The organism is Priestia sp. TGN 0903, assembly GCF_050846855.1.
Classification (GTDB): domain Bacteria; phylum Bacillota; class Bacilli; order Bacillales; family Bacillaceae_H; genus Priestia; species Priestia zanthoxyli.
On the sequence record NZ_JBOZGL010000006.1, the window covers coordinates 286,104 to 343,774 of the forward strand.

At 38.1% G+C, this 57,671-nt stretch carries 46 protein-coding genes and 4 tRNA genes (1 of these 50 only partly in view); 18 read left to right on the forward strand and 32 right to left on the reverse strand.

Features of this window, described 5'->3' with window-relative positions; translation table 11 throughout:
* Nucleotides 1–128 precede the first annotated feature (128 nt).
* A complete protein-coding gene (gene pdxK, locus ACRPLY_RS20890; protein ID WP_047749570.1) occupies nt 129–953 on the forward strand; it encodes a pyridoxine/pyridoxal/pyridoxamine kinase in 825 nt (274 codons plus the stop codon).
* A 33-nt stretch (nt 954–986) separates the two neighbouring features.
* Here pdxK and ACRPLY_RS20895 read toward each other — a convergent pair whose 3' ends face one another.
* Together ACRPLY_RS20895 and pgmB are read right to left on the reverse strand one after the other, a co-directional pair.
* Nucleotides 987–1,856 (reverse strand): Cof-type HAD-IIB family hydrolase, encoded by an 870-nt coding sequence (locus ACRPLY_RS20895; RefSeq protein WP_028411952.1) that lies wholly within the window; start codon nt 1,854–1,856, stop codon nt 987–989.
* A gap of 88 nt (nt 1,857–1,944) precedes the next feature.
* Entirely contained in the window at nt 1,945–2,652 is a 708-nt protein-coding gene (gene pgmB, locus ACRPLY_RS20900; RefSeq protein ID WP_028411951.1) for a beta-phosphoglucomutase, read from the reverse strand.
* 275 nt (nt 2,653–2,927) lie between these two features.
* On the opposite strand from pgmB, the gene ACRPLY_RS20905 reads away from it, so the two are divergent.
* From ACRPLY_RS20905 to ACRPLY_RS20945, 9 genes are all read left to right on the forward strand, one after another.
* On the forward strand, nt 2,928–4,565 hold the full coding sequence (locus ACRPLY_RS20905) for a PTS transporter subunit IIBC (RefSeq protein ID WP_025752447.1): 1,638 nt from the start codon (nt 2,928–2,930) through the stop codon (nt 4,563–4,565).
* A gap of 4 nt (nt 4,566–4,569) precedes the next feature.
* Nucleotides 4,570–5,355, forward strand: a complete 786-nt coding sequence (locus ACRPLY_RS20910) for an endonuclease/exonuclease/phosphatase family protein (RefSeq protein ID WP_028411950.1) — start codon at nt 4,570–4,572, stop codon at nt 5,353–5,355.
* A gap of 290 nt (nt 5,356–5,645) precedes the next feature.
* Entirely contained in the window at nt 5,646–6,746 is a 1,101-nt protein-coding gene (locus ACRPLY_RS20915) for a glycosyltransferase family 4 protein (protein ID WP_154974067.1), read from the forward strand.
* Entirely contained in the window at nt 6,743–7,681 is a 939-nt protein-coding gene (locus tag ACRPLY_RS20920; protein ID WP_013059871.1) for a glycosyltransferase family 2 protein, read from the forward strand. Before ACRPLY_RS20915 ends, ACRPLY_RS20920 begins: the two co-directional genes overlap by 4 nt.
* Nucleotides 7,682–7,683: 2 nt before the next feature.
* Nucleotides 7,684–9,402, forward strand: a complete 1,719-nt coding sequence (locus ACRPLY_RS20925; RefSeq protein WP_098627066.1) for a DUF6020 family protein — start codon at nt 7,684–7,686, stop codon at nt 9,400–9,402.
* Nucleotides 9,402–9,737, forward strand: coding sequence for an EamA family transporter (locus ACRPLY_RS20930; RefSeq protein WP_013059873.1), 336 nt, complete (start codon nt 9,402–9,404; stop codon nt 9,735–9,737). The genes ACRPLY_RS20925 and ACRPLY_RS20930 overlap by 1 nt, the downstream gene beginning before the upstream one ends.
* Nucleotides 9,730–10,062, forward strand: a complete 333-nt coding sequence (locus tag ACRPLY_RS20935) for an EamA family transporter (protein WP_014457712.1) — start codon at nt 9,730–9,732, stop codon at nt 10,060–10,062. The genes ACRPLY_RS20930 and ACRPLY_RS20935 overlap by 8 nt, the downstream gene beginning before the upstream one ends.
* A 30-nt stretch (nt 10,063–10,092) precedes the next feature.
* A complete protein-coding gene (murJ, locus tag ACRPLY_RS20940) occupies nt 10,093–11,595 on the forward strand; it encodes a murein biosynthesis integral membrane protein MurJ (RefSeq protein ID WP_013059875.1) in 1,503 nt (500 codons plus the stop codon).
* Nucleotides 11,596–11,620: 25 nt separating this feature from the next.
* Entirely contained in the window at nt 11,621–12,997 is a 1,377-nt protein-coding gene (locus tag ACRPLY_RS20945; protein ID WP_221780762.1) for an O-antigen ligase family protein, read from the forward strand.
* A gap of 29 nt (nt 12,998–13,026) precedes the next feature.
* Here the strand turns inward: ACRPLY_RS20945 and ACRPLY_RS20950 are convergent, their stop codons facing one another.
* From ACRPLY_RS20950 to ACRPLY_RS20990, 9 genes are all read right to left on the reverse strand, one after another.
* Complete coding sequence (locus ACRPLY_RS20950) at nt 13,027–14,826, reverse strand: cation:proton antiporter (RefSeq protein ID WP_289578602.1); 1,800 nt, start codon at nt 14,824–14,826, stop codon at nt 13,027–13,029.
* 225 nt (nt 14,827–15,051) lie between these two features.
* Nucleotides 15,052–16,797 carry a thiol reductant ABC exporter subunit CydC gene (cydC, locus tag ACRPLY_RS20955; RefSeq protein WP_223546275.1) on the reverse strand — a complete coding sequence of 582 codons (1,746 nt, stop codon included), beginning with the start codon at nt 16,795–16,797 and terminating at the stop codon, nt 15,052–15,054.
* A complete protein-coding gene (gene cydD / locus ACRPLY_RS20960) occupies nt 16,797–18,509 on the reverse strand; it encodes a thiol reductant ABC exporter subunit CydD (RefSeq protein ID WP_099000257.1) in 1,713 nt (570 codons plus the stop codon). Before cydD ends, cydC begins: the two co-directional genes overlap by 1 nt.
* The gene (cydB, locus tag ACRPLY_RS20965) at nt 18,509–19,525 is read right to left on the reverse strand and encodes a cytochrome d ubiquinol oxidase subunit II (protein ID WP_028411941.1); all 1,017 of its coding nucleotides are present in this window, start codon (nt 19,523–19,525) and stop codon (nt 18,509–18,511) included. Before cydB ends, cydD begins: the two co-directional genes overlap by 1 nt.
* Nucleotides 19,512–20,918 carry a cytochrome ubiquinol oxidase subunit I gene (locus ACRPLY_RS20970; protein ID WP_028411940.1) on the reverse strand — a complete coding sequence of 469 codons (1,407 nt, stop codon included), beginning with the start codon at nt 20,916–20,918 and terminating at the stop codon, nt 19,512–19,514. Before ACRPLY_RS20970 ends, cydB begins: the two co-directional genes overlap by 14 nt.
* A 300-nt stretch (nt 20,919–21,218) precedes the next feature.
* Nucleotides 21,219–21,674 (reverse strand): threonine/serine exporter family protein, encoded by a 456-nt coding sequence (locus ACRPLY_RS20975; RefSeq protein WP_013059882.1) that lies wholly within the window; start codon nt 21,672–21,674, stop codon nt 21,219–21,221.
* 14 nt (nt 21,675–21,688) lie between these two features.
* On the reverse strand, nt 21,689–22,450 hold the full coding sequence (locus ACRPLY_RS20980; protein WP_013085528.1) for a threonine/serine exporter family protein: 762 nt from the start codon (nt 22,448–22,450) through the stop codon (nt 21,689–21,691).
* 144 nt (nt 22,451–22,594) lie between these two features.
* Nucleotides 22,595–23,605, reverse strand: coding sequence for a LacI family DNA-binding transcriptional regulator (locus tag ACRPLY_RS20985; protein WP_099000258.1), 1,011 nt, complete (start codon nt 23,603–23,605; stop codon nt 22,595–22,597).
* Between the two features lie 95 nt (nt 23,606–23,700).
* Complete coding sequence (locus tag ACRPLY_RS20990) at nt 23,701–24,477, reverse strand: alpha/beta hydrolase (RefSeq protein ID WP_099000259.1); 777 nt, start codon at nt 24,475–24,477, stop codon at nt 23,701–23,703.
* Nucleotides 24,478–24,668: 191 nt separating this feature from the next.
* Here ACRPLY_RS20990 and ACRPLY_RS20995 point away from each other — a divergent pair, with 191 nt between their 5' ends.
* Complete coding sequence (locus ACRPLY_RS20995) at nt 24,669–26,054, forward strand: sugar porter family MFS transporter (RefSeq protein WP_432232102.1); 1,386 nt, start codon at nt 24,669–24,671, stop codon at nt 26,052–26,054.
* Nucleotides 26,055–26,327: 273 nt separating this feature from the next.
* On the opposite strand, the gene ACRPLY_RS21000 is transcribed toward ACRPLY_RS20995, so the two are convergent.
* Together ACRPLY_RS21000 and proB are read right to left on the reverse strand one after the other, a co-directional pair.
* Nucleotides 26,328–27,572 carry a glutamate-5-semialdehyde dehydrogenase gene (locus tag ACRPLY_RS21000; protein WP_367077557.1) on the reverse strand — a complete coding sequence of 415 codons (1,245 nt, stop codon included), beginning with the start codon at nt 27,570–27,572 and terminating at the stop codon, nt 26,328–26,330.
* Nucleotides 27,569–28,393 carry a glutamate 5-kinase gene (proB, locus tag ACRPLY_RS21005; protein WP_013085533.1) on the reverse strand — a complete coding sequence of 275 codons (825 nt, stop codon included), beginning with the start codon at nt 28,391–28,393 and terminating at the stop codon, nt 27,569–27,571. The genes ACRPLY_RS21000 and proB overlap by 4 nt, the downstream gene beginning before the upstream one ends.
* Nucleotides 28,394–28,646: 253 nt before the next feature.
* On the opposite strand from proB, the gene cstA reads away from it, so the two are divergent.
* The gene (cstA, locus tag ACRPLY_RS21010; RefSeq protein WP_014457699.1) at nt 28,647–30,455 is read left to right on the forward strand and encodes a carbon starvation protein CstA; all 1,809 of its coding nucleotides are present in this window, start codon (nt 28,647–28,649) and stop codon (nt 30,453–30,455) included.
* A gap of 276 nt (nt 30,456–30,731) precedes the next feature.
* A complete protein-coding gene (gene katA / locus ACRPLY_RS21015; protein ID WP_047749559.1) occupies nt 30,732–32,192 on the forward strand; it encodes a catalase KatA in 1,461 nt (486 codons plus the stop codon).
* Nucleotides 32,193–32,517: 325 nt separating this feature from the next.
* Here the strand turns inward: katA and ACRPLY_RS21020 are convergent, their stop codons facing one another.
* Entirely contained in the window at nt 32,518–34,767 is a 2,250-nt protein-coding gene (locus ACRPLY_RS21020; protein ID WP_325076970.1) for a sensor histidine kinase, read from the reverse strand.
* Nucleotides 34,745–35,434 carry a response regulator transcription factor gene (locus tag ACRPLY_RS21025; protein ID WP_325076971.1) on the reverse strand — a complete coding sequence of 230 codons (690 nt, stop codon included), beginning with the start codon at nt 35,432–35,434 and terminating at the stop codon, nt 34,745–34,747. The genes ACRPLY_RS21020 and ACRPLY_RS21025 overlap by 23 nt, the downstream gene beginning before the upstream one ends.
* 250 nt (nt 35,435–35,684) lie before the next feature.
* Between ACRPLY_RS21025 and ACRPLY_RS21030 the strand changes: the two genes are divergently transcribed.
* Nucleotides 35,685–37,136 carry an alpha-amylase gene (locus ACRPLY_RS21030; RefSeq protein ID WP_028411931.1) on the forward strand — a complete coding sequence of 484 codons (1,452 nt, stop codon included), beginning with the start codon at nt 35,685–35,687 and terminating at the stop codon, nt 37,134–37,136.
* A gap of 29 nt (nt 37,137–37,165) precedes the next feature.
* Here the strand turns inward: ACRPLY_RS21030 and ACRPLY_RS21035 are convergent, their stop codons facing one another.
* From ACRPLY_RS21035 to ACRPLY_RS21045, 3 genes are all read right to left on the reverse strand, one after another.
* A complete protein-coding gene (locus ACRPLY_RS21035) occupies nt 37,166–38,599 on the reverse strand; it encodes an anion permease (RefSeq protein WP_028411930.1) in 1,434 nt (477 codons plus the stop codon).
* Nucleotides 38,600–38,877: 278 nt separating this feature from the next.
* Nucleotides 38,878–40,077: a class I SAM-dependent rRNA methyltransferase gene (locus ACRPLY_RS21040; protein ID WP_049166318.1), complete on the reverse strand. Its 1,200-nt coding sequence runs from the start codon at nt 40,075–40,077 to the stop codon at nt 38,878–38,880.
* A gap of 193 nt (nt 40,078–40,270) precedes the next feature.
* Nucleotides 40,271–41,221, reverse strand: coding sequence for a PepSY domain-containing protein (locus tag ACRPLY_RS21045; RefSeq protein ID WP_367077556.1), 951 nt, complete (start codon nt 41,219–41,221; stop codon nt 40,271–40,273).
* 316 nt (nt 41,222–41,537) lie between these two features.
* Between ACRPLY_RS21045 and ACRPLY_RS21050 the strand changes: the two genes are divergently transcribed.
* A complete protein-coding gene (locus ACRPLY_RS21050) occupies nt 41,538–42,221 on the forward strand; it encodes a response regulator transcription factor (RefSeq protein WP_028409748.1) in 684 nt (227 codons plus the stop codon).
* On the forward strand, nt 42,218–43,666 hold the full coding sequence (locus tag ACRPLY_RS21055) for a sensor histidine kinase (RefSeq protein WP_367077555.1): 1,449 nt from the start codon (nt 42,218–42,220) through the stop codon (nt 43,664–43,666). The genes ACRPLY_RS21050 and ACRPLY_RS21055 overlap by 4 nt, the downstream gene beginning before the upstream one ends.
* A 40-nt stretch (nt 43,667–43,706) precedes the next feature.
* Here ACRPLY_RS21055 and ACRPLY_RS21060 read toward each other — a convergent pair whose 3' ends face one another.
* Complete coding sequence (locus ACRPLY_RS21060) at nt 43,707–44,375, reverse strand: PepSY domain-containing protein (RefSeq protein WP_367077554.1); 669 nt, start codon at nt 44,373–44,375, stop codon at nt 43,707–43,709.
* Between the two features lie 381 nt (nt 44,376–44,756).
* On the opposite strand from ACRPLY_RS21060, the gene ACRPLY_RS21065 reads away from it, so the two are divergent.
* Nucleotides 44,757–46,655 (forward strand): PhoX family protein, encoded by a 1,899-nt coding sequence (locus ACRPLY_RS21065; protein ID WP_033580363.1) that lies wholly within the window; start codon nt 44,757–44,759, stop codon nt 46,653–46,655.
* Nucleotides 46,656–47,047: 392 nt separating this feature from the next.
* Entirely contained in the window at nt 47,048–48,046 is a 999-nt protein-coding gene (locus ACRPLY_RS21070) for a tRNA dihydrouridine synthase (RefSeq protein ID WP_014457691.1), read from the forward strand.
* A 135-nt stretch (nt 48,047–48,181) separates the two neighbouring features.
* Here the strand turns inward: ACRPLY_RS21070 and rlmH are convergent, their stop codons facing one another.
* From rlmH to ACRPLY_RS21135, 13 genes are all read right to left on the reverse strand, one after another.
* Entirely contained in the window at nt 48,182–48,661 is a 480-nt protein-coding gene (gene rlmH / locus ACRPLY_RS21075) for a 23S rRNA (pseudouridine(1915)-N(3))-methyltransferase RlmH (RefSeq protein WP_028411923.1), read from the reverse strand.
* Between the two features lie 83 nt (nt 48,662–48,744).
* Nucleotides 48,745–48,903, reverse strand: coding sequence for a CxxH/CxxC protein (locus ACRPLY_RS21080; RefSeq protein ID WP_013059901.1), 159 nt, complete (start codon nt 48,901–48,903; stop codon nt 48,745–48,747).
* A gap of 73 nt (nt 48,904–48,976) precedes the next feature.
* On the reverse strand, nt 48,977–50,209 hold the full coding sequence (locus tag ACRPLY_RS21085) for a S1C family serine protease (RefSeq protein WP_367077553.1): 1,233 nt from the start codon (nt 50,207–50,209) through the stop codon (nt 48,977–48,979).
* A 57-nt stretch (nt 50,210–50,266) separates the two neighbouring features.
* The gene (locus ACRPLY_RS21090) at nt 50,267–51,061 is read right to left on the reverse strand and encodes an MBL fold metallo-hydrolase (protein ID WP_014457688.1); all 795 of its coding nucleotides are present in this window, start codon (nt 51,059–51,061) and stop codon (nt 50,267–50,269) included.
* An 18-nt stretch (nt 51,062–51,079) separates the two neighbouring features.
* Nucleotides 51,080–51,859: a two-component system regulatory protein YycI gene (locus tag ACRPLY_RS21095; protein ID WP_034263964.1), complete on the reverse strand. Its 780-nt coding sequence runs from the start codon at nt 51,857–51,859 to the stop codon at nt 51,080–51,082.
* On the reverse strand, nt 51,846–53,213 hold the full coding sequence (locus ACRPLY_RS21100) for a YycH family regulatory protein (RefSeq protein ID WP_028411920.1): 1,368 nt from the start codon (nt 53,211–53,213) through the stop codon (nt 51,846–51,848). The genes ACRPLY_RS21095 and ACRPLY_RS21100 overlap by 14 nt, the downstream gene beginning before the upstream one ends.
* Nucleotides 53,204–55,111 (reverse strand): cell wall metabolism sensor histidine kinase WalK, encoded by a 1,908-nt coding sequence (gene walK / locus ACRPLY_RS21105; RefSeq protein ID WP_033580358.1) that lies wholly within the window; start codon nt 55,109–55,111, stop codon nt 53,204–53,206. The genes ACRPLY_RS21100 and walK overlap by 10 nt, the downstream gene beginning before the upstream one ends.
* A 6-nt stretch (nt 55,112–55,117) precedes the next feature.
* Entirely contained in the window at nt 55,118–55,825 is a 708-nt protein-coding gene (gene yycF, locus ACRPLY_RS21110) for a response regulator YycF (RefSeq protein ID WP_013085552.1), read from the reverse strand.
* Between the two features lie 262 nt (nt 55,826–56,087).
* Nucleotides 56,088–56,160, reverse strand: a tRNA-Phe gene (locus ACRPLY_RS21115).
* A 4-nt stretch (nt 56,161–56,164) separates the two neighbouring features.
* Nucleotides 56,165–56,240: transfer RNA gene (locus tag ACRPLY_RS21120), tRNA-Asp, on the reverse strand.
* 35 nt (nt 56,241–56,275) lie between these two features.
* A tRNA-Glu gene (locus ACRPLY_RS21125) sits at nt 56,276–56,347 on the reverse strand.
* A gap of 15 nt (nt 56,348–56,362) precedes the next feature.
* A tRNA-Lys gene (locus ACRPLY_RS21130) sits at nt 56,363–56,435 on the reverse strand.
* 167 nt (nt 56,436–56,602) lie between these two features.
* Nucleotides 56,603–57,671, reverse strand: partial view of an adenylosuccinate synthase gene (locus ACRPLY_RS21135; RefSeq protein ID WP_013085553.1) — the 3' portion only. The gene runs 218 nt beyond the window's last position; the window shows 1,069 of its 1,287 coding nt (coding positions 219–1,287); its start codon lies beyond the right edge, outside the window; its stop codon occupies nt 56,603–56,605.

Sequence of the window (57,671 nt, forward strand, 5' to 3'; positions counted from 1 at the left end):
AAAAGCGATAAAATAGAAGAAAAAGTGAATGGAAGAAATTTATCTAAAACACATTGGGCAACTAAAAGCCGCCCGGTAGAAATTTTACTCTATTTTCTCTATGAACTTAAAATACGGGAGGATTTTTTATGACAATGAATAAAGCATTAACCATTGCTGGTTCTGATAGCAGCGGCGGAGCTGGCATTCAAGCGGATTTAAAAACATTCCAAGAACTTGGTGTTTACGGAATGACAGCTTTAACAACAATTGTAACAATGGATCCCGATAACAGCTGGTCTCATAACGTATTTCCACAACAAGCTTCCACTGTTGAACAGCAGCTGAAAACAATTGTAAAAGGCGTAGGCGTACAGGCTCTAAAAACGGGTATGCTTGGCTCAGTGGAAATTATTGAACTAGCGGCAAAAACAATTGAAGAATACGATTTAAAAAATGTTGTAGTAGATCCTGTGATGGTATGTAAAGGAGAAGACGAAGCGCTTCATCCGGAAACAACTGTCAGCTTGCGTGATGTACTAGTTCCAAAAGCAACAGTCGTAACGCCTAACTTATTTGAAGCTAGTCAATTAAGCGGACTTGGCCCTATCAAAACGGTTGATCAAATGAAAGAAGCAGCCGTGAAAATTTCTGAACTTGGTGCCAAATATGTATTGATTAAAGGTGGAAGTAAATTAGCACACGAAAAAGCAATCGATTTGCTTTATGATGGAAAGACATTTGAGATCTTAGAGTCTGAACGTATTGAAACGACATTTACACATGGTGCTGGATGCACATACTCAGCTGCGATTGCTGCTGAATTGGCAAAAGGCAGTGACGTCAAACAAGCTATTTATACAGCAAAAGAGTTTATTACAGAAGCAATTCGCCATTCATTTGCTTTAAATCAATATGTCGGACCAACAAATCACGGTGCATACCGTCGTAACAAAGAAAAAGTAACAAACTAAAAGCATGCCTAAAGGCATGCTTTTCTATTTTGCTTATTGTTTGACTGTTTCAAGCGCATTTAAGATAGCTTGAGCTACGCCGTGCTCGTCATTTGTTCCTGTTACGATATGGGCAAACTCTTTAATTTCTTGAGGGGCATTTCCCATCGCTACGGCACGTCCAACTCGCTGAAACATCGATACGTCGTTATAATTGTCTCCAATGGCCATCGTTTCTTCTAAAGAAATATGGCGTTCTTGAACAAATGATGTAACCGCAATTCCTTTTTGAGCATTTTCATCATTTATTTCAATATTTTCTTTACCAGATGCACTGACTGCAATAGAATCTAACTTCACAAGTTCTACTTTTGCCTGTTCTAACTTTCCTTCATCAAAAGAGAAAGCAAGCAGCTTATAAATGTCCTTGTTTGGATCTTGAAACAGCGCTTCATACTCTTCAATAAGCTTTACTCTGCCGCTATTGAAACGCTCTTTTGCCGCTTCTAACGATTTTTCATAATTATCTTTTAAGCTAGCACTTAAATAAATATCCATTAATACGGACAAAGCTTTTTCATAGTCATTTGAATACGTACCTTCACTTGTATAGACTTCAAAGTACAGCTGAAACTTCTTAAAAATATCTTCTACTTCACGAATAGCTTCCATCGTCATGCCTACTGAATATTGTTTTTCCCCTTGTGGATTGCGAAGCTCTGCTCCGTTTGCACAAATTAAATATGTATGAAGTCCTGCTTCTTCTAAAACATAACGCGCTTCTTCATAAGAACGTCCCGTAGCAACAACAACTTCCACCCCTGCCTTTTGAGCTGTCTTAATCGCTTGGGCATTTTCTTTACTTACAACTTGTTCACTATTTACTAGCGTTCCATCCATATCGATCGCAATACATTTAATCATGATGTACCCCTTCCTATGTATCTTTGCTCTCTTATTTTATTCTAGCATATGTTTTTTAGCGCTTTGCTACTTGCATGTAAAAGATTTACTAATTTTTTGTATACGCGCTGTTATAATCTGTTCCTTTTCTTGCTTTCTCGAAAACCTCTTTGATCGTCTTTACATGCAAATCAGCTGTTGAATATACGCGAAAATTCACATCCTCTTCCCTCAGATGCTTACCAACGCCGATAGAAACCATATCTGTTTGATTAATAGCTTTTATACCTGCCTCTCCATCTTCTATTGCCACACATGCATCGGGTTTTACTTTTAATTGATCGGCAGCTGTCAAAAATATTTCTGGATCTGGTTTTCCCTTCTTGATTTTCCTTACATCCACAATACAATCAAAAAAAGAGCGTATTCCTAGCGCATCTATTACAGTATTTGCATTCGAACTAGAAGAAGCAATTCCCATTTTAATGCCTTGTTTTTTACAATCTTCTAACAACATTTTAATGCCTGGAAGTAAATGATCTTCTGTCATTTCTCTTATTAAAGCCTGATAATGCTTATTCTTTTCATAAGCAAGCTCTTCTTTTTGTTCCACTGTCAGGTGTACATTGCCTTGCGCAGCAATGAGCTCTACAGTTCTCATCCGGCTGATTCCCTGCAGCTGTTGATTTAGTTCTTCAGAAAACGAAACGTTAAGTTGATCTGCTACTTTTTTATTTGCCCTATAATATAAATGTATTGTATCTGCAATAACACCGTCTAAATCAAAAATAATCGCTTGTAGCTCTTCTTTTTTCATATTATCCTCCTCTGTACCTATCTTTATGCCATTACTTAAATGCTTTTATTACATCCCACCATGTTAAAATACCGTTGATATTGTTCACTTTATCATAAAAATTTTTTCATCATTTATAATTTATGAATAAATTTTTCAAAAAAAGAGAAATTACAGTATTGCATTATGAAAGCCCTTTTATTACAATAGGTTTATGCAAACGGTTGCACTATCTTAAAAATATAGTTTATCAAAAAATAAAATGAAAACCCATACATAGGGGAAGGGGAAAAACTATGAAGAAGTTCTTTTCATTTGATTTTTGGCAGAAGTTTGGTAAGGCTTTATTAGTAGTAGTAGCGGTTATGCCCGCAGCTGGTATCATGATTTCACTTGGAAAACTAGTTGCAATGACTGGGGGAGACATCACTGCTGTACAAACAATTGCACGAGTGATGGAAGATATAGGATGGGGTATCATTACAAATCTTCACATCTTGTTCGCTGTTGCCATCGGGGGATCTTGGGCAAAGGAACGTGCTGGCGGTGCATTTGCTGCACTCATTGCATTCATTCTTATTAATCGAATTACAGGAGCCATTTTTGGAGTTAAAGCAGAAATGCTCTCAGATTCAAAAGCAACGGTGCAATCACTGTTTGGACAAGAATTAGTTGTAAAAGACTACTTCACATCTATTTTAGGATCTCCCGCTCTTAACATGGGAGTATTCGTAGGAATTATCGCTGGTTTCTTAGGCGCAAATTTATTCAACAAATATTACAATTATGATAAATTGCCTGAAGCTCTTTCGTTTTTTAACGGCAAGCGCTTCGTACCGTTTGTAGTCATCGGTGGTTCAGTTGTAACGGCACTGCTTTTATCCATTGTGTGGCCGTTCATCCAAGGTTCGCTAAACAGCTTCGGACAGTGGATTGCAACATCTAGAGATACAGCTCCTATTCTGGCACCATTTATTTTCGGAGCATTAGAGCGTCTCCTTCTTCCGTTTGGTCTTCATCATATGCTGACAGTTCCTATGAACTATACGGAGCTAGGCGGTACGTACAAAATTTTAACGGGTTCTGGAGCAGGTTCCACTGTTGCCGGTCAAGATCCTTTGTGGCTTGCTTGGATTGCAGACTTAAATAACTTCCGTGCTGCAGGAGATATGGACAGCTACAAGCAGCTCTTACATGACGTTACACCTGCACGATTTAAAGTAGGACAGATGATTTTATCTTGTGCGTCATTAATTGGAATTGCTTTAGCAATGTATCGCAACGTAGATCCTGACAAACGTTCGAAATATCGTTCAATGTTCTTTTCAGCTGGACTAGCTGTTTTCTTAACAGGCGTAACAGAGCCGATTGAATTTATGTTCATGTTCGCGGCGCCTCTTCTATACGTCGTATACGCCATTATGACAGGACTGGCTTTTGCCATTGTTGATATTGTTCATGTTCGCGTACACTCATTTGGCGTAATTGAACTATTAACACGTACACCAATGATTATCAAAGCCGGACTATGGGCTGACTTAATGAACTTTGTCATCGCCTGCCTTGTATTTTTTGGCTTAAATTTTGGAGTGGCAAACTTCTTAATTAAACGTTTTAACTTCCCAACACCGGGACGTAACGGAAACTATATCGATGAAGAAACAACTGCAACAAGCAGCAAGCAGGTGAAAAATGATTCGCTTGCCCCAGTCATTATTGGACTGCTTGGCGGAGAAAACAATATTGAAGACGTGGATGCTTGTATGACTCGCTTACGTGTAACGGTAAAAGATATACATGCCGTTGCAGGAGAAAGTGAATGGAAACAAAACGGAGCCCTTGGTTTAATCTTGAAAGATAAAGGGGTACAAGCTATTTATGGACCTAAAGCGGATGTTTTGAAATCCGACATTCAAGATTTGTTAGGAGCTTAACATAATGAAGCTATTAACGTTAAATTGCCACTCTTGGCAAGAGGAAAATCAGCTAGACAAGTTATCTTGTCTAGCTGAAGTAATTAAAAAAGAAAAATATGATGTCATTGCTTTACAGGAAGTAAGCCAAAAAATAGACGCGCCTTATGTATATGACTACATTCGCAGCGATAATTACGCTTGGCTTTTAGCAAAAGAACTGGGTAAGCAAGGTGAAGACTATCAATTGGTATGGGATTTATCTCATATAGGCTATGAAGTGTATGAAGAAGGAATTGCCATTTTAACGAAACACCCGATTATTGAAGAGCATTCATTTTTTGTTTCACAAACGTCAAATATTGACTATTGGAAAACGAGAAGAATTGTTGGAGCAACAATCGAATATGAAAAAGAACTCCTCACTTTTTATTCTTGTCATCTTGGCTGGTGGGATGACGAGGAAGAGCCATTCAAGCAGCAAGTTGATACGCTGCTAGCTCATGTACACAAAGATAACCCATTTTTCTTACTTGGAGACTTCAATAACGACGCTCATAGACGACATGAAGGTTACGACTACCTGTTGAGCCAAGGCCTCTATGATACGTATACTCTATCGAACAAAAAAGATAGCGGTATTACAGTTCAAGGGAACATCGCTGGATGGGATGATAATGAACGGGCGCTTCGCCTTGATCTCATTCTATCGAGTCATGCGCAGGATATTCAATCATCGACTGTAGTTTTTAACGGCATACATTATCCCGTTGTTTCTGACCATTTTGGGGTAAGCGTTGAAGTGAAATAAGTGACATAAAGCGAACGAATAGCGTTCGCTTTTTTCTTGTGATTATGATTATGTAAAAATCATCTTCTTTACTGCTTTATCTATCGTTTTAGAAGTGTCCGATAAACTTTCGCATTTTAAAAAGTAGGTGTGCTATAATATTGTGATGTTGACGATATGCAACCCATTTTTGCATGTTTATCAATGAAATCGCTCAACTTAATAGTAAGATGATACATGTAAGCTCTATTTAAATGAACACCCGTTGTCATTATCATAAACTAATAAAGAAAAATAGGTGTGAAACAATCATGAAAATTTTGTTGATTTCAAATATGTATCCTTCTGAACAATTCCCGAGCTATGGTGTATTTGTTCAAAACACTGAAAAAATTTTAGTTCAACACGGTATTCAAGTTGATAAAATTGTCATGCAAAAAAAGACAAGCAAATTAAGCAAGCTTTTTAGCTATGCTTCTCATTATGCTAATGTCATTGTGACGGGCTTAACAAAAAACTACGACTATCTTTACGTACATTATGCATCTCATAATGCTCTTCCGCTGCTGATTCTCAAAAAGCTAAAGAAGAATGTGAAGATTGTGACAAACGTGCATGGTTCAGATGTTGTACCTGAAGTAGCTTCACAGGAAAAATATCAGCCTAGAGTAAATGACTTATTGCACCATTCCACTAAAATTATTACTCCTTCTCCCTACTATAAAGGGCTCGTTGAAGAGAAATATAAGGTTCATAATCCAATCTATATTTTTCCAAGCGGAGGGGTGAATAAAGATCTGTTTCATCCTTATGCAGGTAAAAGCAAAGCTTATCAAGAACTAAACTTGGACCCTACTATCCGTTATATTGGATGTGTAAGCCGCATTGATGTGGGTAAAGGATGGGAATACTACCTTCAAGCAATTGCAAAAGCTGAACAACAAACGCCCACTTCTTACAAATACTTATACGTTGGAAGCGGAAAAGACGAAGCTGCATTTAAGGAAATGATCAAGACTCTGGGCCTAGAGGGAAAAGTCATCCATTTTCCTCTGCTTCCTCAGTCGTCTCTTGCTTACGTATATAATGCGATTGAAGCATTCGTGTTTCCGACCGTAAGAAAAGGAGAAAGTTTGGGCTTAGTCGGCCTCGAAGCTATGGCTTGCGGAGCACCCGTGATTGGGAGTCAGATTGGTGGTCTAAAAGATTACATTATAGACGGAAAGAATGGTCTATTCTTTGAGCCTAAAAATGTAGATGAACTAGCTTCACAGCTACAGGCTTTTATTAATCTTCCTGAAGATGTGAAACAGCAAATGTCTCAACAGGCGTTACAAACAGCAAACCGCTACACAGTAGATGTAATTGCTGAACAACTCCCAACAATTTTTTTTGATGAGGTGGAAAAATGAAAGTCGCAGTTTTAATTCCTTGTTATAACGAGGAAGTAACAATTGGAAAAGTAATTGACGATTTCAAACGCGAACTGCCTAGTGCAGATATTTATGTATACGACAACAATTCAAAAGATCGTACAAGTGAAATTGCACTTGAACACGGCGCAATCGTCAAAAAAGAATTTAAGCAAGGAAAAGGAAACGTTGTACGTTCAATGTTTCAAGAAATTGATGCAGATTGTTATGTCATGGTAGATGGGGATGATACGTATCCTGCAGAATTTGTTCATCAATTAATTGAGCCTATTAGAAATCGAGAAGCTAACATGGTCATTGGAGATCGTTTATCAAACGGAACGTATCTCGAAGAAAACAAACGTGCTTTCCATAATTTTGGTAACAACTTAGTACGTTCTTTAATTAACGGCCTGTACAAAAGTAACATTAAAGATATCATGACAGGTTATCGTGCGTACGATAAATTATTTGTAAAATCAATTCCTGTGATGAGCCCAGGATTTGAGATTGAAACAGAAATGAGTCTTCACGCGTTAGATAAACGATTCCGCCTAAAAGAAATCGCGATTGATTATCGCGATCGACCTGAAGGCAGCGAATCGAAACTTAATACGTTCTCTGATGGATTTAAAGTGTTACGAATGATTTTTACGTTATTTAAAGAGTACAAGCCGCTTCAGTTCTTCTCCATTTGGACAGTGTTGTTTATTGTCGCAGGATTAGCTGTTGGTGCTCCGGTACTTTATGAATTTTTTGATACAGGCTTTATTACCAAAGTACCTTCATCTATCTTAGCAACTGGATTGATGGTGTTAGGTGTTTTATCTTTCGTCTGTGGATTAATTCTAGATACAATCGCTTCATTAAATCGCAAGCAATATGAATTAGAACTAAATAAAAAAATTGAACAGATTGAACAAGTAGGAGAATAACAATGATGAAGAATAAAAAAAGTATTTTACTGCTTACAGTAACAGCTTTAATTATTCTTATCGGTTTAAGTATTGGTAATCCAGACGGTGTTCACTATCTTTCCCTTTTTGCTGCACTTGTATTTACCATCATAAGCTCTATTTTTATTTATAAAAATAGAGCTTATGCTTCATTTAAACCGCTAGAATGGCTATTGCTGATTGTTTTTTCGTTTATCGTACAGTTTTCACTTTTAGATAACTTACATATGACGAGCTCAACTATTTTTTCACTCGTTTTGTATGCCATCAGCCGTACTTTATTGGCAATGCTGCTGACGGCCGCTGTACTCAGCGCTATCAAACAGATAAACGATTTTCACTATACATTTGCACACCCAAAGCGTTATCTAGGAATTGTTACGATTCTTATTTTAGCTGTTAGTCTATATTACTGGTTCGCCTTTTTCCCAGCGGCCATGACTCCTGATTCATTAGCACAGTGGAGACAGGCACATAACGGAGAATTTAACGATTGGCACCCTATTATGATTACGTGGCTCATTATGCTGCTGACAAAAATATGGGATAACCCAGGAATTGTAGCGTTCACGCAAATTGTTGTTGTAGTGAGCATATACGCCTATACATTTGACTTTTTCATTAAACGCAAAGCACATCCTGTTATGATTGGACTTTTAACAGCTATTATTGTCATTATTCCAAGCTTCTTAATCTTTTCAATTATTATTTGGAAAGACATTTTATACAGTGCTTTTCTGCTGTTTTTTACGGTTAACATTGCAAAAATTTATCTGTCAAAAGGTGATTGGGTTAGAAGTAAAGCGAGCTTTTTCTTACTTTTACTTTCTGCATTTGGAGTAGCTTTCTTTAGACATAATGGCTTTCCTGTATTTGTTTTGACTTTCCTTTTAATGATTGTCTTATTCAGAAAAAATTGGAAACCTCTTGTCACGATTTTCTTAGTCGTCTTTATTTTACAAAAGATTGTTACAGGCCCTGTGTTCACGTGGCTTGATGTAAAACCTTCAGATCCAAATGAAGCTTTGTCTATTCCAACTCAACAAATTGCAAACATCATTTCAAATGATGGAGAGATGTCAAAAGAAGAGCGCGAATATTTTAATAAAGTGCTCCCTATTGAATTGTGGAAAGAAAAGTATAATCCATACAAAAGCGATCCAATTAAATTCACGTGGAAATACTACGACCGCGAGTTTATTTTTAATGATTTAGGCCTTTACTTTAAGAACTATGCTAGCATTGTCATCAAAAATCCTTATCTAGCAACGGAAGGCTTTCTCAAACAAACAGCTTTAGTATGGCAAATCAATCCTTTTAAAGATGGCTACACGGATACGTACGTAACCAATATTTATTACGGCAATGATTTAGGTCTTAAAAATAAAGTAATCGAGCCGTTTATTACACATACTGCCAATGCTTACTTAGCTATTTTTAAGCACCCTGTTTTTACATTCTTATGGAAACCAGCTTTTTATCACTGTGTCATTTTATTATTTTCATTAATGCTAGTGATTCGAAGAGGAATTACGTCCCTTATTATTGTCATTCCTTGGGCACTTAACACGCTTTCTGTTCTTGCGGCACTGCCGGCTCAAGATTTTCGATATTTATTAGCAAGCGTATTTGTGTCTTTCTTCTTTATTGGTCTTCCTTTTATCCGATTTGATCAGAAAGAAAAGGATGTGACCTCCTGATGGAGAGCAATTATAACAAAAAGCTAGGAATCACACTCATTATCGTGGCTTCCCTGTTTACAGCTGTTGGACAACTTTTTTGGAAGTTGTCCGAAGCTTCATTTAACTTAAATTTAATTATTGGTTTTTTCCTTTATGGATTAGGAGCGGTGTTTATGATTGCCGCTTTTAAATTTGAAAGAGTTTCCTTGCTTCATCCATTTTTAAGCCTAGGATATGTCATCAGCATCGCTCTTGGTTTCTTTCTATTAAATGAAACCATTAGCCCTATGAAGCTGGTCGGTACTCTTATTATTATCGTAGGTGTAATTTTAGTAGGTGGCCAAGATGAATAGTATCCCACTTTTAATTATTATGACTCTTTTAGGTTCAGTTGGAGCTGTCTTTTTCAAGTATATTTCTACGTATTTAAATGAAAAAAAGATAAAGCTAGCGCTTATTTGTTTTGTGGGTGGCGGCCTTTTTTACGGGGCAGCAGCTCTGCTTAATGTGTATGTTTTAACGCTGTTACCTTATTCTATTGTATTTCCGCTCACGTCTATTACGTACATTTGGACATTAACATTCGGTTACTTTTTAATTAAAGAAAAAGTTACAACAAAACAAGTTATCGGCTGTATTCTTCTAATTGTCGGATGCTTCTTTATTGCTAATAGTTGATGAGATAACTTGAAAAGGTAGGAGTTTCGCATGAAAAACTTAAAATTCGCGAGCATTTTACTGCTCATATCAACATTATTTTTGAAATTTTCTAGTATGATTCGTGATTTAGTTATTGCTAACTATTTCGGTACAAGTTATATTGTCGATTCATACAACGCAGCAATGATTATTCCAAATGCTTTTATTTTATTTATGTTAACGGGGATGAAGGATGCGTTTATTCCTAGTTATTTACGTTATGAAAAAGAAAATAAAGGAAAGGTTCATTTGACTAATATTGTTAAATCAACCTTTCTTATTTGTTTCATTATTTCGGTTCTCGGATCAATTGCGGCTTTCTTTTACTTTCCCGCTTCGTATTCTAATTTTTCTAAAGCAGCAATTGAACTAGGAATTTATACGGGCGTTATGTACTTCTTATCTCTTTCACTAGTTGGAGTGAATGCCGTATACGAAGGTGTATTTGATGCACGAAGTCAATATTCTTTCTCTGTGTTTTCTCAAACGGTTGTTGTATTATTTACAATTTTAAGTACAATCCTATTACATTCAATTATGGGCGGCTATGCAATTGCTCTTGGCTATTTTATAGGAACTATTGCTTCTTTCTTAATTAAAGTTGTCTATTTTAAACCGCAGCATCTGCTGTTATGGAAGCAAAAAATTGACCGTGATGAAGTGGTGGCTTTTTATAAAGTATTCATCCCTGTTGGTGTAACCATTATGGTCGGTCAAATTAATTTAACTGTCAACTTCTTCTTTGCCGGTTCCTTTGGTGAAGGCGTTATTTCATACTTGAATTATGCTTTCAGACTTGTAAGTATTCCCCAGGCAATATTCGGGGTTACGGTCGCAACCATTATTTATCCGCTGATTGCAAGAGCCATTTCTGAAAAAGATGAAGAGCGCTTTAAATCAGGAATTGAAAAAGGGATTACGTTTATGCTGATGCTGCTGATTCCGACGATTGTTATCATGATCTTTTATATGAAAGACATTGTAATGATTGCTTACCAGCGCGGTGCATTTGACGCACATTCGACGTTAAAAACAACAGATGTATCTTATTATTACCTAGGTTCGGTGTTTTTCTATTCCCTGCAAGCTGTTCTTGCAAAAGGATTTTATTCTCTTCAAAAAGGTTATCTTATTATGAGAGCAGGCTTATTATCCATTGTGTTAAATATCATCTTTAACATGATTTTCACTAAATTTATGGGATACCAAGGATTAGCACTTTCCATGTCAGTAGTTGCCTTTTTCTATACGGCTATCGTATTCGTTATGCTGGCAAAACAAATCAATCACTTCCATTACGGATATCTAGTGAAAGAAACAGGAAAAATTCTTTTAGCTTCCGTACCTGTTGCGATCGTCATGTTCTTCTTAAAGGACATCGCATTTTTGAATTCATTACATGTTATCTTACGATTTGGTATTGTCTGTATTGCAGGTGGTTTAGTATACTTAATGTCGACGCTATTATGCAGAGTAGAAGGTGTTATGCTTTTAGTTAAAAGAAAACGTTAATTCACGTAAAACAGGAGAGTACTATATGAAGAACACATACTGGTTATTTTTTCTGTTCGTTGGTTTTATTTCAATTCAGCCGATTATTGATATGCTAACGACGTACATGGTTTTGAACATGGATAGTGGTCTCTCAATTGGGGTTGTTATTCGCTTTCTATATATGATTTTTGCAGGTGTCCTACTTTTAGTGTTTGCCAAACAATCAAAATGGGCTAGATATTCGATTATCTACCTTATTGTTTTTGCACTCTTTCTTGGACTCAACATCTACTTAAATCATCAATGGAAAGATCCTTATTATATTGGGCAAGAAATTAAATTTTTCAATAAAGTTGTTTATATGAACGTTACGCTGCTTGGAATGATTGTGATGTTTTCACATTATCGATCATCTGTGGATGTAAAAAGAATACTGAGCAAAAACTTATTAACTGCTTCACTCATCATCAGTATTGTTTTTATCGGTACAATGCTAACGGGTACAGCACTAGAGAGTTATCAGTATAATAAAATTGGGTTTAAAGGCTGGTTTTATGCAGCGAATGAGCTAGGCGCAACCATTGCTATTTTGCTTCCTCTCACACTGCTTTTAGCTTTAGATAAAGTACGTTCGTTTTCAAAAGCTTATTACTGGATTCCTTTTATCTTGTTAGCCGTTTCGTCCATCATGCTTGGAACGAAAGTAGGCTTAGGTGCCGTTATTCTTTCTTTAGTTGTAGCAACAGTTGTCTTATTTGCAAAATTATTTACGAATAAACGCAGCTTAATTAAAGCCAACTTAGTAATCTCAATTCTGCTTTTAATTGTAACCGGAGCAACTACTCCGATTTCTCCAGCTTATAAAAACACTTATACGCACATCGATATGTTAGAGGCTAAAAAAGAGAAAACAGAGAAAGAAAAGCCAGAAAAGAAAGAAAAAGAAAAGCCGGCTAAAAAGAAAAAACAAAAGGAATCAAATTTAGATGACAAAGATATTCAAAATCTGATTCTAAGCAGCCGTGAGCAATTCTTAGCTCATCATAAGGAAGAGTATGCAAAAGCACCTATTGCACGAAAAATGATAGGTATGGGCTTTTCTGGAGACTATACAAAGCAGCTTCCGCCAAAGATGATTGAAATGGATTTTTATGATTTGTTTTTCTCTTTAGGTATCATCGGATTTTTACTATGGGTTCTTCCACTTCTAGTAGTTGGTTTAACCGTGTTGGTTCGATTATTTAAAGACCCATCACAGCTTCTTGATGAAAGCTTTATGATGTATAGTACAGCAATTGTATTAGCTCTTGGAATTGCTTTTGTAGCTGGGCATGTCTTCACCGCACCAGCCGTTACTATCTATTTTGCAGCAGCTGCTGCTTATCTGTTCGTCATTCATTTTAAACAAAGACAAGCATAAAAAAAACAGGTCATTAACGGCCTGTTTTTTTATCTTTTTAATGGCTGAAGGCTTAACACCGTGTCACCCGCATTAACGTTTATTTCTTGATCATGAGCAAAAAAACTCAATGCCTTTCCTTGCTTGCTCACTGCTAGTAAAAGAGAATCATCGCTTTTCTCCTCAAGATATGTTTCAAACGTATATTCATCCGTAATTTTTGTATTGTAAATCGTATATCCGTGCTCCATTTTATGATGCAGAAACTCCCACGTAATTCCTTTCTTAAAGAGCATACGTCCTCTTACTGTGTGCATAATTTCATCAACATCTTCTCTTGAATCTTCTTGGTCACGAATGCTCAATTGAAAAACATTGTTCCGCCCCATATCTTGAAGAAAAGCAGTACAAACAAGCGCATTATATGCATCTAACTCAGTTGCAGCAATCACATATTCATAAGGAGTTAAGTCTAGATGATATTCCGTTTGCTCAGCTAGTACTTCTCCGTGATAAACATTTACCTCCGCTCTGCGCGCAACTCTTAACCGCTCCCACGAAGAATCAGCAACTAATACTGGATAGCCTAGCTGTTTTAACTTCGTTGCAAAGGCAACCGTAAAATCATTGCTTCCTACAAGCAAAATACCAGGTTCTTCTCCAATTGATAAATCAAGCTTCTTAGCTAGCCATGAAAGAGAAAAACCGTGTGCACAAACCGTAGCAAACACTAAAGCAAATGTCAGCGTTGTTAGGATGGAAGCATCTTTAAATCCTTCATCAATTAGTACTTTCGCAAAGTAGCTCGAGACCGTTAACGCCACAATTCCGCGCGGGGCAATCCAGCCAATCAGTATTTTTTCTTTTATAGATAAATCTGTGCCTACCGTTGATAAAAAGATGGAGACCGGTCTGACAATAAACAGCATAAGTAAAACAAACAAAATAATATTCCAATGAAAAATTTCAGTAATGGTCTTCATCGTCAGTCCAGCCGTTAACATAATAAAAATAGTAGAAGTTAATAGAACCGAAATATTCTCTTTAAAGTGTCGCATATCACTAATAGACGAAATATGCATATTAGCAAGGGTAATCCCCATCGCTGTTACTGCTAGAAGACCTGTTTCATGCTTAATTTCATCAGCTACTGTAAAGCAGGCAATAACGACAATAAATACGACCGGAGATTTTAAATACTCTGGAATATGCCCCTTTTGAAACATCCATCCTATTCCGCGGCCAAGAATCCATCCTATTAAAACGGCAATAATAGAGGCTACGAAGAAAAAGAGAATTGTTTTTCCACTCACTTCTCTCAGCACTAAAAATTGAACAATTTCAAACGAAAAAACGGCCAACAGTGCACCAAATGGATCGACAATAATACCTTCCCATTTTAAAATCGCTGCTGGTTTTGGTTTTAATTTAGCTTGTCGTAAAAGAGGTAAAATTACGGTTGGACCCGTCACAATAAAAAGCCCTCCGATAACAATTGCCACCGCCCAGGATAAATCCGCTATATAATGAGCAGCTAAAGAGCCTAACATCCAAGCTAGCATGGCTCCCAGTGTCACAATGCGAAACACGGGCTTTTCGATTCCTCTTACCTCTCTCATGTCTAAGTTCAAGCTGCCTTCAAATAAAATAACAGCTACAGCAATCGATACAAAAGGATCAAAAAGCTGAGCAAACTGTGCTTTAGGATCAATTAAACCTAAAATAGGGCCTGTTAGCAGTCCGATAATCGACATCACGACAATTGCTGGTAGCTTAAATCTCCAAGCCAGCCACTGAGATAGAACTCCTAGTCCCACTACAAGTGTGATATGTACAAGCATAGGTTCCATTGTATCTTCCTTCTCTCGTTCGCATAATGTGTATATATTTTCCCTAAAATAAACCGATGTTATACAGGAAGAAACAAACACTACCTTGTTTTACCACTTTTTCAAAAATGCTAAACGCCTCTCCCCTCTTTGAATCCAAGCTATTTTCCTTCGTTCGACACATATCTTACTCATGTTTGTCGAATTTCACTTTAGTATAAAATAGTAAAAAGCCTTTAGCTGCTGCTAAAGGCTTTTTGCCGGATGATCCAATTCATATAGCTTTTGATAGTGACTGTTCGTAGCAAGTAATTCCTCATGCGTTCCGCGAATGGCTATCTTTCCATCTTGTAGGAATAAGATTTCATCCATCTTTTCCATCCCAACTAAATTATGTGTAACCCAAATTAAAGTTTTGTCGTGAAGAGTTTCAAAGATAGTGGATAACAAACTCTTTTCAGTCACGGTATCCAACCCTGCAGTTGGCTCATCCAGCATAACAATTGGCGTACGCTGAAGTAGAACACGTGCTAACGCAATCCGCTGACGTTCTCCTCCTGAAAAGCGCTGACCTGTTTCGAGCATGGACGTTTGATATCCTTGATGCAAACCTTCCACAAGGGAGTGCATATTGACTTGCTTCATTGCCTCAATTACCTCTTCTTTTGTAGCCTCTTCATTAGCTAGTAATAAATTGTTTGCTACGCTTGTATTAAATAAATAAGGATTTTGATTTAATACAGAGATGAGTTTTGGTACATCTTCACGAACTTCAGCAACAGACTGACCGTTTAGTTGAACTGTACCTTCTGTAGGCAATAAGGAGCCTTGCAGCAGCTTTAACAGAGTCGACTTTCCAGCTCCGCTCTTGCCAAGAATCGCAATTTTTTTCCCTTGCTCGACTTGAAATGAAAGATCATGAATGACTGACTCTTCCTCATTGCTATAGCGAAAGCTTACATGCTCGACTTTTAAGCTAACCGAGTCCCATGAACCTTTGTAAGGTAGGGAAAGAGTATGTTTTTTCTTTTCATTCACAGATTCCCAGTTCTTTTCCATTTCCTGCACTCTATTTAATGACTCTTCAAATTGAGGAATTTTTTCTACTGCATTAGATACCGGCAGCAGTGCTTCAGATAAAGGAAATACTACTAAAATAAAAGCAGCAATAAAAACACCTGCAAGCTCTTTGTCTGCAAAAAGAGAAGCCCCAAACCAAATCATTGTGACAATTAAACCTGCTACAATAACTTGGCCAATCAATTCTCGGTAATACGTCCATAGTTTAAGCTTACGATCCATGCGGTCTAGCTCATCTTCTGTTTTGTTATACGAATGAAAAAATGACTGCTGCTGACCGCTTAACACCCAATCAGCAACTCCTAAAAACCCGTCTGTGACCTTAGCATATAACTGTGCTTTGCTTGATTTATATCGCTGATTGGCCGCTTTCATATGCCAAAGGGAAAAAAGCGGCATCACTACTACTAATAAAAATAAATAGATGGCAATCAAACATGCAAACTTTAGGCTAAAGAATCCTAAAGCTACAATCGAAATAACGTATAAAATAACAGCTGAGATTGTTGGAAGAATGGTACGCAAGAACAAGTCTTGTAAACTTTCAATATCTTCAGCGAGAACCGCTAAAACATCTCCCGTTCGATAGCGGGATGTAGCAACTAACGGTTCAATCAAATGATAAAGACGTGTACGCATCTTAGCTAAAATGCGAAGAATAAAATCGTGACTAACAAGACGCTCCGCATAACGAAAGGCGGCTCGACTTAAACCAAATGTACGCACAAGCACAATGGGAACGTACACCAGTAAGATTGTTTCTGGACGTAAGGAAGAAGCTGAAATCAAGTAACCTGATGTGAACATTAGCGCACAAGCAGAACCAATCGTTAACAAGCTTAGTAATAAGATAGAAAAGATACGATATTTATACGTTTTAAAGTAGGGCCATATCCAACTTTTATATTTCATCATATCTCCTCCTCTTCATGTAAAAATTGATAGTAAGCTCCTTTTTTTCGAATCAGTTCTTGATGATTGCCGACTTCTGCAACCTTTCCGTTCTCTATTACAACAATGAGGTCCATATCTTTCATCCAATGCAGACGGTGCGTAGCTAAAATAAATAACTTGTCTTGAAACATCGTTAAAATATCTTGCTTTAATTCATATTCCGTTTCAATATCTACTTGCGCCGTTGGTTCATCAAGCATAATAATAGGGCGATCGCTCAGAAACGCCCTAGCTAGGGCAATCCTTTGAGCTTGGCCGCCGCTAAGCTGCCGTCCTCCATCTCCTATCACTTCATTTTCCTTCTTAGGCATCTGTTGAATCGTAGATAAAAGTCCTGCTTTCGTTAAGGCATCTTCATAATCATAAGAACCGCCTCTATCCTGATAAAATTCAATATTTTCTTTCACTGTTCCATTAAAAATAAATGGGTGCTGAGGGATATACGTAATCTGCTTTTGCCAAGCATCTGAGCGTAAATCAACCGGCACGCCGTTTACTTCAGCAGACCCTTCTGTAAATTGTACAAAGCCGCTCAGTATATCAATAAGCGTCGATTTTCCAGCTCCGCTTTTTCCTATAATCCCAATTTTTTTACTTCCTTTAACATGAAGTGACACATCTTCAAGAGAAGGCGGCTGCTCTTCGTCATATTTTACGGTGATATGACGCAATTGAATTTCACTGTTTTCCGTCCAATCAGGAACATCTTCTTCTTTAGCCGACGGTTTTTCAGCTTGCTTTACAATCTTAATTAATGCATCTCCGGATTCTTTTCCGTCTAATGTTGCATGATAATCGTTTCCGACTTCCCGTATCGGCAGGAAGTATTCAGGCGCCAGCAATAAAATCATAAGTGCAGGCTCTAACGTCATCGAACCGTTCACTAGCCGCAAACCGAGCATAACAGCCACGATGGCTACAGATAACATCGTAAAGAAATCTAAAGCAAACGTAGATAAAAAAGCAATTCGGAGCGTTCCCATTGTCGCTTTTCGATAGCGGTCACTGACTCTTCCAATCGTTTCAGCATGCTCCTTACTTTTCCCGAGAAATGTTAACGTTTCTAATCCTCGAAGCGAATCTACAAAGTGATTGGACAGCACATGATACGTCTCCCATTGGCTATCTATTTTTTTCTGGGCAGCCAGTCCAAGTAAAATCATAAATAAAATTAAAATTGGCATAGTTACAAGCAAAATAATGCCTGAAAGCCGATCTTGATACCAAACGAAAGCGAGCACTAGCCAAGGTGTAACGCTGATGGCGGCCAGTTTAGGCAAAAACAGCTCAAGATAAGCGCGAAGCTTCTGTAGGCCTGTGGTGATGAGCGTCACCAAGTTTCCTGTCCCTTCATTTTTGGTAAAGCGCGGTCCGAGTGCAAAAATGCTTTTCATGACCGTCAAACGAAGTTCCTGAGTCGTTTTGACTCCAAATTGATATGCTGTTTTTTTCACTATAAAACTTACGATCTGACGAATCATAAAGGCAGACAAAAACAATCCGATTGCTTTTGTCTGCGAAGTTAAACTTTCACCATGAAAAAGAGCAGTAATTACTTCGGCAAGCCACTTAGCTTGAAAAATAATGGCTACACTTTGAATAGTAATAAGCCCTATTAACACGGCAAGAACCATTTTTATTCCGTTGTAAACCATTAAATTTCTACCCATTAGTACTCCATATGCTCCTTATGATCTACACGTTTTCTAAAAACGTAGTAGCTCCAAATTTGATAACCTAACACAAAAGGCAGTAACGCAATAGCAGCGTAAGACATAATTTTCAAGGAATAATTCCCTGATGCTGCATTATGAATCGTTAAACTATAGCTTTCATTGACTGAACTAACCAAAACGGTTGGAAACAATCCTGCAAATATAGAGGAAATTGATAAAATTAAAATTAAGCCAGACATAGCAAAGGCCCATCCGTCTTTTTTCCGTGTAAGGAAAAATCCTGCTAGTAAATACACGAAAATACCGATAAAAAATGTGTATAGCATCAAGCGGCTATGATTGCTGAATAAATTTGTTTCAAAAAACGTCATGCCTGAAAAAATAAGAAGCAGCAAGGCATTAACAGGCAAAAGCTTCATGGCCACTTTTCGTGAACGATCTCTAATGTCATCCATCGTACGGATCGTCGCAAAAATAAGTCCGTGCCATAAGCAAAGCATCGTTAGCGTCACGCCGCCCGTTATGGTATATAGATTCACAATATCCGAAAAGCCGGCATTCATTTGCATGTTGCGCTCAACAGGCAATCCTTTCATTAGTGCTGAAAATAAGATGCCGAAAATGAGCGGTGGAAAAAGACTTCCAAAGAAGATAACCCAATCCCACGCATTTTTCCACGCTTGTTTTTCAACTTTTCCTCGAAATTCAAATGCTACACCGCGTCCGATAAGCGAAAGCAACAGAAGAACAAAAAGAACATATGACCCGCTTAATAGCGTTGCATACCAGTTTGGAAAAGCGGCAAACATAGCACCGATTGCTGAAATTAACCAAACTTCATTTGCATCCCAAAAAGGACCGATTGTATTAATAAAAGCTCGTCGCTCTAAGTCGTTTCTTCCTAAAAAGCGAGACACCATTCCAATCCCAAAATCAAAGCCTTCTAAAAAGATAAAACCAACAAACAGAATGGATACTAGCAAATACCAGAATTCATTAAGAGAAAACATTGTATCCCTCCTTTGTAAACGGATCAGTTGATGTTACTTTTGTATGTGCTTCGTGATCGTGATCTGGACCTTTTTTAATTTCTTTAACGAACAAGAACACCATAATCACAGCTAAAATTAAGTAAAAGAACGAAAACGAGATAATAGAAAATAGCAATTCACCTGCTGTTACACCAGGAGACACGGCATCTTCGGTTTTCATATAGCCAAATACAACCCAAGGCTGACGGCCAATCTCTGTCATAATCCAACCTGCTGAGCTTCCAAGGAACGGAAAGGCGATGGCAATCGTCATAATACGTAAAAATAGTTTGCTTTCTTGAAGTTTTTTACGAGAAAGCAAGTACGTACCCCAAATGCCTAATGCACATAATACGCCACCTAGACCAGCCATAATGCGGAAACTCCAAAACGTTGTTCGAACGGGTGGAATATAATTTCCTTCTCCATATTTCGCCGTATACTGCTGCTGCAGCTCATTCATTCCAGGAACGGAGCCTGAAAACTTACCGTATGATAAGAAGCTTAATAAGTAAGGTATTTTGATTTCACTCGTATTTTTCTTTTCATCAGGGTGAATATTTGCTGTTACTGTCCAAGCACCTGGACTTCCGCTGTTTTCCCATAATCCTTCACTTGCGGCCATTTTCATCGGCTGTGTTTTAACTAAATATCCGGCCTGTTCATGCCCAGATAGTGCAATTCCTACACCTGAAACTAGCCCTACAAGGATAGCAACTTGAAATGATTTTTTAGCAAAAGCCACATGTTTTTTCTTCAAGAGCATAACAGCGCTGACACCCGTGATAAAAAAGGCGCCTGTTGCAAACGAACCTAAAATTGTATGAGGGAATTCGACCCACAGCTGACCGTTCGTTAACAATTTAAAGAAGTCATTCATTTCTAAACGGCCATTATTTAGCTCCATTCCGACCGGATGCTGCATAAAAGAATTAGCCGTTAAAATAAAGAACGCTGAAAAGATAGTACCTAGACTAACAAGCCAAATACATAGACAGTGCAGCCATTTAGGCAAACGATCCCACCCGAAAATCCACAGTCCAAGGAAAGTGGACTCCATAAAAAACGCGAGCAGTGCTTCAATAGCGAGCGGCGCACCGAATACATCTCCTACAAATCTTGAGTACTCTGACCAGTTCATGCCAAACTGAAATTCTTGTAAAATACCTGTTACGACTCCGACAGCAAAGTTAATCAGGAATAAGTGCCCCCAAAACTTTGCCATCTTTTTATACTGTTCATCTTTTTTTACTACGTACATCGTTTCCATGATCGCTACTAAAAAGACAAGGCCGATAGACAGCGGTACAAAGATAAAATGAAACAGCGTCGTTGATGCAAATTGAATACGTGATAGTATGACTGTATCCATCTTCTTTCTCCTTTCATATATAAGAACATTCATCATTTCCATAGATACTTTGCTCATTTCTGAGCATCTTTTACTTATATTGTGAAACATTGAGCATAACAATTCGAGAAATATGCTCAACATTTCACAAACATATGTAATGTCTCTCTTTCTATTTACATAGTATAGTCTATTTTTTTAGCTGTGCACGTACATTTTTTGAACGTTTTTAGACTAAAACGTGACTTTCTTGTGACAAAAAAGGGAAGGATCTCTTTATTTTTTCATAAAAAAAGCACGCTCTGATTTGAGCTTGCTTCTCTACGGTCGATATTTTGCTTTCGCATTTAATTTAGATTGACGAATGATTTGGTTAATGACTTCAGAAAATACAATACCAATGGCAATTGAACCTGAAATCATAAAGGCTTTTGCTGCAAGACTAATCGCTTCATTATAATTATTTTCTACAAAGTTACGCATGGCATCGTATGCTGTTCCCCCTGGAACGAGCGGAATAATACCTGCTACGGTGAAAATAATGATCGGCGTACGATAAATTTTTGCGTAAATTTGACTAATAATAGCAATAAAAAAGGCCGATGCTACAGTGCTTGGAATTTCATCTACACCATAGAACGTTAGCAAATAGTAAATGAGCCAGCCAATCATTCCGACAAAGCCACTTTTTAATAATGATTCACGTGGAACATTAAAAATGATCCCAAACGCTGCTGAAGCAATAAAACTTGTAATTATCTGCTCTACGATATGCATATGATGCCTCCCTTCTATAGAAGCGTAAATACAATGGCAATACCTGCACCAATAGCAAATGCCGTCAGAAACGCTTCTGCTCCTTTTGATAATCCAGACAGTAAATGTCCCGCCATTAAATCTCGCACTGCATTGGTAATCGATAACCCAGGAACGAGAGGCATAACGGATCCAATAATAATTTTATCAATTTGCGTTCCTAGTCCTGAAGCGACTAAAAGAGCTGATAAAAGTCCAATAACTAACGAAGCGGTAAACTCAGCAAAAAAGCGAATCGGAATAAGACGGTGGAAATACACCACGGTTAAAAATCCGAGACCTCCTGAAAACATCGCTGGAATAAAGTCCGTCCATAAACCTTGAAACATGATTAAAAAGCATCCGCTAGAAATGGATGCAGCTGCAAGTTGAACCCATAGTGGAAAAGCTACGTTCGTTGCTTCAATTTCTTGTAGCATTTCATACGCTTCCTCCAAGGAGATGTTTCCTTGACTGATGGTTCTTGAGACGCTATTTACCATAGTTACTTTTTTTAAATCGGTCGTTCGTTCGGAAATACGAATTAACTTCGTTTTCGTCGGTTCTTTCGTTTCAAGTGAAAACATAATCCCTGTTGGCGTCACATAGCTGTGGGATTTTTTTATACCGTAAGACGCTGCAATCCGCATCATTGTGTCTTCTACTCGATACGTTTCTGCTCCGCTTTCTAACATAATTTTACCTGCTAGTAAGCTAACGTCCATAATTTCATATTTATCTAATTTTTGTTGTGTCATCAAATCGCTCCAAACATATTAAAGCTTGGTTTTTTCCCCTACAGCATACAGTGTATAAGAAAGAGGGAAGTGGACGCAATGGTTAATGCAAAAAAGTGTGGACTTTTTGTCTCACACTTTCAGGAATAGTATATACATTCCTTATCAATTCATACGTTTTGTGGTCTCACGCTCTACTAATACAGGTGCCATTTTATACTGTACCTGATCTATTTCTTGCTGATCCTGAATTTGCTGAAGTAAGAGGTTTACTGCTTTTTCAGCCATTTTTTCCATCGGTTGACGGATGGTTGTTAGCGGAGGTTGCGCTTCACTAGCTTCTGTAATATCATCAAACCCTATAACAGACAAATCCGCTGGAACGTGAAGTCCGTTTTGCCACGCACAGTGTATCACTTTCAGAGCAATGTAATCCGTAGCACAAATAAGCGCAGTTGGGGGCTCTGGATGATGAGCTAGCTCATTTATAAACTGATATAGTTCATCTGAGTTATTCATATCTTCTTTCACAAACTTTGCGTTTGCTGACGGTACATACTGATAAAACAGAGACAGACGGTGCTCGACTCCGCTTACAGCTTTTCCAACGAACCCGATATTCTTATGGCCAAGGTCCGTTAAGTGAGCAACAGCTAATTGTATTCCCACCGCATCATCTACATGTACAATTGGCCAAAGTGCAGAAGAGCCGTCTCCTGTAAGAGAAACGTAAGGCGTTTGATATTGTTTTAATACGTCTACAAACGGATGCGGAGCGGCTACATAATCTAATAAAATGACTCCATCAAACCAATGATTCATCATCACATTTAATTGACGCTCAGCCGTTGTTTCTTGGTAATCCGTATGTCCAATAAGAACGTCCATCCCTCGACTTTGAACTTGCTGCTGTACCTTTTTTAACAGCTCGATTAAAAATGGGTCTTTTAAATCTCTAATTAATATCCCGATAATCCCTGTTTTTTGGGCCCGCAGAGCTGCCGCAAATGGATTTGTCTGATACCCTAAATGAGCTGCTGCTTTTAGTACTTTTTGTTTTGTTTTTTCACTGATTTTAATTTTACCGTCTTTATTATTGAAGATTCTTGATACCGTAGCTAATGAAACACCCGCTTCTTTTGCTACTTCTGTAATCGTGACTTTTTTTCTCCCCATTCGTACCGACTCCTATTTCCTTTTAGTCTATCGACCAAGTAAACATTTTTCTTTATTATACTACTAGAAGTCGGAACCACCCAAAACTACCTTCCCTACTTTTCACTAAACAGCCACTTTAACACATCTTGAATTTTTTGATCCCAATATGCCCAGTCGTGACTTCCTTTTCCTTCTTCATATGTAAAACAAATAGGCTCTTGCTTACATCGCTCGGAAAAACGTTTATTTTCCTGATATAAAAAATCTTCCGTTCCACAGCATTGATAAATACGCGGAGTCACTTCTCCATAGCGCCGGCGATTTTCAAGCAGCCAGAAAAGATCATCCTCAGGTCTAATAACAGGCGGGATGCCAAAAATCAAAGGATAATCTAGGAACTGAACTTCCCCTCGCTCTCCAAGCCCTTCAATGTCCATCACTCCTGATAAACTGGCAGCTGCAGAAAATTGATGTGGTTTGCGAAACGCCCATTTTAAAGCGCCGTACCCTCCCATAGAAAGACCAGCCACAAAATTATCTTCTCTTTTTTCCGATAACGGAAAGAATGACCTAGCCAATTGAGGAAGTTCTTCTGTTACAAACGTCCAATACTTCTTTCCATAAGCCATATCTCTATAAAAGCTACGATCTACATTTGGCATTACAACTGCAAGTCCTAATTCTGATGCGTAGCGTTCAATCGAAGTTCTTCTCATCCATATCGTATGATCATCAGAAAGACCGTGTAATAAATAGAGCGTAGGGTGTTTCTCACTTCTTGTATTGGTTTGTAAACCAATCTGAGATTTTGTTTGCTGCGGTATCAAAACGTTCATTGAAGTACTTATTTGCAATACTTCTGAAAAAAAATCACATTGAATAAACGCCATATTTCTCTTCCCCCTTACTTTTTCTTCCCTATTGATTGATAACAAAACGTACATAATTCATATAAAAGTTAAAAAATAGTTTGATTATTTACAATTTTTAGTTTAACATAAAAACATCTTTTATGAAAACGTTTTACGTATAACGTTTTTTTAAATTAAAATAGTGAACGCGATTCAAAGGAGGAATTTATATGGGGATAGTAAAAGTAACTTCTGACGAGTATAAGGAGCAAAAAGGAAATCTATTTTTTGTTATTTTCATTTCATGTGCAGCTGCTTTTGGAGGGTTACTTTACGGCTATGACACAGCCGTCATTTCAGGGGCTATTGGGTTGATGGAAGTGCATTTTAATCTCAGTCCAACGATGGTAGGTTTTGTTGTATCCAGTTTGCTGCTCGGGGGTGCCGTTGGGGTACTTTCTTCAGGAAAACTGAGTGATCGATTCGGTAGAAAAGGTATCTTGCTTTTAGCAGCTTCTTTATTTATCGTATCCGCAATTATGCAAGCGCTATCTTCAACCATCTCTTTTGTGATTATTTCTCGAATTATTGGAGGGCTAGGCATTGGTATGGCCTCCGTTCTTTCTATTACCTATATTTCTGAAATAGCCCCTCCGCACATGCGCGGCCGCTTAGGCTCTCTTTATCAATTTGCTGTTGCCGTTGGGATTGTTTCTGTCTATTTTGTAAATGACTACATTTTATCTATTGGGGAAGACGCATGGCAGAATTCCACAGGATGGCGCTACATTATCGGTGCTTCTGGGATTCCAGCTCTTTTATTTCTTCTTATCCTTTCTCCTGTTCCTGAAAGTCCGAGGTGGCTAGTAAAAGCAAACCGCACTGTAGAAGCTATGGACATTTTAATTAAAATCAATGGTACACACATTGCACGCCAAGAGCTGTATCATATTGAGCAATCGTTAAAAGAAAATCAACCGGCTTCTCTTTCGCTTTTTAAAGAGGCAGGCCTTCGAAAAGCGTTGCTTATTGGTATTCTACTTGCAGCCTTTCAACAGCTTGTCGGAATCAATGCCATTATTTATTACGCCCCGCAAGTTTTTGAAGCAGCTGGAGCTAGAGGAGATTTATCGCTCCTTGTTACGTCTATGATTGGTGTAGCTGCCTTTTTAGGCGTTCTTTGTTCCATGTGGCTTATCGACCGGATTGGCCGCAAAGCTTTATTACTTATTGGCACAGCCGGTATGGCCGTTACGCAGCTTCTCGTTTCTTTTGGATTTCATTCACAGGGTACTGAAGGCTTGACTACTAGTTTACTTATTGTTTTTTATTTATTTCTTTTTAATATTTCTATGGGATCTGTTGTATGGGTTGTGATTTCTGAAATTTTTCCTAATCATGCGAGAGGCTATGCAATGTCTATTTCTACCTTTTTCTTGTGGATAGCTAATTGGTTTGTGTCTCAGTTTTTTCCTATTCTTTGGAACAAAGCTGGAGGATCTTTTACCTTTTTATCTTTTATGATTATGTGTATCGCTTCATTTTTGTTTATATGGAAGTGGGTGCCAGAAACAAAAGGAAAGTCACTTGAAGAAATTGAACATATATGGAAGTAAGGGAAGAGGTTGGGGTATAACTAAATGAATCCAATCTAAAGAAAAACAAATGGGATACATGAGCTAAACGGCTTATGACACCGTAGTTGATTTCCGTGCAAGACTTCGCTTTCCGCGGGAGTCTTCATCTCGCCCTCCAATCAACTACTAGAAGAATTTAAACAGATGAAAACTATGTTCACCCTAACAAAAAAACCGAACCACTAATCAAAAATTTTGATCAATGGTTCGTTTTTACTTTGTCTAAAATACTTTCGTCCCAGCCTCTTCTTTTTATCGAATTTGTCCATCTCCGTAAATAATATATTTTAATGTTGTTAATTCCTTTAATCCCATTGGTCCACGCGCATGAAGCTTTTGTGTACTAATTCCGATTTCTGCCCCGAAACCAAACTCTTCTCCGTCCGTAAACCTCGTCGAAGCATTCACATAAACAGCAGCTGAATTAACGCGCTGTAAAAAACGCTGAGCATGAGCATAATTTGTTGTTACAATCGCTTCAGAATGATGTGAACTATGAACATTAATATGGGAAATCGCTTCATCGATGTCATCTACGATTTTAACTGCCATGATGAAATCCAAATATTCTTTCTTCCAATCCTCATCCCCTGCTGGAACAAGATCTGGAACGATTGTGAGCGCACGTTCATCACCGCGTACTTCTACATCTTTCTCTCGTAGCGCTTGAACAATAATCGGCAAAAATTCATGAGCCGCCCGTTCATGAATAATCAGCTTTTCGGCTGAGTTGCACACCGCTGGACGAGATGTTTTTGCATTAATGACAATACTGGCTGCCATGTCACGGTCATATTCTTCATCAACATAAATGTGGCAGTTCCCGGTTCCTGTCTCAACAACAGGAACCGTTGCATTTTTTACCACCGCTTCAATTAAACCAGCACCGCCTCGAGGAATTAATACATCGATATATTCATTTAGCTTCATTAACTCCAGTGCTGTTTCTCTCGACGTATCTTCAATAAGCTGTACGCTATGCTCAGGAAATCCTGCACTTGCCGCAGCTTGGGATAATACAGAAACAATCGCTTGATTCGAATGAAATGCCTCACTGCCTCCGCGCAAAATAACCGCATTTCCTGCTTTTAAGCATAAGCCTGCTGCATCACATGTAACGTTTGGACGCGCTTCATAAATAATTCCTATGACACCAATAGGTACACGCTGCTGCCCAATTTGTAAGCCATTTGGTCGTTTAGCCATAGACAGCACTTCTCCTACCGGATCTGCAAGCGCAGCTACTTGGCGCAGGCCGTCTGCCATTCCATGAATCCGCCCTTCATTTAAAGATAGGCGATCCAACATCGCTTTTGACGTGCCTTTTTGAACGGCTTTTTCTACGTCTAATTCATTTGCTTTTAAAATTGTCTCTTGTTGATCCAATAGAGCAGCCGCCATTTTATAAAGTGCCTGCTGTTTTTGTTCGCTCGTTACATTTCCTAAGAAATAAGAGGCTTCTTTTGCCTGCTTTCCTTTAAGCTGCAATTCACTCATTTCATTACTCCTTCAGCTTGTTTTAAGAATAACGTTCCAATTTCTTGGCCTTCAATAATATCTCGCAAAATACTTGGTTCTTTCCCATTTGCTAGGATTAAGCTCACGCCTGCACTTGTAGCTGTTTTAGCAGCGGTCAGCTTTGTGACCATTCCGCCTGTTCCAACGTCAGTTCCACTATCTCCAGCAAAATTCTCAAGCTCCGGCGTGATGCCATCTATTACTTTCATTAATTTAGAGTTAGGGTTTTTTGTGGGATCTGAATCAAAGAAACCGTCAATATCAGATAAAATAACAAGTAAATCTGCGTGAATCAAAACTGAAACAATGGCGGATAAATTATCGTTATCTCCAAAACGCACGATGTTTTCAATCTCATCGATGGCAACTGTATCGTTTTCATTCACAATAGGAATCACTTTGTCTTCAATTAATTTTTCAAACGTGTTCACAACGTTATTGCGCACATGTTCATCTTCGATTACATCTTTTGTTAACAGTACTTGACCAACAATGTGACTATACTCACCAAAGAATTTACTATAGATATGCATAAGCTCACACTGCCCGACAGAGGCTGCTGCTTGTTTTTCTCGAATAGAAGTTGGCTTTTCTTTTAACTTTAGTTTTTTTACTCCCACTTGAACGGCACCTGATGTAACAAGCACAACTTCTTTTCCTGCATTCATTAAATCAGATAACACACGCGCTAGTTTTTCAATGCGTGCTAAGTTAATATCTCCGTTATCATAGGTCAACGTAGATGTCCCTACTTTGACTACGATACGCTTGCTATTTTGTAACTCTTGACGATGGTTCACTCATTTCATCTCCCTAACTAAAAACACCTAAATGCGTACTAATTTTTTTAAAAATTATAGCAGAGATTATGTGAAAAGTCTTATAGTTTTTCAAAGGGAATTTGAACTTTCTAATTTTTTAAATAATTAAGGGAAAAACTGGTGATAAAAGCGCTTTCTTCTTTTATAATGAAAGTTGTAAGGGGAACACACAATTACATAACGTTGTGTAGTAGTACAAACATCAGACAACTAAGGGATAGGGGGATTTGTAATGAATGCGGTTACGATTGTTATTGGATCTATCTGTATTTTAATGATTGCGTATCGGCTTTATGGAACATTCATGGCTGTTAAGGTCTTGAAACTAAACGATGCGCAAAAAACGCCGGCACATGAGCTTGAAGATGGAAAAGATTACGTGCCAACCAATCGATGGGTAACATTTGGTCATCACTTTGCAGCTATTGCAGCTGCGGGTCCGCTTGTTGGACCTATTTTAGCAGCTCAGTTTGGCTATTTGCCCGGACTGCTCTGGCTTTTAATCGGAGCTGTAATCGGAGGAGCCGTTCACGATGCAGTTGTGTTATTTGCATCTATGCGCCAAAAAGGCCAGTCGCTTTCAGAAGTGGCTAAAAAAGAGCTAGGACCCGTCGCTGGTTTTTGTACAGGTTTAGCTATGCTTTTTATCATTACCATTACAATGGCCGGTTTATCTATGGTCGTGTTACACGCCCTTGAGAAAAATCCTTGGGGTACATTCGCTGTTGGAATTACCATTCCGATCGCAATGGGGGTAGGTATTTACCACAAAAAAACAGGTAATTTAAAAGCGGCTTCTACCGTCGGCTTCATTTTAATTTTAATCGCCGTATTTAGCGGTCCTTATATTCAAGGAACAGCTTTAGGAGATTTTTTAACGCTAGATATTAAAACACTTTCAATTATTCTTCCCGTTTATGCATTTTTTGCAGCGGCCTTGCCCGTTTGGCTGCTTTTAGCACCTCGAGATTACTTAAGCAGCTTTATGAAAATTGGTGTCTTTATCGCGCTGATTGTAGGCGTGTTTTTCGTAAATCCAGCAATTCCATTTCCTGCAGTTACTGAATTTATTCACGGAGGCGGCCCTATTTTAGCAGGACCTGTGTGGCCGTTTATTTCCATTACGATCGCCTGCGGTGCTATTTCTGGCTTCCATGCATTTGTTGGTTCAGGAACAACCCCTAAGATGCTCGATCGTTGGAGTGACATTAAAGTTGTAGGCTTCGGCGCGATGTTAGTCGAATGCTTAGTAGGAATTATGGCATTAATTGCCGCAACTGCTTTACATCCTGGAGACTATTTTGCAATCAACTCTACACCTGAAGTATTCAAAACGCTTGGCATGAACGTAACGGCTCTTCCTCAGCTTAGCCAAGAAATTGGCCTAAACTTAGAAGGCCGTACAGGCGGCGCTGTTACACTGGCTGTAGGAATGACGTATATTTTCACGGAAATTCCTTGGTTCAGCCACCTGTCTTCTTACTTTTTTCAATTCGTTATTATGTTTGAAGCAGTGTTTATTTTGACTGCTATCGACGCGGGTACACGCGTTTCCCGCTATTTAATTCAAGACTTTTTCGGTGAATTTTATAAGCCATTGAAGCGAGTAGACTGGCTTCCTGGGTCCATTTTTGCAAGTGCCCTAGCCTGTTTTATGTGGGGATACTTATTGTTCTCAGGAGATATTGGCTCAGTTTGGGCGCTGTTCGGCGTATCGAATCAGTTAATGGCATCCATTGGTTTAATTATTGGTGCAACCGTTATTCTTAGAATTGCAGATAAGCGCTCCTATATGCTTACTTGTCTTATTCCACTAGCCTACCTTTACGTAACGGTTAACTACGCGGGTTATTGGATGGTTAAGAATGTGTATTTAAATGAAGCTGCGGCAGGTTACAGCATATTAAATGCGACTCTTTCAATCATCATGCTTATACTCGGTCTCATTATTATGATTGCCGCGATTCAAAAATGGACGCAGCTTTGGCGCACGCCTCAGGCTGAACTAGCGGCGAAAGCAAACTTATCACAAAATATATAAAACGAACACGCTTGCTTATATAAGCAAGCGTGTTTTTGATATGGTAATAGCCGGTCAAAATAATTGCACACCAGGCATTTTTATTATTAAACTAAATATACTATACAGAAAATTTTTAAAATAGTTCGTACACTTCACATGCTTATAACCCCCACTGACTACATCTCAAAATTAACACTTTAAATTATAATAATTATAATTTAGTATTGATTTTTTATTTAAAAATGTTATTATTATTTCTAACATAATAAAATTCAAATAAGAGGTGGTTCTAAGATGACAACAAACAAGAACAACTTAACGACTAGTTGGGGATCTCCGGTTGGAGATAATCAAAATTCGATGACCGCTGGTTCACGCGGACCTACTTTAATTCAAGATGTTCACCTTTTAGAGAAATTAGCCCATTTTAACCGAGAGCGTGTTCCTGAACGCGTCGTACACGCAAAAGGCGCCGGTGCCCACGGTTATTTTGAAGTGACAAACAATGTTTCAGCCTATACAAAAGCAGCTTTCCTTTCTGAAGTAGGAAAACGAACACCTCTATTTGTTCGCTTTTCAACAGTAGCTGGTGAAAACGGCTCAGCAGATACCGTTCGCGACCCTCGCGGATTTGCTGTTAAATTTTATACAGAAGAAGGCAACTACGACTTAGTCGGAAATAATACACCTGTATTTTTCATCCGAGATGCGATTAAATTTCCCGATTTTATTCATACACAAAAACGCGATCCACGCACGCATTTGAAAAACCCGACGGCCGTGTGGGATTTCTGGTCTTTATCTCCTGAATCTTTGCATCAAGTTTCTATTTTAATGTCTGATCGCGGTATCCCGGCAACGTTACGCCATATGCATGGATTTGGCAGCCATACATTTAAATGGGTTAATGCCGAAGGAGATGGCGTTTGGGTAAAATATCACTTTAAAACAGAGCAAAGCGTGAAAAATCTGTCTCCAGACGTAGCCGCAAAGCTAGCTGGTGAAAATCCGGATTATCATACTGAAGATCTATTTAATGCCATTGAAAAAGGCGATTTCCCTTCATGGAAGCTGTACGTTCAAATTATGCCATTAGAAGACGCTGATACGTACCGCTTTGATCCGTTTGACGTAACAAAGGTTTGGTCACAAAAAGACTATCCGTTAATTGAAGTAGGTCGCATGGTCTTGGACCGAAATCCAGAAAATTATTTTGCCGAAGTGGAGCAAGCTACATTCTCACCTGGAACGCTTGTACCGGGAATTGACGTATCACCTGATAAAATGCTGCAAGGTCGACTATTCGCATACAGCGATGCACATCGCTACCGCGTGGGTGCTAACCATCAAGCGCTACCTATTAACCGTCCGCGCAATGAAGTAAATAACTATCAGCGTGATGGTCAAATGCGCTTTGACGATAACGGCGGCCGTTCTGTTTACTATGAGCCAAACAGCTTTGGCGGTCCGACAGAATCTCATGAAAACAAACAAGCGGCATACCCTGTTTCAGGCGTTGCCGATAGTGTTGCATATGATCATAACGACCATTACACGCAAGCAGGTGACTTATACCGCCTCCTAAGCGAAGACGAGCGTACACGACTAGTTGCAAACATCGTTGAAGCTATGAAGCCTGTAGAAAAAGAAGAGATTAAACTGCGTCAAATTCAGCACTTCTACAAAGCGGATCCAGAGTATGGAACACGCGTTGCAGACGGTTTAGGATTGTCTGTTCCGCAGCAAGTAAAATAAAGATATCAGTTTTCCCAATGAGAAAATAAAGGTGTTTTTCTCATTTTAGATTTTCGTTTATTCTCAATTAGTTTAACATTTTATCACTAAATAAGTATCCATATTTTATGGATACTTATTTAAATTCTTGTAAAAAGAGGAAGGGATGAAGAAATGGTTGGACAAGAAATAAGATGTAATCAGTGTCATAGAGAAATAAAAGTACTAAAGCACAGTACACTTTGCGGTTGCGGAATAAAATTACGAACGCTAAAAAAAGAGAAGCAACCAGCATAATGAGGTTGCTTCTCTTTTTTACTAGATATGCTGTTTATATTCACTCACATTAAAGAGTAATCGTTACTTTAAATAAATCTCCGTCAATTTCAATATTCAATTCTCCTCCGTGCAAATCAATAATTGACTTAGCAATAGCTAAACCAAGTCCAGAGCCATCGGTTTGTCTTGAGGCGTCCCCTCTTTTAAATCGTTCAAACAGCTCGTCTGCCTGCTCATTTAACTCATATTTACTTACATTTTTAAACGTTAGTTTCACTTGTTCGTTTATTTCTTGAACAGAAATATAGACACGCGTTTGTTCAAGTGAATATTTCAATATGTTCTCTATCAAATTGTCAAATACTCTCCATAATTTTTGACCATCTACAGTAGCAAATATCGGCTTTTGGATAGATTGAATACGAAATTGCAGAGTTGAATCTTTAATTGCTTCATCATATTCAGCTAAAGCCTGATGAAGAAGCTGATTAATATCAATTGTGTCTTTATGCAATTCTACATTTCCACTTGCCATTTTTGATACTTCAAACAAATCATCAATAAGTGTCTGTAAACGTTTTGATTTACGGTCAATAATTTCAACGTAAGCATGTTGTTCGTCCCAAGTAAGATCTTGGGACTTTAGCAACGCTGTATATGTCATAATAGAAGTCAAGGGTGTTCTTAAATCGTGACTGACGTTGGTAATTAACTCTGTTTTCAAGCGTTCACTTTTAACTTGAACATGCTGAGATGTTTGAATTTGCTGCTGAATATGATTTATATCTATCGCTGCTTGAGTTAAAGCTGATTTTCCTTTGATAGGTAACGGCTCTTTCCACTCAGCTGTGGCGATTTGATTAATGGAAATAATAATTTTATTTAAATAATTAATTCGTAGCATAAGCAGTATCAAAGTAACCACTCCTATAACACTGCCGACAGCTAAGTATAGTATAGACACTTGTTCTACAAACATAGATCCACTGGTCAATAAAGCTGCAACAGCAAATACCGCAAAAACTAAAAGCAGTACTACAACCATTATATACATGCCAATATGTCTGATAATAAAAATAGATTGAAGAAAATAAATGACTTGATAAACACACGTTCTGTTATATTCTTCTTTTATATCATCTAGTGTGCGCATACGCTGAAACAGTAAAAATACTTGAAGTACCCACAGGCAAATAGCTATGGATATAGCTATCATATAAAAGAAAAATGTAGCAACATGCTTATATGATTCTAATAAAGAAGTTGGATAGCCGTTCAGAACTAGACTTGATGTGAAAAATGAGTACAAAAGAAAAACAATTATACACATATCTAAAGGTACTTTTCTATAAATCCTCTGTACGGCAGTTTGTCTTGTTATTTCTTTTAAATGTCCGGTTATTGTTTTTTTATAAATGAAGTAAACTATTAACAGAGCTATTATCCCTGACAATACATACACGAGAAATACTACATTTTGATGATGAAAATAGTTATACTCATCAAATAAAGAACTACTGAAAGCTTCTTTTTCAGGAACAGCAATTATACCCGTAAACTTCTGCTTTAAATACCGGTTTGGAATCTCTGAGTCTGTCTCACTGCTTAACAATGAATTTTTATATTCATCTAGTTGAAACATAAGGGGTGATTGAGCTGAATAGGTATGTTTATACAACATATTTTTTTGTTTTACTAATTGATTAACGTTTTCCTTGCTTGCATTTTGGATGTTCGTATATATTTTTTGTGTGTTTCTATCTTTCAAATAATACATGATGTCTTTTTTATATTGAGATAATGGTTTTTGCCGATCAAAAGCTTCATCATAAATTCTCGTTATTTCGAATTCTTTATTTTTTGCTATTTCTTCTCGAACAAATTGATCATCTTGAAACTTTTTTTGAATGTTTTTAACTTCTAGATCCCGCTGCTTTACATAGGCATCTTCAACTTTTTTACTCTTTGCTTGCTTAGCGTCTTCTATTTTTTCTTCATATTTATCGTGTACGTTTTGTATTTGTTCCGTTAAGTTTCCTTCTGCATATCGATACGACTCAATGTCTTCTTCTGTTATCGTATTTGCGTTAACGGTATTTTTATTCTTGGATGTCAATTCTAAGAGGTAAAGATCATTTGTAAAACGATCTATTTCTTTTTGGAAGCCTTCTGATTTTACATAGGTACTTTTTTGTAAGTAGTTTGCTTTTACTAGGTTATGCATGCTGCCAATAGAAGAAATGGTTGCTCCTAAACCAAATAAAAACAAGATAATACCTATAGCTGAAATAACGCTATTTTTCCATTTTATATCCAAGTCCCCACACAACCTTTACATATCTCGGATTTTTTGGTTCAATCTCAATTTTTTCTCTTATTTTTCTAATGTGCACTGCTACCGTATTTTCTGCGTTGTAGCCGGGTTCATTCCATACGCGCTCATAAATATCATGTATGGAAAAAACTCTTCCTGCATTTTTCATTAATAATTCTACAATTTTATACTCAATGGGAGTGAGCTTAATGAATTCCCCATCAAGAGTGACGGACTTAGCCTCAATATCAAGTACAAGACCTCGGATATTAATCGTCTTTGTTTCTTCATAGGTACCTAATGTCACATATCTTCTTAACTGTGATTTAACTCTTGCTATCAGCTCTAATGGATTAAAAGGTTTTGTCACATAATCGTCTGCTCCTACCTGCAGACCAAGCACTTTATCGGCATCTTCGCTTTTAGCACTCAGCATAATAATCGGGATATTTTTTTGTTCTCGAATTTTAAACGTTGTTGAAATGCCGTCTTGCCTTGGCATCATAATATCCAGAATAATCAAGTGAACTTTTTCTTTATCTAGTATCTCTATGGCTTCGATTCCATCTTTGGCCGTAAAGACTTTAATACCTTCATTTTTTAAATAAATAGCAATACCATTGCGGATTTCTTGCTCATCATCTACAACTAAAACCACATATTCGTTCATTGATTTCTCACACTCCTTTCAAAAGTATATCATGGGTCATTTCGTCTATGGGTTTTATTGTAAACTGCATTTCTTAAGAAAAAAGAAGGGGGAATCTTAAGATTTTCTTAAGCATCATATATTGAAAAAGGTTTAAGGAATAGGGATAACAGGAACGTTAAAAGAAAAAATATAATCAATTCCTCATTTGATTCTAAAGAACTATCCGTGAGCGATTATATCTTTTTATTTAAAAGGAGGATGATTTAACTTGGAACGGAATCATACAATTATGCAATTTTTCGAATGGCATGTGCCAGCTGATGGCGAGCATTGGAAACGCCTCAAAGAGCTCGCTCCTCAACTAAAAGAACAAGGAATTGATTCCGTGTGGATTCCCCCGGTTACAAAAGGTGTTTCATCAGAGGATAATGGCTACGGCGTTTACGACTTATATGATCTTGGCGAGTTTGATCAAAAAGGAACCGTTCGTACAAAGTATGGAACCAAGCAAGAGCTGCATGAAGCAATTGATGCCTGTCATAATCACGGAATTAATGTCTATGTTGATATTGTGATGAATCATAAAGCTGCAGCGGATGAAAAAGAAACCTTCCACGTCATTGAAGTAGACCCCATGAACCGAACAGAAGAGATTTCTGAACCCTTTGAAATTGAAGGGTGGACAAAGTTTACATTTGAAGGGCGCGGCGATCAATATTCTTCTTTCAAATGGAACTTTAATCATTTTAATGGCACTGATTACGATGATAAAAACGGAAAAGAAGGTGTGTTTCGTATTGCCGGGGAAAACAAAAGCTGGAACGAAAATGTTGATCAAGAGTTTGGCAACTACGATTATTTAATGTTTGCGAATATTGATTACGACCACCCTGAAGTTCGAGAAGAAATGATCAAATGGGGAAAATGGTTAGCAGACACCCTGCAGTGCGACGGTTACCGATTAGACGCCATTAAACATATTAACCATGATTTTATTAAAGAGTTTGCTCACGAATTGTCCTCTTCTCAAGAAAAGCCATTTTATTTTGTGGGAGAGTTTTGGAATCCAGAATTAACAGCCTGTCAGGAATTTTTAGACGTTATTGATTATCAAATTGATTTGTTTGACGTATCGCTGCATTACAAACTGCATGAAGCCTCTCAGCAAGGAAGAGATTTTGATTTAACCACAATTTTTGATGATACATTGGTTAAGACTCATCCGTTGAATGTTGTCACATTTGTAGATAACCATGACTCTCAGCCAAATGAATCTTTAGAATCTTGGGTAGAAGATTGGTTCAAACAAAGTGCTTACGCTCTAATTTTACTTCGTGAAGACGGCTATCCTTGTGTATTTTACGGAGACTATTTTGGGATAGGCGGAGAGCATCCAATTGAGGGAAAAGAAAAAGATATTTCTGCTCTCTTGCACGTACGCTATGACAAAGCATACGGACAGCAAGACGATTATTTTGATCACCCGAATACCATTGGATGGGTAAGGCATGGTGTAGAGGAATTTGAGAAGTCTGGATGCGCTGTGGTGATGTCAAACGGCGAAGACGGCGAAAAGAGAATGTTCGTCGGCGAACACCGAAGCGGACAAACGTGGATCGACTTCACAAAGAACCGAGAAGACCAAGTTGTGATTGAAGAAGACGGCTACGGACACTTCCCTGTAAATGGCGGCTCTGTATCCGTTTGGGCTGAAGCATAAAAAAACAGTGGCCTGCGCCACTGTTTTTTTTACCATAGACCTAGCAGTTTCCACCACAAGCCGCCAATTCCAATCCAAATGATAATATGAATAATTGAAATTAAAAAGCCGAGCGACCACCATTTTTGCTGCGTTACATATCCACTACCGAAGAACACCGGTGCCGGTCCACTGCCGTAGTGAGTTAAACAGCCAAATAAATTGCTAAAGAACGCTAAAATTAATGCTGACAGTAACGGAGGCGCACCAGCGGCCACGATGACAGATAGAAATGCTGCGTACATAGCGCTGACGTGAGCCGTGTTACTCGCAAAAAAGTAGTGAGAATAAAAATACGCAATAGCTAGTACAATCAACGCCGTCATCCAAGACATATGACTAACAGTGCCTTTCATCAGATCACTGAACCAAGGAATCATGCCTAGATCATTTAAGAAAGTTGCCATCATAACCAAAACAGCAAACCAGACTAATGTATCCCATGCTCCCTGTTCTTTTTTGATGTCCGACCAGCTTAACACTTGCGTTAAAAGCAGCGCACATAGACCAATAAAAGCAGTTGTTGTTGCATTAATATTTAAATTAGCGCCAAAAATCCACAGCACAAGAAGAAGTAAAAATACCCCAATCATGTACCATTCTTCTTTCTTTAGCGGGCCCATTTCATTTAGTTTTTTTGCTGCAATTTCAGATGCTTCCGGCGTTTCTTTTAATTCTGGCGGATACAGCTTATAAATAACGAGCGGAATCACAATTAAACTAATAATTCCAGGTACGATTGCAGCCGCTGCCCATCCAACCCATGAAATAGTCTTTCCTGTAATTTGTTCCGTCATTTTAACAGCAAGAGGATTGGCCGCCATTGCCGTTACGAACATAGCCGATGTAATCATATCTCCTTGAAACGATACTTTTGTTAAGAAAGCACCGACTCTGCGCTCCGTACCGTCTCCAGTTCTCGATCCGTATGTTTCAGATAAAGAACGAATGATTGGAAGAATAATTCCTCCAGCTCGTGCTGTATTAGACGGCATTGCAGGTGATAAAAGTAAATCACTTACGATAAGAGAATACGATAGTCCCAACGTCTTTTTACCGAACAAACGAACAAAGATATAGGCAACCCTTGTTCCTAGACCAGTCTTAATAAAACCTCTAGAAATAAAGAATGCAATAACGATCAACCAAATCGTCGTATTTTGAAAACCGCTGAGCGATTGTTCAAGTGTTAATGTATTAGTTAATACAATAATGGTTAAAGATAAAATAGCTACACTGCCTAATGGCAATGGTTTAATGATAAGACCTACGATAGTAGCCACAAAAATAGCGAATAAGTGCCAAGCCTTCACATCAAGTCCGGACGGAGGTGTAATAAACCATAAAACAAGTCCGATTGCCAGACAAATTAATAAAGGAATAAACTTCACTTCGCCGGCAGGCTTTTTAGTTGTTTCAGCCATAATCTTTCTCCTTTCATGTTTTTAAATAATAATAGTAGTATGCTCTTTCCCCTTCGTACCCAATACTTGTCCCCTTTAAAATAAAATAATTGTAAAAATACGTTTCATAAGGATGATATTGTAAATTTGTGAAGTGTTGAGCATAATTCCTTTATTATTTTATCATACATATTGACAATTTTTATCTTTCACCTTCATTTTATTCCCTTCAAAATAGCTTGTAAGCGTTATTTCATCAAAATAAATAAGCTGCATGAGTTCATCATGCAGCCTTGCATTTAACGATTTACTTTTTGAATAAACACGACTTTGAGATAATCACCTGACTTAAATTCTTTTATTGTTTTAAAATCAGCTGGAAGAGAGAACTGCTCCATCATTTTGTAACGTTCCCCTTTTTCGTTAAAAGCTTTTTCAATAAACGAATGAAATTTTTTCATATCAAAATTACTTGCATTCGTCGAAGCTACAATGACACCATTTGGCTTTGTAAGAGCAATGGCTTCTTTTAATAAATCTTTGTAGTCTTTTGCCGCGCTGAACGTATGCTTTTTCGATTTAGCAAAGCTCGGCGGATCTAGCACCACAAGATCGAACGTCATATTCTTCTTAACCGCATATTTAAAATACTTAAAAACATCTTCCACAATAATGTCCTGTGCTTCGTGATCAATTCCATTTACACTAAATTGCTCAATTGTTTTTGCCAAGCTGCGATTGGCCAAGTCGACACTTGTTGTTTTCGCAGCTCCTCCAAGAGCGGCCGCCACTGAAAATGCGCCTGTATACGAAAACATGTTTAGAACGGTCTTTCCTTTTGCATATTTATCTCGAATCGTTTTACGGACGTCTCGCTGATCTAAAAAGACCCCAACCATCGCTCCGTCATTTAAATAAACGGCAAAACGAATACCATTTTCTCTTACAATTAAAGGGAACTCACCTTTATCCCCTACTACAAAATCATCTTCTTCAATATACTGCCCTTTTACGTTGAAACGTTTTTTCTGGTACAGCCCTTTAAAGTTAGGCGCAGATTTTAAAGCTTCAATAACGTATTCTTTAAATTGATAAATTCCTTCACTATACCAGCTCGTGACGTAATATCCGTCATAATAATCAATGATTAAGCCGCCAATTCCGTCACCTTCACTATTAAATACACGAAAAGCAGTTGTATCTTCAGACGCATAAAAATCGTGACGAGAGGCAATAGCTCGCTGAATTTTTCGTACAAAAAACGCCGCGTCAATTTGTTCACTTTTCTTCTTCGTCAGAATCCATCCGTAGCCTTTGTTTTGTTTTCCATAATAGCCTTTGGCTAAGAATTGATTTTTTGGAGTGACTAAGTTAATAATAACGCCTTCTTCTTGCAGTTTATGACCATCAACAAGCGCATCTTTTTCAATGAGTGGATAACCTTTATTCACTTTTTTAATAAAAGCTTCTTTGGCTATAACTTGTACTTCTTTTCTCATGTGTACACCCTATCTATTTAATTTAGTTCATTCTAGTTTTATCCATTTTACGAGAATAATCTACATTTATCTTAACATAGATAACCGGTAATGTTTCCAGTTACAAAATAGAAAAGCAGAGGATGCCTTGAAGCACCCTCTGCTTGATATGAATGAAAAATGAAATGTATGTTTTATGTTTTAAGATAAAAAATTATGAGCACTCTTGTCCAGTATATGCATCGAACTTAAGCGTCTGCTGCTTGCTTCCGCTCACTAAAGTCACCACGTATACAGTTATTGAGTTTTCTGTTATAAGCTCAATATGCTCTACTTTTCCTTCTTGATGTTTTAAAGCAAGAACTTTTACAGCGGTCTCCGTTAACGGCTGAAGCTTATCATGTTTTACATGTGTGATTTCACCCGAAACCGCATCGATTGTAACGGTGTATTCCGTATTATCTTTGATTATTTTTACTGTGAAAATCGCTGCGGTTTGATCATATTCTACCATTTTCACCTTACCTGCATATGTAGCCAATGCAAGATCTTTTGCATCTTGTCTCGTTAATAGCTTCACTGCTTGCTGAGAAGTATTAACTACTTTTCCTGTGAAAGCATCTAACGTTACCGTATATTGAGTGCTATCTTTAAGAATCACTGCGACATACTGACTAGCGGATTCTTTAAACTCTAGACTATATACGTAACCACTATATTGTTTAACAATTGTTTCTTTTATTTTTTGCTCTGATATTAGCTGCAGCTCTTTTTTATTCTCATGAATGACTTTCCCCGTTAGACCATCCACGGTTAGCGTATATTCTACTTTGCCATCTACTACAGTTAACGTATATTCATGCGTTTCTTTGTTAAATGTAATAGATTGAATCGCTCCTGTATACTGCTTAGAAATGGATTCTTTCACTTGATTTTGTGTCCATAACTTCACTTCTTGCTTCTTCACTACTTTTCCAGTGCTTGCGCTTACTTCTACGATTCTTTGCTCAAGGTTATTCGTTACAATTGTAATCACATACACACTTGATTCTTGCTTAAATTCCGTAGATGTGACCGTCCCTTTACAATCTTGCAGAGCAATACCATTTGCTTGAGCTTGCGAGATACTCACATGTTCAGTTGTCTCTGCTTTCGCTGTCTGCATTTCTGCAGCGTGACTCGTTTGTAATAGAGCTAAATGCAACTGCAGCTCCTAAAGCAGATGTAGACAATACTTTTACCCATTTAATCATCCTTACATTTCCTCCTCTTTCACCATTAGACTTTCCGTCTATGGCGTTTTATCTAGTACGCCGTTCATTATGCAAAAGATTTCTGAGAATAAGACGAATAGAAGCTTAAAGTTAGCTGAAGATATAAGAATAGCTACTATTTTTCAGCTTGCTTTCAGCTATTATTCAGGGCTGTTTCAGATAAAAAAGCATAATAGAAAGTAGAGGAGCAAAGGAGTTTTCACCATGATGGATCAACTAAAAGGAATTAAAGTCTTACTTATAGATGACGAACCAACTATTTTACAGTTTTTATCTTTAGGGTTAACGAATGAAGGATTTGATATCAAAGCTGCCCAAGACGGAATGGAAGGCATTAATATAGCCAAAGAATTCAAGCCTCATATCGCTATTGTAGATGTTATGCTTCCGGGAATGGATGGATTTGAAGTATGCCGTTTGTTAAAGAAAATGGGGAATATAGCTGTCATCATGCTAACAGCAAAAGATCAAGTGGACGATCGAGTAAAGGGGCTGACTATTGGAGCAGATGATTATATGGTCAAACCCTTCAGTTTTGAAGAACTTCTTGCGCGCATTCAAGCTAGAATCCGCAATCAATTTCCCAACTTATTAGACGAAGTATCCATCGGTCCATTTAAAATTGATGACCGCCGCAAAGAAATTAAATACCTTAATCACATACTTGATTTATCCCCTACTGAATATGCACTCTTAAAATTCTTAGTTATTAATCACGGTCTCGTACTAAGTAAATCCACCATTTTAGATCGAGTGTGGGGATATGATTTTGGAGGAGAAGAAAACATTGTTGAAGTATACATTCGATCACTGAGAGAAAAATTACAGGACCATAGCCGAACCGTTATTCGAACGCTTCGCGGTGTCGGGTACCGGATTGATATTTCATGAAGCACAAATGTTTCTTTCATTTGAACTCTCTTCGCCTTCAGCTTTTATCTAGAAGTTTACTCGTTATTTTGAGTTTACTGATGCTGATAGGCGTTTTTCAATACGTATTTATGAAGCAATTTATTTACACAAATAAAATTAGAAGCATCGAAGACCAAATTCACTTAATTCCCGATGATGTCTGGAAGCACGATATTGAAACAAGCCAGAATGTAAAACAATCATCAAGACCAATGGTTTATTTCCCGGGCGTTAATATTACCTTTATCAATCAAAAAAGCACCTTTTTACGGCTGGCTAAGGATCCACATCATTCTTACTTCCCTAAGCTTTCTGCATCTGCATACAAACAAGTAATGAAAAACAGCAACCAGCCGGACAACACGACGAGCCTCATAAAAAAAATGGATGGTCATCAAGAGCAAGTCATTGTTTTAAAACCCATTATCTTTGATGAAGAAATACAGGGAGTTATTCAAATTAATACTCCCACAGAATCATTAAGAGACCTCTTAATCAGACAAATGCTCATCTTTTTAATGCTTTCACTTACCGCAATGACCATTGCTTTTTTTGTTTTTTCTTCTGTTTTAAAACAGACGTTAGTCCCTTTGTTTACTACTACTAAAAAAGTGGAGCATATTAATGCCGGAAGCTTACATGACCGCTTGCCTGTTAATCAAGGACAAATCGAAATGGATCGCCTTTCTCTTTCTATTAATGAAATGCTTGAACGTCTTGAAAAAGCATTTAAAGCAGAAACAGAAGCCAAAGAACAAATGCGGCGTTTTGTTGCGGATGCTTCGCATGAACTGCGAACGCCGCTTACATCTATTCACGGCTTTTTAGAAGTTTTATTAAGAGGGGCTAGCAGTAATCCAGAACAATTAAACGACGCATTAAAAAGCATGTATGGAGAGTCCAAAAGACTGCACAAACTTATTCAGGATCTTCTGCTTCTTGCTCAGCTTGATCAACTTCCACCGTTTCAAAAAGAATACTGTTTTGTAGATGAGTTGATTTTAGATATGAAACCTCAACTCATACTATTGGCGGGGAACAGAAAGGTTTTATTCGACTTTCCAAGCCGTTTACCATCAGACATTAACAAAGATCAATTTAAACAAGTTGTTTTAAACTTATTTTCCAACGCCGTACAGCATACAAATCCAACTACAGGAGTTATTCAAGTGATAGGAAAAATAAATGAGAAAGAACTTTCGTTAATAATACAAGATAACGGTCATGGTATTCCTCAAGAACACCTTCCTCATTTATTTGAGCGATTTTACAAAGCTGATGCTTCACGCTCTCGGGCATATGGAGGAGCGGGCTTAGGCTTGGCCATTAGCGCATCTATTATAAAGCTGCACGGGGGGAAAATACATGTAGAAAGCAAATTGAATGCAGGAACTGCTTTTGAAATCGTATTGCCCTTGACATAAAAAAGACGATTGCCTTGAAGCAATCGTCTTTTTTATCAAATCAGCATACTTTTCCTGTTTGAGGGCTGATTTTTACAGTATGTTTTATATTGTCTGTTCCTTTGATCACAAACGTGTACGCTTGTTCACTGAATGAAACAGATTGAACCGTTCCTTTGTGCTGTTGAAGAGCAGCTTGTTTAGCTTGTTCTTGCGTAAACTTTACCGCTTCGACTTTGATTACTTTTCCCGTTTCAGCGTTTATTTTCACATGGTGATCTTTGTTATCTTTCCCGTGAATTAAAAATGTGTATACATCATTTGCATATGAACTCGATTGAATCGTTCCACTGCAATTTTTTAATGCAATTGATTGAACCTGTGCTTTTGTAAATGCCGCGCTTTGAATTTGAATCACTTTTCCACTTTGTGCATTGACTTTTACGTGGTGATCACGGCTATCGTTTCCATGAATTAAGAACGTATACACTCCATCGTTGAAGCCTACCGACTTAACCGTTCCTCCACAGTTCTTTAAGGCAATTGTTTTTGCTTGAGCTTGTGTATATGTGGCCGCTTCAGTATGAGCCGACGCTTTTGTTGAAGTAATGTGCTGACCGTCTGAAGCAAATGCACTTGTCATTGAACCAAGAGCGATAGCTGTTCCAATTGTGGCACCTCCCACGGCTTTTGCTACTACTGCTTTTCCTGCTAATACTTTTCCAATCATGATTATACCTCCGCGTAATTTCCAATGTATTTACAGCACAAGCTAAAGGTTTTAGCAGCGGTCATTTATCAAAATAGCGCCATTGGAGTAACATTTTTTCCTGCTAAAATACCTTTCACTTTTGCTGTACGAGCCAAAGCGCTTCTTGTCCTCTTTAGCTATGTGTTTATTGTAAGAGCGGAACATGAATTCACTATGAAGCCCAGCTGAATGCTATCTGAACAAATTCTGAAAGATAGCTGAATAACTTCTAGTTAAACTTGTCATCTAAATGTTCAACGTTCTTAACAACAGCTCAACAAATCCAATGCTTCTCTTCATATTTCCTCAACAATCAAATGATTTAATAAATGTATGAATACGATTTGGAGGTTATCAACCATGAAAAAACGAGTATCTCTTGGACTATCTCTCACTCTCTTAGCTTCTAGCGCCGCTTCTGCTTTTGCAGCAGAGCATCATCCAGTTCAACATCCAAAACAAATCAAAAGCGTCGAGTTTCAGCCAATGAAAGCACCTACTACGATTGAGAATATGATTAAAACGTATACAGAGGCCTCTGTAAAAGTAACGTATAAAGATGGAAGTGTGGAAGAAACGCCGCTTAACTATAACCAACTCTTTCTTTCAAAAGATAAAATTGTCGATAATAAAGGAGAATTAATCGCCGCAGGTACACCAATCGATGCAAACGGGGATCCAATTATTGACCGAAGCGTTCCTGATCAGCCATCACCGTATGTATCAGACGCGCCGGATTCAAACAGCTTTATTACCATTAACGGTAAGTCTTATATTATTTCACATTATGAATACGAATCTGTTAATAATGCTGGAAAAGAGATTTCCGGTCTTCCTGCTTCCATGACGCTTACACAAGTTGACCGAGATGATAAAACAGGAAAACTAACCGTCAACCATGCTAAAAAAATTGATTTTTCTAATGTAAATGGTTTGTGGACGCCGTGTAATGGCTCTACAACGGATTGGGGTACTCACCTCGGTTCAGAAGAATACGAGCCTGATGCACGCGCTTTTGAAGACCCTGCATCTAGCTCTTATAAAGACGTTACGAACTTCGCTAAGCTTTATTTCGGTGACACGTCAAAAGCAAACCCTTACTACTACGGCTGGATTCCAGAAATTTCAGTGGATGAAAGCGGCGATGCGTCTGTCGTAAAACATTACAGCACAGGCCGTTTTTCACATGAAATGATGCAGGTACTTCCAGATAATAAAACCGCTCTTTTTGGAGACGATGGGTCTAATACCATGATGTTTATGTATGTAGCAGATAAGGAAAAAGACTTCTCAGCAGGAACTCTTTATGCCGCAAAGTTTAAACAAACGAGCACAAAAAATGGAGGGAAAGGCGACCTTCAGTGGATTAAGCTTGGCCATGCAACAGACAATGAAGTGAAAACAATAATCGACAAAGGCACAAAATTCAGTGATATTTTTGAAACAGCCGACCAGCCTACAAAAGGATTTAAAGCAGTCAAAACCGCCGCAAGTAAAAAAGTTGAATATTTAAAAGTAAAGCCTGGCATGGAAAAAGCAGCTGCCTTTTTAGAATCACGCAGATACGGTGCGATTCTAGGTGCCACGTCTGAATTCAACAAGATGGAAGGACTAACGGTTAATAAAAAAGACAAAAAAGCGTATATGGCTATTTCTTACCAAAATAGTGCCATGCTAAAAGAGCCTGGTGCTGTACAAGATGATATTCAGCTTCCAAAATTAGAGTCTGGTGTGACCTACCAGCTGAACTTAGGCTCGCATCAAAAAGACCAAGCAAAAGGCAAGATTAACAGCCGCTACGTTCCTGCAAGTATGGAAGGGCTATTGATTGGACAAGACCTAGAAAAAGCAGATGCATACGGCAATACAGCGGATCCAAATAAAATTGCCAACCCTGATAACCTTACGTATTCAAATGACTTAAATACACTGTTTATCGGAGAAGACAGCTCACTGCACACAAACAACTTTGTATGGGCCTATAATGTAAAAACCAAAAAACTATCACGCATCCTTTCGGTTCCAGTGGGAGCAGAAGCAACGGGACTTCGTGCAGTAGAAAACATTAAAAACTCTCGCTACGTACTAAGCAACTATCAGCACCCGGGCGAGGACATCAGCGACAAAAATATTACCGCTGTTGATAAAGAAGAGTTAGCTAATGCAATGAAAGAAAGCATTGGCATTCAAGAAACTGGTGGTGTCGGATACATTTCTGGACTGCCTTCTAAGGACGGCGCTCCTTACAAAAAGCATTAATACGTAATGAAACCACGTCTGTTGTGAGTGACAGACGTGGTTTTTATATAGTAGAAGTTATTTATAAAACCGCTTATCGCAACCACAATTATGGTGAATACTTTATAATATCCTTAAAGAAAGTGCCTAGCCCCAAACGCGTTAGCATATTTATTGGTAAGTATCCGGTATATCCCTTCAGGCTCCCTTATGCCCCACTAATGCTAGATATAGAATTCGTTTCAATAAGTATTTCCAGCTAAACAAAATGTCTCGTTCCCTTGCACTTTTCGTTCCATACCATTAAAGTATATATTGGTTGAAGTTTATACTAGCATTCAACCTTATAAAAGAAATTACACTTTTTAATTTTGGGAAGATGTTTTCCCTAAAAGAAAGGGTTTAGATATAAGATGAAAGATAATTTTTGGCATGAGTTGCCGCGTCCGTTTTTTATTTTGGCACCGATGGAAGCTGTGACGGATGTCGTTTTTCGCCATGTTGTGACTGAAGCAGCGCGACCTGACGTATTTTTTACAGAGTTTACGAATACGGAAAGCTACTGCCATCCGAAAGGAAAAGATAGCGTAAAAGGACGTTTGACGTTTACAGATGATGAACAGCCAATCGTTGCGCATATTTGGGGAGATAAGCCTGAATACTTCCGTCAAATGAGTATTGGCATGGCAGAAATGGGCTTTCGCGGCATTGATATTAATATGGGCTGCCCTGTACAGAACGTTGCAGGAAACGGAAAAGGTTCTGGTTTGATTCGCCGTCCAGATACTGCGGCTGAGATTATCCAGGCAGCCAAAGCTGGAGGGCTTCCAGTAAGCGTAAAGACTCGTCTTGGCTATACGCAAGTTGATGAGTGGTACGACTGGCTGAAGCACATTTTAGAACAGGATATCGTGAACCTTTCTATTCACCTTCGTACGAAAAAAGAAATGAGCGATGTTGACGCGCACTGGGAGTTAATTCCGGAGATTAAGAAGCTTCGTGACGAAATCGCGCCTCATACGCTACTAACAATTAACGGTGATATTCCTGACCGCCAGAAAGGTCTTGAACTTGCGGAGAAGTACGGCGTTGATGGAATTATGATTGGACGCGGAATTTTCCATAATCCGTTTGCGTTTGAAAAAGAAAAGAAAGAGCACACAAGCGAAGAGCTATTAGAACTTCTTCGCCTGCAGCTAGACCTTCATGACAAATATTCTGAAGAGCTAGAGCCGCGCCCTTTCAAACCGCTTCGACGCTTTTTCAAAATTTACGTTCGTGGGTTCCGCGGTGCAAGTGAATTAAGAAATCTCCTGATGAGCACGGAAACGACTGATGAAGTGCGTGCGTTACTTGATGAGTTTAAAGACAGAGCTGGAGTGAAAGAAGACGAAGGTTTTTCTGTTTCTTAAATAAGAGCTCGTTTGCTCAAACTCAATTGTTCTTTTTATAGACGTGTGCTATTTATCCACATATGATAAAAGCAGAGGCAGAAGGTTCTACATTTCCTTCTGCCTCTGCTTTTGATGAAAAAATATCCACACGTTCTATTTATGATAAGGTTCATTTCGAATAATACGAAAAGCTCGGTAAATCTGTTCTACTAATACTAGGCGCATAAGCTGATGAGGAAAGGTCATTTTTGAAAAAGAAAGAGCTGCGTTTGAACGTTTCATTACTTCGCTGCTTAAGCCAAGCGATCCGCCAATGACAAACGCTACTTTACTTTTTCCGTAAGTAGCTAATGAATCGATTTCTTTTGCCAGTTCCTCGGAAGATTTTTGTTTTCCGTTGATAGCTAATGCGATCACGTGAGTATCATCTGAGATTTTCGCTAAGATGCGTTCTCCTTCTTTTTGTTTCACCTGTTCCATTTCAGATTCACTTAAGTTTTCGGGCGCTTTTTCATCTGCAAGCTCAATAATTTCTACTTTTGCATAGCTTGATAAACGCTTTAAATATTCTTCAATGCCTTGTTTTAAGTATTTTTCTTTTAACTTCCCAATGGTTATAATAGAGATATTCACAGGCTATTCTCCTCTCCTTTATCCCTTATCCACAGATATTATCCACATATCCACATGCTATATCCACATTTTGTATAAGAATATTAGTTCCCTACTACATATACAGCTTCATTGTCACAATATTCGCAGCTTTTTTTGTCAGTTGAATTTTCTATTTTTTCAAAAACCGGTGCTAGCTCAATCTCATCTACCATTACATCCAGGGCTAGTTCCGTGTGTTCTAAACAGCAATATATCTTCATGTATTTATCTTCCTTTCTCTATTCTTTTCATTAAAAAACCACAGGAGTTTATCCCCTGTGGATAACTTTTCTTTTACTTCATTTGACGCGTTAATTCTACTTCTGTGGATTTCTTTTTGCCATCACGATAGAACGTTACATTCATTTTATCGCCAATTTCTTTTTCAATGTAGAGGTGTTTGCGAAGTGTCGCAATATCCCTTACTTTGCTGTGATCTAGCTCAACAATCACATCATATTCCTTCAACCCAGCTTTAGCGGCTGGCGAACCTGGCTCGACTTTTAGAACAGCGACTCCGTTTACTACATCATGCGGTAACTTAAGGGTTTCTTTTAAATGATACCCTGATACCTCACTTAATGATAGTGTACTAACTCCAAGATACGGACGTCTAACTTCACCATATCGTTCTAAGTCATTAATAATGGGCCTAGCCATGTTAATTGGTATTGCAAGACCAATGCCTTCAACTGCTTCTTGGGCAATTTTCATGGAATTAATGCCTATTAATTCACCATCAATATTAACAAGAGCACCCCCGCTATTGCCAGGGTTAATTGCGGCATCTGTTTGAATGACTTCTGATTGCCAATCAGGATTTCCATCGCCATTCAAATCTTGAGGAATGACACGGTTAACTCCTGAGACAACTCCTTGTGTAACGGATCCAGAAAATTGAAGGCCTAGCGGGTTTCCGATAGCAATCACTGGTTCACCAGCTTTAAGCTTATCAGAATTTCCGAAGGTAGCCACTTTTGTCACGTGACCTGCATCAATTTCAAGAACTGCTAAGTCCATTAAATCATCGCTGCCAAGAATTTTAGCTGATACCCTTGTACCGTTACTGAAGCTCACTTCAATTTCGTTAGCGCCTTTAATGACATGATAGTTTGTCACAATATAAGCTTTATTGCCTTGCTTTTTGTAAATAACACCTGAGCCTGTCCCGGCATCAGTTCGTTCATCATTCCAAAAGCTTTCAGAGTTCTGAATGTTTACAACTCCTACAACTGCTGCATTGGCTTCGGAAACAGCTTTTGTGACGGCCGTAGTGACGTCAAGAGATACTGACTTTTGTATCGTAGACCCTGTTTGTTCATCTCCGTTTTCATCATTCATCCATCCGTATGGCAAAATCCCGTTCCTCACCAAGGCTGGCATAAGAAGCAGTACAATAAGTGCACCTATAATAGCTCCAATCAGAGCAGAAGCGAAATATCCTCTGCGGCGTTTAGGCGGCCGACTATTCGGCTCTTGGCCTTCATCATAATGTTCCACACTATCACCGAACCCTTCATTTATCATCGTGAATGTCTGCATTCACGTACTAAATGAAGTTATTTTTCGCTTCCTTTCTAGAGACTATACATAAACAATATCAGTTGGTCTTTTTGGATCAGTATCACATAGGAGAATATTGTCCTCTACATTGATGTCTTTTTGTTGTAACACTTGTGCAACCGACATGCGGGCAATTTCCTTCATGTTATTGTCTTGACTCAAATGCGCCAAGTAAATGCGTTTGGTTTGATCTCCAATTACATCTGCCATTGCAAGCGCCGCGTCTTCATTTGATACATGTCCTACGTCGCTTAAAATTCGTCTTTTAATGCTCCAAGGGTAGCGCCCCATTCTCAGCATTTCAACATCATGATTGCTTTCAAATACGTACATATCACTATTTTTAATCGTACCTTTCATGCGGTCACTTACATAGCCGGTATCCGTAATAAGGGTCAATTTTTTAGACCCTTGATGAAAGACATAAAACATAGGCTCTGCGGCATCATGCGAAACGCCAAAAGACTCCACTTCCAATTGACCAAACGATTTCGTTTGGCCAATTTCAAAGTGAAACTTCTGTTCCGTATCAATGTTGCCGATCAAGCCGTCCATTGCGTTCCACGTTTTTTCATTTGCGAAAATAGGGAGCTTATATTTACGTGCCAGAACACCTAGTCCTTTAATATGGTCGCTGTGTTCGTGAGTCACTAAAATTCCTGATAAATCCGGGATATTGCGATTTACTTGTTGAAAGAGAGCTTCCATTTGCTTTCCGCTCAGCCCTGCATCAACTAGTAAGGAATGTTCTCCATCACTTACTAAAATCGCATTTCCTGTGCTCCCACTCGCTAGCACGCTGAAATGCAGGCTCATTTATCTCACTCCAAATACTTATTTATTTCCTTTTTTAATGATCTGTCCTTCAAAGGCATTTACAAAATAACTTGTATCTCCATTTACAACAATGTGCCAAGTTGGTGCTAAAACTTGAGAATTTAATAACGGCAGATCAAACGTATAGTATCCAAACTCTACGTTTGTTACAGAATCTTTCTTTTTCAATTCATCCTTCAAAAACAAATTTTCCAATGCTTTTAAAGGAGACAAAACATCCTGCTCATCATCCAACGTTTTCACGGAACCTAGCATCGTTTGTTCATATGAAACAATTTCACCTTTATCATTTAAATGAGCAATGATCATGCCATTTTCATTGTCATAGATTTTGTGCTTCTTATATTGTTGAAAGAATGTAACTGTTTTTTTCTCTTTATTAACGTTCCATAGCTCATAATCTTCACCGGAGAGCACATATCGTTTCAAAAATTGACTTAGCTTTGCTTTTGTATTTTTTTCAGGCACTGAAAAAGGTTTGTCCAATACGCTTCGAATTGTTTTTTCCTCAAGCAGCGCTGCTTTTTGCTCTTTCAGCTTTTTTAAGTCTTCTTCTTTAAACAGCTTACTTTTAGCATTTAACGAAGAAGCTTCTTTCACATCTACAGGTAAATGTTTATATTCAATGCCTTCACTCGTTAATTGTTCTTCCACGCTCGACTCCACAAATAGAGAGTACTGATCTTCTTGATGAGTTTTAAAAATCTGATAGCCTAAGTAAATATTAAGAATCAAGAAAGTGAAAATAAAGATGGTTTTTGTTCTATTCCAATCCATCGTTATCGCCTCCTTCGGTCGGCGGTGCAATTCGATACCATTTGCTATTATAATAATAGAACCAAGAAGGAACGAGTTTGACAGAATTAGAATTAAACTCAACCGTCTTTTCGCCGGTTTTCGGCTGCTGTGACACTTCTTCTAGCTGATAGCCTATTGAAATATCTTTTAACAGATTCGGGTCAAAGTTTTGATGTTTTTCAATTAATTGAATCACCTTTTGAGATGACTGCAGCTTTTCTACACTCGAGTCCTGTACTCTTACAAAACGATAAAGAGGACGACGGTAATTTAAAATCTCCGCATTTCCCCATCTCTGATATATTTCAGTCATTCCCTGATTGCTGTACACTGGATAGTTATCTTTATAATAACGATAGCTAATTTCTTTTGTAATGCGATTCCAGCTGTTGAACCTGTAATTAGATTCTGTCCAGCCGCCGTGGTCATTAACGAAGCTAAAGCTGCGATTTATTAAATTATAATCTTCCATTACCTCGGTCGTGGAATTTACAAGATTCACATATTCCATCACATCTGTCTTCGTATTGACATTGATCACTTTTGTACCTTCAGTGTAGACATCTCGGTTTGTAGACGTTTCTTTCCGTGCATAGTCTGGGTTGTTAAAAAGCGCTTCTTTATATTTTTCAATATCTAAATGCCTCATGCTCGTATAGTAGACTTCACTATTCATCGTAATATTATTTTCCGGAAGGAAGATATACCGATTTTTGTTTTCTTTATATACAAGGCTCGGGGCATACGTACGCTTCATTTTATCTTCTAATTCTTTGATATCATCTTTGGCCAAATTCTTGACTGTAACCGAATAAATCTTTTTTTGCTCATAATTCACAAGATACACGCTCACGAAAAAGGAAGGTGTACGCTTAATTTTAATGAGTACACGGTCAAATGTTTGATTAGGCAAAGACGTTTGAGAAAATGAAAAAAGCTGTTGAAATGTTTTCAAAGGTAGCGCGTCTGGATACAGCACTTCAATAGAATTACTTCCATGGACATAATTTAAAAATCCATCAGGAGAAATAGCATCCGAAACGTCCGTCACATTCGAAAATTTCCACTTTTTCATTTCATTTACCCATTTGTTTACATCATCTTCATCGTGAGACATGTAGTGATTATCGTTTCGATGATAGAGAACTTCTGTTGGAAGAATATGATCTTCTATTTTACTTTTTGAACTAACTTCAACTTCTTGCAAATGTTGATTTTTTGAAATGACCTTATAAGAAGGCTGATACGTCCATATATGATACGTCATAATTAAACTGGAAGCGACGAGAACAACTAAGATGGCCGTTTTGATATGTTCATATCTCATTCCCATTCGTCATCATTCTCACTTTCAATCGGAAGAGTAAAGTAAATCGTTGTTCCTTTTCCTTCCTGACTATCTGCCCAAATGCGTCCATCATGTGCTTCAATAATTTCCTTGGCAATAGCAAGCCCTAATCCTGTTCCGCCTAATTTACGCGTTCGTGCTTTATCTACACGATAGAAGCGTTCGAAAATTTTAGCTAAATTTGATTTTGGAATTCCCATACCTTGGTCTTTAATGCTCACAACAATTTCATGCGTATGCTGAGCAATTGAAAATGTAATGGTTCCGCCTTCAGGTGAATATTTTATTGCATTGGAAATAATGTTATCTAATACTTGTGTAATTTTATCTTGATCAATAGCGACATAGATTGCTTCATTTGGCAAGTCGCGCACGAACGAAATACCTTGTTCAATTGTCATTTCAAAGCGATCAATGATGTAATGATAAAACTTCACAAAATTGATTGGGTCACGACTAAATCGGTAGTCTTGGCTATCTAGCTTAGATAATTGAAGCAAGTCGTTAACGAGACGAATCATTCGCTCTGTCTCCGTTTGCGTTACATTTAAAAATGTTGGAGCTAAGTCCTTATCTTGCCAAGCACCGTCTGCAAGCGCATCTAAATAACTGCGCATCGTTGTTAACGGCGTACGCAATTCATGTGAAACATTCGCTACAAATTCTCGGCGATCTTGATCAATTTTCTCCTGCTCTGTAATGTCATGCAAGACAATGATAATCCCGTTGATAAAACCGGTCTCTTTTTGAATAGCGGAAATGGTAGCTCGTAAAATAAAGGGATCCGATTTTGTACTAAAGTCCAAAATTAATGACTCTTGATTGGCAAGCAAGCTTTCAAACGTATGCGTTTCTTCAAGATCTAATAGGGAAACAACTGGATCAGACAAAACCGTTTCACGTGAAACATTTAGCATAGCTGCGGCTGGATCATTAATTAAAATTACTCTTCCCTTTCGATCCGTCGCAATAACGCCGTCCGTCATATGAGCTAATACCGAACTAAGCTTACGGCGCTCCCCTTCTGTCGTTGCCTGTGCTTCTTGAAGCTTTCTTGTTAAGTTGTTGAATGTGAGAGCTAGCTGACCAATTTCATCATACCCGTACACCTTAGCTTTTCTCGTAAAATTCCCTTTGGCCATCTCAAGTGCTTGTTTTCTCATTTCAGACATTGGACGAGTAATGGTCTGAGCTAAAAACACGCCTAAAATAGCTGTGATAAAAAGAGCAATCACCGTACCTGCCTTAAAGATCTGATTGATATTACTCATTTGATCGTAAACAGGCTCCATGGAAGCTGTTAAGTAAATAGCGCCTAAGATTTCTTCGCTAGACTGAACTTTTCCATTTTTATTAGTTGAACTTGATTGACTGGCACCTACTTTATCCTGTAAACGGATAGGCTGTATCATAACTCTGATTCGCTGCCCGCTTTGATCAACAAATACATTATCAGAGTTCGTTCCTGCTAACAACGCATTTGTAATCGCTAAATCATTAGTCTTTTTACCTATGATCTGTTGAGGATTTGAGTTCGATGTAGCAATGATTCTTCTATTTTGGTCAATGACTCTTACTTCAGAAATGTCATTCATATCATTTGAAGCTAAATTGGGTCTTGAAGCAAAATCTCTTAAAATTGTCTTTAAGTCTTCCTCAAGAGTCGGTGAATCATCATCACGATTTTTCACCATTTCTTGTCCAATGTTATACGTCAGCAAGTCTGTCCGCTCTTGAAGAGACGTTCGAAAGTTGTTAACTAATTCTTTTTCTAATTGTCGTGCAAAATAGACCCCAATAATTTGCATCGCAATTAAAATGAGCAGCACATAAATCAATACAAACTTTAAATGAATAGATTGCAGGAGCCTTACTTTCTTCATCTAAAATTACTCCTGCTCTGGGCTGCGTAAATAATAGCCTACTCCACGTCTTGTTACAATCCACATTGGATGGCTTGGATTATCTTCAATTTTTTCACGTAATCTTCGAACTGTTACATCTACCGTACGCACATCACCAAAATAGTCATAACCCCATACAGTTTGAAGCAAGTGTTCACGCGTCATGACTTGTCCAATGTGCTTCGCTAAATAATGCAGCAGCTCAAATTCACGATGAGTCAGTTCAATCGTTTCTCCGCGCTTAGACACAATATAAGCATCTGGATGAATAACAAGTGCTCCAATCGTAATTTCATTCGTTTCACTTTCTTCTGTTGGAACAGCTACCTGCTGATGTCTACGTAAATTAGCTTTTACACGTGCTAATAATTCACGCGTACTGAACGGCTTAGTTACATAATCATCTGCACCTAATTCTAGACCTAAAACCTTGTCAATTTCAGAGTCTTTTGCTGTTAACATGATAATGGGCATATCATATTTTTTGCGCACTTCTCGGCAAACTTCCATTCCATCTTTCTGAGGAAGCATAATATCTAATAAAATCATTTCAGGCTGTACTTCTTCCACTTTTTCAAGTGCTTCTACGCCATCATAAGCACAAAATACTTCGTAACCTTCTTTTTGCAAATTAAACTTTAAAATATCTGCAATCGGCTTTTCGTCATCTACGACTAAAATACGTTTATCCATGATCATCGTTCTCCTTTATTAGTTGAAGCAAAATATAAAAGATAGTATTCATACTGTTTGAATACCGTAGTTTTATTATACTTGATAACCCTTGAAACGTCACAAGTTCATCCTCTACTATACATGAAGATATATGATTTTCAACCATCTCCAAATACAAAAGTAATATATTACCATAAAAGAGATGCAAAGCAAATAACGTTTTCTTTTAAATGTAAATAAAAGAAAAAAGCATGACTTTAAATAAAGTCATGCTTTTTGATGGCTCGGGACGGAATCGAACCGCCGACACAAGGATTTTCAGTCCTTTGCTCTACCAACTGAGCTACCGAGCCAAAATGGCGGTCCCGACGGGAATCGAACCCGCGATCTCCTGCGTGACAGGCAGGCATGTTAACCGCTACACCACGGGACCTCAGTCTATATGCTATGTATTAAAAATATTAAAAATGACCCGTACGGGATTCGAACCCGTGTTACCGCCGTGAAAGGGCGGTGTCTTAACCGCTTGACCAACGGGCCACGTTGTAACAAAAGTGAGCCATGAAGGACTCGAACCTTCGACCCTCTGATTAAAAGTCAGATGCTCTACCAACTGAGCTAATGGCTCATGTTATATCTCTTAGCGACGCTTACTATAATAACATGATATTTCATATGAATGCAATAGTTTTTTTAAAACTTTCTTTTTATTATTGAGCTTTTTTTAAAATCTTGTTAAAAAAGCACCAATTATAAATAAAAAAGGTTAGCTCACGAAGAGCTAACTCTTTTTATTTAGCTATATACACCACGTAATACATTTGTTTGTGTACGATCTGGACCTACAGAGAAAATAGATAAAGGAATACCTGTTAATTGAGACACGCGCTCTAAGTAGTGGCGAGCGTTATCAGGTAACTCATCTAATGTTTTCACACCCGTAATATCTTCTGTCCAACCTGGAAGCTCTTCATATACAGGTTCGCATTCTGCAAGTGTTTTTAAGCTAGCAGGGAATTCTTCCATAACTTCCCCTTTATAACGGTAAGCTACACAAATCTTTAATGTCTCAATTCCCGTTAATACATCAATTGAGTTTAAAGATAAGTCTGTGATTCCGCTAACGCGGCGAGCATGACGTACAACTACACTGTCAAACCAACCTACACGGCGAGGACGACCAGTTGTTGTACCGTATTCACGTCCTACTTCACGGATTTGATCACCGATTTCGTTTGTTAATTCAGTTGGGAAAGGACCGTCACCAACACGAGTTGTATACGCTTTTGATACACCTACAACGTGTTTGATCTTAGATGGACCTACACCAGAACCAATTGTTACTCCACCCGCTACTGGGTTTGAAGATGTAACAAATGGATATGTTCCTTGGTCGATATCTAACATAACACCTTGTGCGCCTTCAAATAGTACACGACGTCCTTCGTCTAACGCATCATTTAATACTACTGATGTATCAACCACATATTTTGCAACTTGTTGACCATACTCATAGTACTCATCTAAAATTTCTTCTAATGTAAAGCCTTCTACTTCATACATTTTTTCAAGAAGGCGATTCTTTTCAGCTAAGTTTTGTGTTAATTTTGCTTCAAATACTTCACGGTCTAGTAAATCGGCAATTCGAATACCAACACGTGCTGCTTTATCCATATAAGCTGGTCCAATACCTTTTTTCGTTGTACCAATCTTATTTTCACCTTTACGTTCTTCTTCAACTTCATCTAATTTTAAATGATATGGAAGAATCACATGAGCTCGGTTACTAATACGTAAGTTTTCTGTTGTTACACCGCGATCATGTAAGTATTTTAATTCTTGAACAAGTGCTTTTGGATCAACA

Coding starts and splice junctions, on each gene's coding strand:
- ACRPLY_RS20935 (WP_014457712.1), top strand. CDS start 9,730: ATGAATAGTATCCCACTTTTAATTATTATGACTCTTTTAGGTTCAGTT.
- ACRPLY_RS21095 (WP_034263964.1), bottom strand. CDS start 51,859: ATGGATTGGAATAGAACAAAAACCATCTTTATTTTCACTTTCTTGATT.
- ACRPLY_RS20970 (WP_028411940.1), bottom strand. CDS start 20,918: ATGGATACAGTCATACTATCACGTATTCAATTTGCATCAACGACGCTG.
- murJ (WP_013059875.1), top strand. CDS start 10,093: ATGAAAAACTTAAAATTCGCGAGCATTTTACTGCTCATATCAACATTA.
- ACRPLY_RS20980 (WP_013085528.1), bottom strand. CDS start 22,450: ATGACACAACAAAAATTAGATAAATATGAAATTATGGACGTTAGCTTA.
- ACRPLY_RS21060 (WP_367077554.1), bottom strand. CDS start 44,375: ATGATTGGAAAAGTATTAGCAGGAAAAGCAGTAGTAGCAAAAGCCGTG.
- ACRPLY_RS20995 (WP_432232102.1), top strand. CDS start 24,669: ATGGGGATAGTAAAAGTAACTTCTGACGAGTATAAGGAGCAAAAAGGA.
- yycF (WP_013085552.1), bottom strand. CDS start 55,825: ATGGATAAACGTATTTTAGTCGTAGATGACGAAAAGCCGATTGCAGAT.
- ACRPLY_RS21085 (WP_367077553.1), bottom strand. CDS start 50,209: ATGATAAATGAAGGGTTCGGTGATAGTGTGGAACATTATGATGAAGGC.
- ACRPLY_RS20950 (WP_289578602.1), bottom strand. CDS start 14,826: ATGGAACCTATGCTTGTACATATCACACTTGTAGTGGGACTAGGAGTT.
- ACRPLY_RS20905 (WP_025752447.1), top strand. CDS start 2,928: ATGAAGAAGTTCTTTTCATTTGATTTTTGGCAGAAGTTTGGTAAGGCT.
- ACRPLY_RS20945 (WP_221780762.1), top strand. CDS start 11,621: ATGAAGAACACATACTGGTTATTTTTTCTGTTCGTTGGTTTTATTTCA.
- cydC (WP_223546275.1), bottom strand. CDS start 16,797: ATGAAATATAAAAGTTGGATATGGCCCTACTTTAAAACGTATAAATAT.
- ACRPLY_RS21000 (WP_367077557.1), bottom strand. CDS start 27,572: ATGAGTGAATTGCAGCTTAAAGGAAAGCAGGCAAAAGAAGCCTCTTAT.
- ACRPLY_RS21070 (WP_014457691.1), top strand. CDS start 47,048: ATGAAAGATAATTTTTGGCATGAGTTGCCGCGTCCGTTTTTTATTTTG.
- ACRPLY_RS20915 (WP_154974067.1), top strand. CDS start 5,646: ATGAAAATTTTGTTGATTTCAAATATGTATCCTTCTGAACAATTCCCG.
- ACRPLY_RS21090 (WP_014457688.1), bottom strand. CDS start 51,061: ATGAGCCTGCATTTCAGCGTGCTAGCGAGTGGGAGCACAGGAAATGCG.
- pgmB (WP_028411951.1), bottom strand. CDS start 2,652: ATGAAAAAAGAAGAGCTACAAGCGATTATTTTTGATTTAGACGGTGTT.
- ACRPLY_RS21050 (WP_028409748.1), top strand. CDS start 41,538: ATGGATCAACTAAAAGGAATTAAAGTCTTACTTATAGATGACGAACCA.
- ACRPLY_RS20910 (WP_028411950.1), top strand. CDS start 4,570: ATGAAGCTATTAACGTTAAATTGCCACTCTTGGCAAGAGGAAAATCAG.
- ACRPLY_RS21035 (WP_028411930.1), bottom strand. CDS start 38,599: ATGGCTGAAACAACTAAAAAGCCTGCCGGCGAAGTGAAGTTTATTCCT.
- cydB (WP_028411941.1), bottom strand. CDS start 19,525: ATGTTTTCTCTTAATGAATTCTGGTATTTGCTAGTATCCATTCTGTTT.
- ACRPLY_RS21045 (WP_367077556.1), bottom strand. CDS start 41,221: ATGCAGACAGCGAAAGCAGAGACAACTGAACATGTGAGTATCTCGCAA.
- ACRPLY_RS20925 (WP_098627066.1), top strand. CDS start 7,684: ATGATGAAGAATAAAAAAAGTATTTTACTGCTTACAGTAACAGCTTTA.
- pdxK (WP_047749570.1), top strand. CDS start 129: ATGACAATGAATAAAGCATTAACCATTGCTGGTTCTGATAGCAGCGGC.
- cstA (WP_014457699.1), top strand. CDS start 28,647: ATGAATGCGGTTACGATTGTTATTGGATCTATCTGTATTTTAATGATT.
- ACRPLY_RS20930 (WP_013059873.1), top strand. CDS start 9,402: ATGGAGAGCAATTATAACAAAAAGCTAGGAATCACACTCATTATCGTG.
- ACRPLY_RS21100 (WP_028411920.1), bottom strand. CDS start 53,213: ATGGGAATGAGATATGAACATATCAAAACGGCCATCTTAGTTGTTCTC.
- ACRPLY_RS20920 (WP_013059871.1), top strand. CDS start 6,743: ATGAAAGTCGCAGTTTTAATTCCTTGTTATAACGAGGAAGTAACAATT.
- cydD (WP_099000257.1), bottom strand. CDS start 18,509: ATGGGTAGAAATTTAATGGTTTACAACGGAATAAAAATGGTTCTTGCC.
- ACRPLY_RS21025 (WP_325076971.1), bottom strand. CDS start 35,434: ATGAACGAATATGTGGTTTTAGTTGTAGATGATGAGCAAGAAATCCGC.
- ACRPLY_RS20990 (WP_099000259.1), bottom strand. CDS start 24,477: ATGGCGTTTATTCAATGTGATTTTTTTTCAGAAGTATTGCAAATAAGT.
- ACRPLY_RS21065 (WP_033580363.1), top strand. CDS start 44,757: ATGAAAAAACGAGTATCTCTTGGACTATCTCTCACTCTCTTAGCTTCT.
- katA (WP_047749559.1), top strand. CDS start 30,732: ATGACAACAAACAAGAACAACTTAACGACTAGTTGGGGATCTCCGGTT.
- ACRPLY_RS21055 (WP_367077555.1), top strand. CDS start 42,218: ATGAAGCACAAATGTTTCTTTCATTTGAACTCTCTTCGCCTTCAGCTT.
- ACRPLY_RS20895 (WP_028411952.1), bottom strand. CDS start 1,856: ATGATTAAATGTATTGCGATCGATATGGATGGAACGCTAGTAAATAGT.
- ACRPLY_RS21040 (WP_049166318.1), bottom strand. CDS start 40,077: ATGAGAAAAGAAGTACAAGTTATAGCCAAAGAAGCTTTTATTAAAAAA.
- ACRPLY_RS20975 (WP_013059882.1), bottom strand. CDS start 21,674: ATGCATATCGTAGAGCAGATAATTACAAGTTTTATTGCTTCAGCAGCG.
- ACRPLY_RS21080 (WP_013059901.1), bottom strand. CDS start 48,903: ATGAAGATATATTGCTGTTTAGAACACACGGAACTAGCCCTGGATGTA.
- ACRPLY_RS20985 (WP_099000258.1), bottom strand. CDS start 23,605: ATGGGGAGAAAAAAAGTCACGATTACAGAAGTAGCAAAAGAAGCGGGT.
- walK (WP_033580358.1), bottom strand. CDS start 55,111: ATGAAGAAAGTAAGGCTCCTGCAATCTATTCATTTAAAGTTTGTATTG.